This window comes from Leifsonia sp. GW821-FHT13C05, from assembly GCF_058806515.1.
The window spans coordinates 112970-167955 of the sequence record NZ_JBXAPT010000002.1; the positions used below are offsets into that span (position 1 = coordinate 112970).

General features: G+C 69.6%; 58 protein-coding genes and 3 tRNA genes (2 of these 61 running past the window's edge). 32 read left to right on the top strand and 29 right to left on the bottom strand.

The annotated features are described in order from the left end of the window. From lysS to tilS, 13 genes are all read right to left on the bottom strand, one after another. Positions 1-80 carry the start of a lysine--tRNA ligase gene (gene lysS, locus AC1ROC_RS07080; protein ID WP_492999075.1) on the bottom strand. Its footprint begins 1435 nt before the window's first position, so 80 of the gene's 1515 nt are visible here — the first part of the coding sequence; the start codon lies at positions 78-80; its stop codon lies beyond the left edge, outside the window. 31 nt (positions 81-111) lie between these two features. Next, positions 112-999, bottom strand: coding sequence for a pantoate--beta-alanine ligase (gene panC / locus AC1ROC_RS07085; RefSeq protein WP_492999077.1), 888 nt, complete (start codon positions 997-999; stop codon positions 112-114). A gap of 60 nt (positions 1000-1059) precedes the next feature. Then, positions 1060-1818, bottom strand: coding sequence for a Rossmann-like and DUF2520 domain-containing protein (locus AC1ROC_RS07090; protein ID WP_492999995.1), 759 nt, complete (start codon positions 1816-1818; stop codon positions 1060-1062). Further along, the gene (locus tag AC1ROC_RS07095; protein ID WP_492999078.1) at positions 1818-3509 is read right to left on the bottom strand and encodes a PH domain-containing protein; all 1692 of its coding nucleotides are present in this window, start codon (positions 3507-3509) and stop codon (positions 1818-1820) included. Before AC1ROC_RS07095 ends, AC1ROC_RS07090 begins: the two co-directional genes overlap by 1 nt. Next, positions 3506-3991: a PH domain-containing protein gene (locus AC1ROC_RS07100; RefSeq protein WP_085368994.1), complete on the bottom strand. Its 486-nt coding sequence runs from the start codon at positions 3989-3991 to the stop codon at positions 3506-3508. The genes AC1ROC_RS07095 and AC1ROC_RS07100 overlap by 4 nt, the downstream gene beginning before the upstream one ends. Next, the gene (locus AC1ROC_RS07105) at positions 3975-4454 is read right to left on the bottom strand and encodes a DUF3180 domain-containing protein (RefSeq protein ID WP_168690228.1); all 480 of its coding nucleotides are present in this window, start codon (positions 4452-4454) and stop codon (positions 3975-3977) included. The genes AC1ROC_RS07100 and AC1ROC_RS07105 overlap by 17 nt, the downstream gene beginning before the upstream one ends. Beyond that, the gene (gene folK / locus AC1ROC_RS07110; RefSeq protein ID WP_492999081.1) at positions 4451-4996 is read right to left on the bottom strand and encodes a 2-amino-4-hydroxy-6-hydroxymethyldihydropteridine diphosphokinase; all 546 of its coding nucleotides are present in this window, start codon (positions 4994-4996) and stop codon (positions 4451-4453) included. Before folK ends, AC1ROC_RS07105 begins: the two co-directional genes overlap by 4 nt. Beyond that, a complete protein-coding gene (folB, locus tag AC1ROC_RS07115) occupies positions 4993-5379 on the bottom strand; it encodes a dihydroneopterin aldolase (protein WP_085368997.1) in 387 nt (128 codons plus the stop codon). The genes folK and folB overlap by 4 nt, the downstream gene beginning before the upstream one ends. Next, positions 5372-6175, bottom strand: coding sequence for a dihydropteroate synthase (gene folP / locus AC1ROC_RS07120; RefSeq protein ID WP_492999082.1), 804 nt, complete (start codon positions 6173-6175; stop codon positions 5372-5374). The genes folB and folP overlap by 8 nt, the downstream gene beginning before the upstream one ends. Beyond that, positions 6172-6747 (bottom strand): GTP cyclohydrolase I FolE, encoded by a 576-nt coding sequence (gene folE / locus AC1ROC_RS07125; protein WP_492999084.1) that lies wholly within the window; start codon positions 6745-6747, stop codon positions 6172-6174. The genes folP and folE overlap by 4 nt, the downstream gene beginning before the upstream one ends. Positions 6748-6760: 13 nt before the next feature. After that, positions 6761-8767, bottom strand: a complete 2007-nt coding sequence (gene ftsH, locus AC1ROC_RS07130) for an ATP-dependent zinc metalloprotease FtsH (RefSeq protein WP_085369000.1) — start codon at positions 8765-8767, stop codon at positions 6761-6763. A gap of 96 nt (positions 8768-8863) precedes the next feature. Next, the gene (gene hpt / locus AC1ROC_RS07135) at positions 8864-9415 is read right to left on the bottom strand and encodes a hypoxanthine phosphoribosyltransferase (RefSeq protein WP_055899140.1); all 552 of its coding nucleotides are present in this window, start codon (positions 9413-9415) and stop codon (positions 8864-8866) included. A gap of 16 nt (positions 9416-9431) precedes the next feature. Then, positions 9432-10523, bottom strand: a complete 1092-nt coding sequence (gene tilS / locus AC1ROC_RS07140) for a tRNA lysidine(34) synthetase TilS (protein WP_492999087.1) — start codon at positions 10521-10523, stop codon at positions 9432-9434. A gap of 11 nt (positions 10524-10534) precedes the next feature. Between tilS and ppa the strand changes: the two genes are divergently transcribed. Continuing rightward, a complete protein-coding gene (ppa, locus tag AC1ROC_RS07145) occupies positions 10535-11059 on the top strand; it encodes an inorganic diphosphatase (protein ID WP_256921931.1) in 525 nt (174 codons plus the stop codon). An 87-nt stretch (positions 11060-11146) separates the two neighbouring features. On the opposite strand, the gene AC1ROC_RS07150 is transcribed toward ppa, so the two are convergent. After that, on the bottom strand, positions 11147-12433 hold the full coding sequence (locus AC1ROC_RS07150; protein WP_492999997.1) for a C40 family peptidase: 1287 nt from the start codon (positions 12431-12433) through the stop codon (positions 11147-11149). A gap of 34 nt (positions 12434-12467) precedes the next feature. Then, positions 12468-13772 carry a M23 family metallopeptidase gene (locus AC1ROC_RS07155; RefSeq protein WP_256921921.1) on the bottom strand — a complete coding sequence of 435 codons (1305 nt, stop codon included), beginning with the start codon at positions 13770-13772 and terminating at the stop codon, positions 12468-12470. 427 nt (positions 13773-14199) lie between these two features. On the opposite strand from AC1ROC_RS07155, the gene AC1ROC_RS07160 reads away from it, so the two are divergent. From AC1ROC_RS07160 to AC1ROC_RS07180, 5 genes are all read left to right on the top strand, one after another. Next, positions 14200-14272 (top strand) — tRNA-Glu (locus tag AC1ROC_RS07160). Between the two features lie 51 nt (positions 14273-14323). Next, positions 14324-14400: transfer RNA gene (locus AC1ROC_RS07165), tRNA-Asp, on the top strand. A 62-nt stretch (positions 14401-14462) separates the two neighbouring features. Further along, a tRNA-Phe gene (locus tag AC1ROC_RS07170) sits at positions 14463-14538 on the top strand. Positions 14539-14860: 322 nt separating this feature from the next. Continuing rightward, a complete protein-coding gene (locus tag AC1ROC_RS07175) occupies positions 14861-15106 on the top strand; it encodes a hypothetical protein (RefSeq protein ID WP_492999089.1) in 246 nt (81 codons plus the stop codon). Between the two features lie 84 nt (positions 15107-15190). After that, positions 15191-15796: a DUF305 domain-containing protein gene (locus AC1ROC_RS07180; RefSeq protein ID WP_085369005.1), complete on the top strand. Its 606-nt coding sequence runs from the start codon at positions 15191-15193 to the stop codon at positions 15794-15796. A 61-nt stretch (positions 15797-15857) separates the two neighbouring features. Here AC1ROC_RS07180 and AC1ROC_RS07185 read toward each other — a convergent pair whose 3' ends face one another. After that, entirely contained in the window at positions 15858-16442 is a 585-nt protein-coding gene (locus tag AC1ROC_RS07185) for a dihydrofolate reductase family protein (RefSeq protein ID WP_492999092.1), read from the bottom strand. Between the two features lie 27 nt (positions 16443-16469). Then, on the bottom strand, positions 16470-17705 hold the full coding sequence (locus tag AC1ROC_RS07190; RefSeq protein ID WP_492999094.1) for an MFS transporter: 1236 nt from the start codon (positions 17703-17705) through the stop codon (positions 16470-16472). A gap of 47 nt (positions 17706-17752) precedes the next feature. Here AC1ROC_RS07190 and pdxR point away from each other — a divergent pair, with 47 nt between their 5' ends. After that, positions 17753-19180 (top strand): MocR-like pyridoxine biosynthesis transcription factor PdxR, encoded by a 1428-nt coding sequence (pdxR, locus tag AC1ROC_RS07195; protein ID WP_492999096.1) that lies wholly within the window; start codon positions 17753-17755, stop codon positions 19178-19180. Positions 19181-19190: 10 nt separating this feature from the next. On the opposite strand, the gene AC1ROC_RS07200 is transcribed toward pdxR, so the two are convergent. Genes AC1ROC_RS07200 through AC1ROC_RS07230 form a run of 7 tightly spaced genes read right to left on the bottom strand, consistent with a single transcriptional unit; the run spans position 19191 to position 26337 of the window. After that, positions 19191-20654 (bottom strand): NAD-dependent succinate-semialdehyde dehydrogenase, encoded by a 1464-nt coding sequence (locus tag AC1ROC_RS07200; RefSeq protein WP_492999098.1) that lies wholly within the window; start codon positions 20652-20654, stop codon positions 19191-19193. 25 nt (positions 20655-20679) lie between these two features. Continuing rightward, positions 20680-21906: an iron-containing alcohol dehydrogenase gene (locus tag AC1ROC_RS07205; RefSeq protein ID WP_492999100.1), complete on the bottom strand. Its 1227-nt coding sequence runs from the start codon at positions 21904-21906 to the stop codon at positions 20680-20682. 46 nt (positions 21907-21952) lie between these two features. After that, positions 21953-22723 (bottom strand): SDR family NAD(P)-dependent oxidoreductase, encoded by a 771-nt coding sequence (locus AC1ROC_RS07210; RefSeq protein WP_085369011.1) that lies wholly within the window; start codon positions 22721-22723, stop codon positions 21953-21955. A 37-nt stretch (positions 22724-22760) separates the two neighbouring features. Beyond that, entirely contained in the window at positions 22761-23543 is a 783-nt protein-coding gene (locus tag AC1ROC_RS07215; RefSeq protein ID WP_492999999.1) for an HpcH/HpaI aldolase family protein, read from the bottom strand. Between the two features lie 2 nt (positions 23544-23545). After that, entirely contained in the window at positions 23546-24460 is a 915-nt protein-coding gene (locus tag AC1ROC_RS07220; protein ID WP_492999102.1) for a cupin domain-containing protein, read from the bottom strand. Positions 24461-24484: 24 nt separating this feature from the next. Next, entirely contained in the window at positions 24485-25417 is a 933-nt protein-coding gene (kce, locus tag AC1ROC_RS07225; protein WP_085369104.1) for a 3,5-dioxohexanoate:acetyl-CoA acetone transferase, read from the bottom strand. Then, a complete protein-coding gene (locus AC1ROC_RS07230; RefSeq protein ID WP_085369014.1) occupies positions 25414-26337 on the bottom strand; it encodes a DUF6282 family protein in 924 nt (307 codons plus the stop codon). The genes kce and AC1ROC_RS07230 overlap by 4 nt, the downstream gene beginning before the upstream one ends. A gap of 203 nt (positions 26338-26540) precedes the next feature. Between AC1ROC_RS07230 and AC1ROC_RS07235 the strand changes: the two genes are divergently transcribed. From AC1ROC_RS07235 to AC1ROC_RS07290, 12 genes are all read left to right on the top strand, one after another. After that, positions 26541-27317 carry an IclR family transcriptional regulator gene (locus tag AC1ROC_RS07235; RefSeq protein ID WP_085369015.1) on the top strand — a complete coding sequence of 259 codons (777 nt, stop codon included), beginning with the start codon at positions 26541-26543 and terminating at the stop codon, positions 27315-27317. Positions 27318-27322: 5 nt separating this feature from the next. After that, a complete protein-coding gene (locus tag AC1ROC_RS07240) occupies positions 27323-28192 on the top strand; it encodes an ABC transporter permease (protein WP_085369016.1) in 870 nt (289 codons plus the stop codon). Beyond that, positions 28189-29070: an ABC transporter permease gene (locus AC1ROC_RS07245; RefSeq protein ID WP_168690259.1), complete on the top strand. Its 882-nt coding sequence runs from the start codon at positions 28189-28191 to the stop codon at positions 29068-29070. The genes AC1ROC_RS07240 and AC1ROC_RS07245 overlap by 4 nt, the downstream gene beginning before the upstream one ends. 9 nt (positions 29071-29079) lie before the next feature. Then, positions 29080-30219 (top strand): ABC transporter ATP-binding protein, encoded by a 1140-nt coding sequence (locus AC1ROC_RS07250; RefSeq protein WP_492999107.1) that lies wholly within the window; start codon positions 29080-29082, stop codon positions 30217-30219. Positions 30220-30290: 71 nt separating this feature from the next. Continuing rightward, complete coding sequence (locus tag AC1ROC_RS07255; RefSeq protein WP_168690263.1) at positions 30291-31370, top strand: extracellular solute-binding protein; 1080 nt, start codon at positions 30291-30293, stop codon at positions 31368-31370. Between the two features lie 65 nt (positions 31371-31435). Further along, complete coding sequence (locus tag AC1ROC_RS07260; RefSeq protein WP_143465720.1) at positions 31436-32227, top strand: IclR family transcriptional regulator; 792 nt, start codon at positions 31436-31438, stop codon at positions 32225-32227. Then, the gene (locus AC1ROC_RS07265) at positions 32208-33188 is read left to right on the top strand and encodes a cyclase family protein (protein ID WP_085369021.1); all 981 of its coding nucleotides are present in this window, start codon (positions 32208-32210) and stop codon (positions 33186-33188) included. The genes AC1ROC_RS07260 and AC1ROC_RS07265 overlap by 20 nt, the downstream gene beginning before the upstream one ends. Positions 33189-33205: 17 nt before the next feature. Further along, complete coding sequence (locus AC1ROC_RS07270) at positions 33206-33925, top strand: CoA transferase subunit A (protein ID WP_168690264.1); 720 nt, start codon at positions 33206-33208, stop codon at positions 33923-33925. A gap of 12 nt (positions 33926-33937) precedes the next feature. Continuing rightward, on the top strand, positions 33938-34609 hold the full coding sequence (locus tag AC1ROC_RS07275) for a CoA transferase subunit B (RefSeq protein ID WP_168690265.1): 672 nt from the start codon (positions 33938-33940) through the stop codon (positions 34607-34609). Beyond that, positions 34606-35778, top strand: coding sequence for an acetyl-CoA C-acyltransferase (locus AC1ROC_RS07280; RefSeq protein WP_492999112.1), 1173 nt, complete (start codon positions 34606-34608; stop codon positions 35776-35778). The genes AC1ROC_RS07275 and AC1ROC_RS07280 overlap by 4 nt, the downstream gene beginning before the upstream one ends. Before the next feature lie 72 nt (positions 35779-35850). Continuing rightward, on the top strand, positions 35851-36369 hold the full coding sequence (locus AC1ROC_RS07285) for a DUF2127 domain-containing protein (protein WP_492999114.1): 519 nt from the start codon (positions 35851-35853) through the stop codon (positions 36367-36369). A 28-nt stretch (positions 36370-36397) separates the two neighbouring features. Further along, entirely contained in the window at positions 36398-37069 is a 672-nt protein-coding gene (locus AC1ROC_RS07290; protein WP_492999116.1) for a Type 1 glutamine amidotransferase-like domain-containing protein, read from the top strand. A 6-nt stretch (positions 37070-37075) separates the two neighbouring features. Here AC1ROC_RS07290 and AC1ROC_RS07295 read toward each other — a convergent pair whose 3' ends face one another. Next, complete coding sequence (locus AC1ROC_RS07295) at positions 37076-37690, bottom strand: TetR/AcrR family transcriptional regulator (protein WP_168690269.1); 615 nt, start codon at positions 37688-37690, stop codon at positions 37076-37078. A gap of 138 nt (positions 37691-37828) precedes the next feature. On the opposite strand from AC1ROC_RS07295, the gene AC1ROC_RS07300 reads away from it, so the two are divergent. After that, entirely contained in the window at positions 37829-38263 is a 435-nt protein-coding gene (locus AC1ROC_RS07300) for a DUF6069 family protein (protein WP_492999119.1), read from the top strand. On the opposite strand, the gene AC1ROC_RS07305 is transcribed toward AC1ROC_RS07300, so the two are convergent. After that, complete coding sequence (locus tag AC1ROC_RS07305) at positions 38236-38910, bottom strand: phosphatase PAP2 family protein (protein ID WP_492999121.1); 675 nt, start codon at positions 38908-38910, stop codon at positions 38236-38238. The two genes, AC1ROC_RS07300 and AC1ROC_RS07305, sit on opposite strands and share 28 nt — an antisense overlap. Positions 38911-39016: 106 nt before the next feature. Continuing rightward, positions 39017-39730, bottom strand: coding sequence for an SDR family NAD(P)-dependent oxidoreductase (locus AC1ROC_RS07310; protein WP_492999123.1), 714 nt, complete (start codon positions 39728-39730; stop codon positions 39017-39019). A 74-nt stretch (positions 39731-39804) separates the two neighbouring features. On the opposite strand from AC1ROC_RS07310, the gene AC1ROC_RS07315 reads away from it, so the two are divergent. Then, the gene (locus AC1ROC_RS07315; protein WP_492999125.1) at positions 39805-40344 is read left to right on the top strand and encodes a TetR/AcrR family transcriptional regulator; all 540 of its coding nucleotides are present in this window, start codon (positions 39805-39807) and stop codon (positions 40342-40344) included. A 25-nt stretch (positions 40345-40369) separates the two neighbouring features. On the opposite strand, the gene AC1ROC_RS07320 is transcribed toward AC1ROC_RS07315, so the two are convergent. Further along, positions 40370-40846 (bottom strand): hypothetical protein, encoded by a 477-nt coding sequence (locus AC1ROC_RS07320; protein ID WP_492999127.1) that lies wholly within the window; start codon positions 40844-40846, stop codon positions 40370-40372. Between the two features lie 253 nt (positions 40847-41099). On the opposite strand from AC1ROC_RS07320, the gene AC1ROC_RS07325 reads away from it, so the two are divergent. From AC1ROC_RS07325 to AC1ROC_RS07370, 10 genes are all read left to right on the top strand, one after another. Then, entirely contained in the window at positions 41100-41345 is a 246-nt protein-coding gene (locus AC1ROC_RS07325) for a hypothetical protein (protein WP_492999129.1), read from the top strand. 88 nt (positions 41346-41433) lie between these two features. Beyond that, on the top strand, positions 41434-41871 hold the full coding sequence (locus AC1ROC_RS07330) for an Hsp20/alpha crystallin family protein (RefSeq protein WP_085369034.1): 438 nt from the start codon (positions 41434-41436) through the stop codon (positions 41869-41871). A 198-nt stretch (positions 41872-42069) separates the two neighbouring features. Continuing rightward, positions 42070-43326, top strand: a complete 1257-nt coding sequence (locus tag AC1ROC_RS07335; protein WP_492999131.1) for an ABC transporter substrate-binding protein — start codon at positions 42070-42072, stop codon at positions 43324-43326. Continuing rightward, on the top strand, positions 43323-44273 hold the full coding sequence (locus AC1ROC_RS07340; RefSeq protein WP_492999133.1) for a carbohydrate ABC transporter permease: 951 nt from the start codon (positions 43323-43325) through the stop codon (positions 44271-44273). Before AC1ROC_RS07335 ends, AC1ROC_RS07340 begins: the two co-directional genes overlap by 4 nt. Further along, a complete protein-coding gene (locus tag AC1ROC_RS07345; RefSeq protein WP_085369037.1) occupies positions 44263-45117 on the top strand; it encodes a carbohydrate ABC transporter permease in 855 nt (284 codons plus the stop codon). Before AC1ROC_RS07340 ends, AC1ROC_RS07345 begins: the two co-directional genes overlap by 11 nt. After that, positions 45114-46439 carry a family 1 glycosylhydrolase gene (locus AC1ROC_RS07350; protein ID WP_492999136.1) on the top strand — a complete coding sequence of 442 codons (1326 nt, stop codon included), beginning with the start codon at positions 45114-45116 and terminating at the stop codon, positions 46437-46439. Before AC1ROC_RS07345 ends, AC1ROC_RS07350 begins: the two co-directional genes overlap by 4 nt. 2 nt (positions 46440-46441) lie before the next feature. Further along, positions 46442-48271, top strand: coding sequence for a glycoside hydrolase family 2 protein (locus tag AC1ROC_RS07355; RefSeq protein ID WP_492999138.1), 1830 nt, complete (start codon positions 46442-46444; stop codon positions 48269-48271). 49 nt (positions 48272-48320) lie between these two features. After that, on the top strand, positions 48321-49427 hold the full coding sequence (locus AC1ROC_RS07360; protein WP_492999140.1) for a LacI family DNA-binding transcriptional regulator: 1107 nt from the start codon (positions 48321-48323) through the stop codon (positions 49425-49427). 106 nt (positions 49428-49533) lie between these two features. Beyond that, on the top strand, positions 49534-51447 hold the full coding sequence (locus tag AC1ROC_RS07365) for an arabinofuranosidase catalytic domain-containing protein (RefSeq protein ID WP_492999142.1): 1914 nt from the start codon (positions 49534-49536) through the stop codon (positions 51445-51447). A gap of 81 nt (positions 51448-51528) precedes the next feature. After that, positions 51529-52044 (top strand): hypothetical protein, encoded by a 516-nt coding sequence (locus tag AC1ROC_RS07370; RefSeq protein WP_492999144.1) that lies wholly within the window; start codon positions 51529-51531, stop codon positions 52042-52044. Between the two features lie 10 nt (positions 52045-52054). Here the strand turns inward: AC1ROC_RS07370 and AC1ROC_RS07375 are convergent, their stop codons facing one another. Then, entirely contained in the window at positions 52055-54631 is a 2577-nt protein-coding gene (locus AC1ROC_RS07375) for a winged helix-turn-helix domain-containing protein (protein ID WP_492999146.1), read from the bottom strand. Between the two features lie 189 nt (positions 54632-54820). Here AC1ROC_RS07375 and AC1ROC_RS07380 point away from each other — a divergent pair, with 189 nt between their 5' ends. Next, positions 54821-54986, top strand: partial view of a DUF8691 family protein gene (locus tag AC1ROC_RS07380; RefSeq protein WP_085369043.1) — the 5' portion only. The gene runs 47 nt beyond the window's last position; only the first 166 of its 213 coding nucleotides appear in the window; its start codon is at positions 54821-54823; its stop codon lies beyond the right edge, outside the window.

Below are 54986 nucleotides of genomic sequence, written 5' to 3' on the forward strand. Positions count from 1 at the left end.
CGCTTGCCGAGGCGGACGGCCTTCTGCTCGCTGATCTCGTCAGCGGAGAGTTCAGGCTCGGGGGTCTGCTCGTCGGTCATCAGTGTCTTTCGTTCGTGCGGAGGAGGCCGCTCAGCTGATGCTGATGCGCTCGTTGTCGATCAGCCTGGTCGTTCCGACACGGGCTGCCACGAGCACCACGGCTGGGCCGTGGTGGCCTTCGGCGACGGCGAGGAACGAGTCCGGGTCGACGACCACGAGATAGTCAAGCTTAACGGCTGGTTCGGTGTCGAGACGCGCGCGGGCGGCGGCGAGCACCGCATCCACTCCGCCTGCTGCTCCCGTGACGGCTGCGGCCTTCGCGGCGGCGAGCGCCTGGGAGAGTGCGACGGCGGCGGCGCGTCCCGCCGGGTCGAGGTAGCTGTTGCGGCTCGACAGGGCGAGCCCGTCGGCTTCGCGGACCGTGTCGACCACGGCGATCGTGACCGGCAGGTTCAGCTCGTCGACCATCCGGCCGACGAGGTGCACCTGCTGCGCGTCCTTCTGGCCGAACACGGCCACGTCGGGGCCGACGATGTTGAACAGCTTGGCGACGACCGTGAGCATGCCGTCGAAGTGGCCTGGCCGGGATGCGCCCTCGTAGAGGGAGCCGATCGCGCCGGCGGTGACGCGGGTCTCCGTCGCGCCGTTCGGGTACATCTCCGCCGGACTCGGCGCGAAGACGATGTCGGCGAGGCCGGCGAGTTTGGCGACGTCGGCGTCGAGGGTGCGGGGGTAGCGGTCGAGGTCCTCGCCCGGCCCGAACTGCAGCGGGTTGACGAAGATCGAGACGACGACGATCCTGCCGAGGTCTTTGGCGTGCGAGACCAGCCGGAGGTGCCCGTCGTGGAGGGCGCCCATCGTCGGCACGAGCACGACGCGACCGGATGGCGCGTCAGCGCTGCCTTCGAGGGCTGCGTCCCTTCGGCCTGCGGCGATCCGTGCGCGCAGTTCGGGAATGGTGGTCACGACGTCAGGCATCTGCTCCCCTAACGGCCGGTGCGCCGGGCGGGCGCGGAGTTGAACGGCCAGTCATCCAGGCTACTCGCCGCGGAGGAACCAGCCGCGATCGTCCCCCTGCTGCTCGTCGAAGACCTCGGACAGGTCGATGGCTGCCGGTGCCGAGGCCGTCGTGATGGCGTTGTCGACGGCGGAGCGCAACAGCGAGCTGAGGAAGGGTCCAGGGTTGTCGACCCCGATGTCCCGCAGGATGCCGGTGGACTGCTCGACGATCGCCCGGGAGAACGACGTGGCGGTCGCGACGGCCTCCGCGTACGCCTCGCGGTCCTTCTCGGCGATGACCACGGGCTCCCCGCCCATCTCGACCACCAGCGCCTGAGCGATCGGCAGCACGGGAGCGGGCGCGGTGACGGCGAAGTAGCTCTCGGCCAGCCTGGCGAGGTCGAGGCTGGTCCCGGTGAACTCGACGGCGGGATGCACGGCGATCGGGATCACGCCCGCCGCAGCGGCCGGCTGGAGCACAGACACGCCGAACCCGGGTGCGGTGTGCATGACGATCTGGCCGGGCTGCCAGCTGCCGGTGGCGGCGAGCCCGGCGACCAGACCGGGCAGTTCGGCGTCCGGCACGGCGATGACCACCAACTCGCTCCGCTCCACCAGCACGGGAACATTCAGGATGGGCGCGTTCGGCAGCATCGCCCCGGCCCGCTCCCTGCTCGCCTCCGACACGGCAGAGACCCCGACGATGGCATGTCCAGCCCCCGCGAGCGCAGCGCCGATCACCGGCCCGACGCGCCCAGCGCCGATGATGCCGAGACCGAGTCGTCCGGAACGCTGCATCACGGGTGCTCCTCGCGGGTTGTGGTGGGGGTTGAGGGCGGCGTCGGCGCATCCAGCGGGGCGGCCTGGTCGAACGGGAGCTCCGCCCAGCGGTGGCTGCGGTCGGACTGCGCGGAGGCGATGGCGCCGGCGGCGACGTCGTCGAAGAGGTGGACGCTCTGGGGTGCGTCCAGCGCTGCCAGCCTGGGCCGCACCGGGCCCGAGACCGTGTGCAGGCGGGCGCCGGCGAGGCCAAGCATCCTGTCGATCGGGCCCTGCTGGATTTCGAGGCTCTGCAGGCGGGCGAGCGGGACCATCGCCAGGCTGCGCCACACCGCGCCGCGGCGCAGCAGGATCACCCCGTCGACGATGCTGTACCCGTTGCGCTTCCAGGAGAGCGGTCGCACCCAGGCGGCGCGGCGCGGGCTTCCGACGTAGGAGTCCCGTCCGCGCGATGTCATCCCGGCGACGATCATTTCGCGGTGGGCGTCCGTCGCGAAATCGGGGAGCACGAGGCCGAGCACCCGTGCGACGTCGGCCGCGTCGCCGACCGGGAGCATCGTGGTGTTCGGCTGCCCAGCCGCGCCCTTCTCCTTCGAGTGGCCGGCCGTGTCGATCCGGATCTGCCACCAGCCGAACGGACGCCACAGCAGCGGCTGCAGCACCTCGACCGCGTGGATGCGGCCGGGCGGCAGCGTCTCGTTGCTCAGGCTGAGCAGGCCGAAGCCGACGCGCACACCGTCCGGCGTTCCCGCGATCGAATAGCGCAGTGACTTCGTGAAGCGGTTGATGTAGAAGCTCGCCGACCCGAGCAGGCCGGGCAGCACCACGAACAGCAGCCACACCCGGCCCGTGGATACGCCGATCACCAGCAACGCGACCACCACCAACAGGAAGATGGTGAAGCCGCTGAGCACCAGCGAGCCGAGCAGGCGCAGCGGCGGAATCTTCACGACCGACTGCGGCGGAGCGACGGTGGGGTCGAGTTCCGGCGCGATGAACTCGTTGACGCGACGGGTCACCAGTCCGGACACGGCGCCTCCGGCCGCGGCGGCACCCTGCACGCCGGCCGGCGAACCATCCGGACCGGCCATGCCTCCCTGAGGCCCGGGCTCACCGAACGACTCAGTCACCTCTGGCGGACGGCTCTCCGCCTCGCTCGCACGCACCCCCGACGCCAGCCGCAACACGTCGCCGCGCAGCCCGTCGGCCAGCGACGAGCCGAGGTACGCCAGCTGCACGTTCGCGTCGTGTCCTGCCACGCTGATGTCCAGCTTCGCCGCGCCGAAGATCCGCGCGAGCACCGGGCGCACGATGTTGATGCCCTGGATGCGGTCCAGCCGGGCTTTGCGCTGGGTGCGGAAGAGGATGCCGCTGCGCACCTCCACCGCGTCGCCCGTGATGCGGAAGCTGTGCATCCGCCACGACAGGTAGAACGCTCCCAGGCAGAGCAGCAGCACCACCACGATCGCGAGGAGGGCCCAGCCTTCCCAGCCGTGGTCGTAGATCTGGTCGATCGGGTCTCCGCCGTAGTCCGGCGTCCCGATGAAGATGCCGACGATGCGTTCGCGCAGGTTGGAGAGCACGAAGCCGAGGATCGCCACGAAGACGATGCCACCGCGCAGCAGAGGCGTGGCCGGATGCAGGCGGTGCCATTCGCCGTCCGTGAACCGTTCGGCGGCGCGTTCCGCTGCGCTGAGCGGGGCGCTCACAGTCCTGCCCGCCTGCTCTCCGCGAGTTCGACGAGACGGTCGCGCAGGTCGGCGGCTACCGGTTCGGGGAGTCCGGGGATGACCACGCCGGTGGAGGCGGCCGCCGTCACGAACTTGAGGTCGGCCAGGCCGAGGATGCGTCCGACCGGGCCGCGGTTGATGTCGATCAGCTGCATCCGGCCGTACGGCACGGACACGAAGCGCTGGTACATGATGCCGCGGCGGAAGAGCAGGTCGTCCTCGCGCATCCGGTAGCCGATGGAGCGGGCGCGGCGGGGCGCGATGATGAGGCTCACGATCGTGATGACCACCACCGCCGCCAGCAGCACCCAGCCCCAGCTCCACTGCGCGACCAGCCACAGGAAGGTCGCCGCCGCCGCAAGCACCACGCCGCTGACGACGGCGCTCACGATCACGACGACCACGTATTTCGGGGAGACGCGCTGCCACTCCCCGACGCTCAGGTCAAGACGATTCGACATGGACATTCTCCGGATCGCCGTTCTTGTCGTCGGGTGGGATGGTGCAGAGGTATTCGGCGATCAGACCGGCGATCAGCAGCACGATGGCGCCGACGGTCGTGGAGACGGTCAGCCAGATCGTCCCGCCGGCCGGAATGACCGCGCGGCTCAGCAGATAGACCAGGAGGCCGGCGCCGAGGCCGGTGAGCAGGGCGCCGGACAGGCTGCACGCCTTCGCGAGCACCACGATCCGCATCGCCTGGAACGGGTCGATCGGCCGGGCGTTCCTGCCGCGGACGGCTCGGCGGATCGGCACGGCGAACGCGACGACGATGATCGAGACGGCCACCAGCGTGATCGGCAGGGTGAGCGGAGGCACGAACACCGCGAGCCCCGACCCGGCCAGCGCCAGTTCGATGAGGAAGCCGGCGACCGCGGCGACGACGCCGAGGACGATCAGCGGGACGGGGGTGGTGCGTTTCACGATGCGCTCCCCTCGTATCGGCGGACAGGGTCGGTGGCGCGGGCGGCGAGAGCCGCGACCGGTCCGTGGCCGGTGAGCTGCGCATCCGGTGCGATGTCGAGCCAGGGCACCAGCACGAACGCGCGCTCGGCGGCCCGGGGATGCGGCAGCGTGACGCGCTCGTCGTCGGAGACGATGCCGTCGTAGTCGACGATGTCGATGTCGATGGTCCGGTCGCCCCAGCGCTCGTCGCGCACCCGGCCGAGCCGGTCTTCCACCGCGTTGACGGCGTCGAGAAGGGCGAGAGGGTCGAGGATCGTGTCGACCAGGGCGACCGCGTTCAGGTACGCGGGGGCGTCGTGGTCGATGCCGTCGAGTTTGAGGGCGGGCGTCTCATAGAGCGGGGACACCGCATCCACCCGGATGCCCGGCGTCGCCTCGAGAGCGGCGACGGCGGCGCGGATGGTCGCCTCCCTGTCGCCGAGGTTGCCGCCGAAGGCGAGCACGGCCGGGTGGCCGACGCGCATCCGCTGCGGCCGGGGCGTCACGCCTCCCGGTGTCACGATCGCTCCCGCAGGATGCGCACGGCCACGTCGCCGAACGGCACGCTGATCGGGGCGTCCGGCTTGTGCACCGTCACCTCGACCGCGTCGACCGGGGGATGCGCGAGCACGACGGCGGCGACGCGCTCGGCCACCGTCTCGATCAGATCGACGGGGTCACGGCGCACGGCGTCGGCGATCTCCTCGGCCAGCTCGCCGTAGTGGACCGTCTGCGCCACGTCGTCGGACGCCGCCGGTGCCGCCAGGTCGAGCCAGGCGGTCACGTCGACCACGAAGTCCTGCCCGTTCTGCCGTTCGAAGTCGTAGACGCCGTGGTGCGCACGCACGCGCAGGCCGGTGAGGACGATCGCGTCGGACGGTCGGGTCGCAGCTGGCCTAGTCATCGCTTCCAGCTTGCCACGCCCGCACGACATCGAGGGCGATCCTGGTGGATGCGACATCGTGCACGCGCACGGCCCACGCCCCGTCGCGGGCGGCGAGCGCGCTGATGACGGCGGTGGGCGCATCCCGGTCGGTGGCGGGAGCTCCGTCGGGCAGCAGCGCGCTCAGGAACCGCTTGCGCGAGGCGCCGATCAGGATCGGGTACCCCAGCGTCTCGAACGCGCGGAGCCCGGCGAGCACCTGCCAGTTGTGCTCGCCCGTCTTGGAGAAGCCGAGGCCGGGGTCGAGGATGAGCCTGCTCGGGTCGATGCCGACGTCGAGCAGCGCGGTGACGCGCGCAGACAGTTCCGCGCGCACCTCGCCGACCGTGTCCGTGTAGCGGGCGAGGGAGTCCATCGAGTCGCTCTGGCCGCGCCAGTGCATCACCACGTATTGCAGGCCGGTGTCGAGCAGGGCCTGCGGCATACCGGGGTCTGCGAGGCCGCCCGAGACGTCGTTGATGATCGCGGCGCCGACATCCGCCGTCGCCCTGGCCGTCTCCGCGTTCATCGTGTCGACGCTCACGGTGATGCCGCGGGAGGCGAGCTCGCGCACGACGGGAACGACGCGCGCCTGCTCCTCTGCGGGGTCGACTCGGAGGGCGCCAGGCCTGGTGGACTCGCCGCCGACGTCGATCATGTCCGCGCCCTGCTCCACCAGCTCGATGGCGTGCGCGATGGCGGCGTCCGGTTCGAGCCAGAGGCCGCCGTCGCTGAAGGAGTCCGGTGTCACGTTGAGGACACCCATGATGAGCGTCACGCGATGCCACGCCCGATCAGTGCCACGAGCTCCGCGCGCGCGGCCGGCTCTGTGAACGCGCCGCGGGCGGCCATCGTGACCGTCGTGCTCGCGGTCTGCCGGGCGCCGCGCGTGGTCACGCAGGTGTGCGCAGCATCGAGGACCACGAAGACGCCGCGCGCCTCCGTGCCGCGTTCGATGGTGTCCGCGATCTGCTCGGTGAGCCGCTCCTGCAGCTGCGGGCGGGCGGCGAGCGTGTCCACGACCTTCGGGATGCGCCCCAGGCCGACCACCTTCTCCCCCGGCAGGTATGCGACGTGCGCCATGCCGAGGAACGGGAGCAGGTGGTGCTCGCAGACGGAACGGAACGCGATGTCGCGCAGCAGGATCGTCTCGGCCTTGTCGGTCTCCAACGGCACGGCGTCGCCCAGCTCGGCGGCAGCATCCTTGCCGAGCCCGGAGAAGAACTCGGCGTACGCGTCGGCGACCCGCGACGGGGTCGCCGCCAGTCCCGGACGCGCAGAATCCTCGCCGATGGCGGCGAGGATCTCTGCGACAGCTGCCTCGATGCGCGGACGATCGAAACCGGTCATGCGCGCGCCGGCTCTACGCGGTGGCCGGGCGCGGCTTGCGAACGGGTGCGCGCTTGGGCTTCGACGGCGGCTCGGAGTCGACGCCACCGTCCACGGCGCCGGCGTCGATCGGCGCCTTGGCCTTCGGGTAGTCGATCGGAGGGAGGTCGGAGATCGGGCGCTTGTCGCTGGACAGCCACTGCGGGCGCTCCGGCAGCTTCACCACGTCTTCGAAGATCTCGGCGATCTGGTTGTGGTCGAGGGTCTCCTGCTCCAGGAGGGCGGCGGCGAGCCGGTCGAGCACGGCGCGGTTCTCGTTGATGACCTGCCAGGCCTCGTCGTGCGCCTTCTCGATCAGGGTGCGCACCTCGGCGTCCACCTGCTCGGCGATGCGCTCGGAGTAGTCGCGCTGGTGACCCATGTCGCGGCCGAGGAACATCTCGCCGTTGGCCTGGCCGAGCTTGACGGAGCCGATGTCGGCGCTCATGCCGTATTCGGTGACCATCTTGCGGGCGATGGAGGTGGCCTTCTCGATGTCGTTGGATGCGCCGGTGGTGGGGTCGTGGAACACGATCTCCTCCGCGACACGGCCGCCCATCGCGTATGCGAGCTGGTCGAGCAGCTCGTTGCGGGTGACCGAGTACTTGTCTTCCAGCGGCATGACCATCGTGTATCCGAGGGCACGGCCACGCGGGAGGATCGTGATCTTGGTGACGGGGTCGGTGTGACGCATCGCGGCGGCGGCGAGAGCGTGGCCGCCCTCGTGGTACGCCGTGATCAGCTTCTCCTGGTCCTTCATCACGCGGGTGCGCTTCTGGGGACCGGCGATCACACGGTCGACGGCCTCATCCAGCGCACGGTTGTCGATCAGCTGCGCGTTGGAGCGGGCGGTCAGCAGGGCGGCCTCGTTGAGCACGTTGGCCAGGTCTGCACCGGTGAAGCCCGGCGTCTTGCGCGCCAGCACTTCGAGGTCGACGGAGGCGGCGAGCGGCTTGCCTCGTCCGTGCACCTCGAGGATCTTCTTGCGGCCGACCATGTCGGGGGCGTCGACGCCGATCTGGCGGTCGAAGCGCCCGGGGCGCAGCAGCGCAGGGTCGAGGATGTCCGGACGGTTGGTGGCCGCGATCAGGATGACGTTGGTCTTCGGGTCGAAGCCGTCCATCTCCACGAGCAGCTGGTTCAGCGTCTGCTCGCGCTCGTCGTGCCCGCCGCCGAGACCGGCGCCACGGTGGCGACCCACCGCGTCGATCTCGTCGACGAAGATGATGGCCGGAGCGTTCTCCTTGGCCTGCTGGAACAGGTCGCGGACACGGCTTGCGCCGACACCGACGAACATCTCGACGAAGTCCGAACCGGAGATCGAGTAGAACGGCACGCCGGCCTCACCGGCGACGGCGCGGGCGAGAAGGGTCTTACCCGTTCCTGGAGGGCCGTACAGCAGCACGCCCTTCGGGATGCGGGCGCCGACCGCCTGGAACTTCGCCGGCTCCTTGAGGAAGTCCTTGATCTCTTCGAGCTCTTCGATGGCCTCGTCGGAGCCTGCCACGTCTTCGAAGGTGACCTTGGGGCTCTCCTTCGTGACGAGCTTGGCCCTGGACTTGCCGAACTGCATGACCTTGTTGCCGCCGCCCTGCATCCCGGACAGCATGATCCAGAAGAACACGCCGATCAGCAGCACGGGGATGAGGAAGCCGAGCGCGGAGAGCAGCCAGTTGGGCTGCGGGACCTCGTCGTCGTAGCCCTTCGGCAGGTTGGCGTCGTCGACGGCCTTGACCACGTCGGCGCCGCGCGGCGTGACGTAGTAGAACTGCACCTGGCTGCCGAGCGTCTTGTCGGCCGTCTTCAGATTCAGGTCGACGCGGTTCTCACCGTCCACGATCTTCGCGCTCGAGACCTTGTCGTCTTGCAGGAGCTCGAGGCCCTTCTGCGTCGACACTGCCTTGAAGCCCGACATGGTGATCAGGCTCGAGCCGATCCACACTGCGACGATGGCCAGCACGATGTAGAGAATCGGCCCGCGGAAGATCTTCTTGACGTTCATGGTGCAGCCAGAGTACCGCCACGGGACTGTGCGCCGCCTGCGTGTTCGCTCTGGGCGCGCCGGGCGTTCAGAACACCCGTGATCGCCCGGTCGGGATCAGCTGTACACGGAGGGCGCGAGAATGCCGACGCCCCGCAGATTGCGGTACTTCTCCGCGTAGTCGAGGCCGTAGCCGACCACGAACTGGTTGGGGATCTCGAACCCGACGTACTTCACGTCGATCTCGACCCTGGCAGCCTCCGGCTTGCGCAGCAGGGTGCAGATCTCGATGGACTCCGGGCCGCGCGAGCGCAGGTTGGCCAGCAGCCACGACAGGGTGAGGCCGGAGTCGATGATGTCCTCGACGATCAGGACGGTCTTGCCGTCCAGGTCGGTGTCCAGGTCTTTCAGGATGCGCACGACCCCGCTCGACGCCGTGCCGGAGCCGTACGAGCTCACGGCCATCCAGTCCATCGTGACCGGGATCTTCAGCTCGCGCGCCAGGTCGGCCATGACCATGACAGCGCCCTTGAGCACGCCGATCAGGAGGACGTCTTTACCGGCGTAGTCGCGCTCGATCTCGCGGCAGAGCTCGGCGATACGGGAGCGGATCTGCTCCTCGGTGATGAGAATCTCGGTCAGGTCGTCGTGAACGTCCGTGAGTTCCATGAGGGAGGTGCTGTCCTTAAGAGTTGGGGGAAAACATGAGCAGCCCGTTCTGCCTGACAACTCTAACGCCTGGGAGGCTGAGCGGACCCTGGCCGTGCCAGTCGGTGATCAGCTCGGCGACCGCGAGCGTGTGCGCGCGGCTGAGCGACACCCCGAACTCAGCGGAGACGACCAGCCGGATGATCCGCTGGCGCAGGGCGGCAGGGTCGGCCGCGAGCCCGCGCACGTCGAGGGCGACCGCGCCGTCGTCGGTCTGGGTCACCAGTTCGAGCGCCCAGTCGAGGGCGAGGCCGTCGAGCGCGTCGTCGTCCTCGCGCAGCTGCTCCGCCGTGCGGGCGAGCGCCTCGGCGATGCCGGGACCCAGCTCCCGTTCGAGCACGGGGAGCACGGTCGAGCGCACCCGCACCCTCGCGTACGACGGGTCTGCGTTGTGCGGGTCCTCCCACGGGGTCAGCCCGCTGTCAGAGCAGAACGCGTGCGTGGTCTCCCTGCGCAGCGCGAGGAACGGGCGCAGCAGTGTGCCGGTGTCCGCCGCCATGCCTTGCAGGCTGCCCGGGCCAGAACCGCGGGCGAGGCCGAGCAGGACCGTCTCCGCCTGATCGTCGAGGGTGTGCGCCAGCAGGATGCGCTCAGCCCCGGTGGATGCGCGTGCCCGGGAGAACGCGGCGTGGCGGGCGGCACGGGCGGCGGCCTCGGGACCGGAGCTGTCCGCATCCACTGTCACCGTCTCGACGATCACGGGGTCGAGGCCCAGACCGCGGGCGGTGGTGGCTGCTGCGGCGGCGACGTCGGCAGAGCCAGGCTGCAGACCGTGGTCGACGATCACGGCGCCCGCCCGGTATCCGGCGCGCGGCGCCTCGAAGGCGGTCGCTGCCGCGAGGGCGAGCGAGTCCGCTCCCCCGCTCAGGCCGACGAGCACCAGCGCGCCGGCGGTCAGTGGATGCGGTCGCTCCGGCCCGTGGTCGTCGTGCGCATCCGGGGCTTCGAGCGCCGCCGCCGCTGCCAGTGCGGTGCGCACCGCACGCCGCGCGTCCGCGATCGGCGGGGTGAGACGGGGGCGGCGTTCGGCGCGGGGCGGTTCGGCGCCTGGAGAACCGTTGAGGTGCATCCAGTAACGTTATTGCAGACTTTTCGACACAAGGAGAGAACACCATGGCCGAATACGATGCGATCATCGAAATCCCCAAGGGGAGCCGCAACAAGTACGAAGTGGACCACGAGACCGGCCGGGTGTACCTCGACCGCGTGCTCTACACCGGGTTCGTCTACCCGACCGACTACGGGTTCTTCGAGAACACGCTGGGCCTCGACGGCGACCCCGTCGACGTGCTCGTGCTGCTCGAGTACCCGGTGTTCCCCGGCGTGGGCATCAAGGTGCGCCCGGTCGGCGTGCTCAACATGAGCGACGAGGCCGGCAGCGACGCCAAGGTGATCGCCGTGCAGTACAAGGACCCGCGCTGGGCGCACATCCAGGACGTCGATGACATCCCGGAGGGCACCCGCGCCGAGATCCAGCACTTCTTCGAGCACTACAAGGACCTCGAGGCCGGCAAGTGGGTCAAGGTCGACGGCTGGGGCGACGCCGCAGAGGCGAACGCCATCATCGAGGCGGGCATCGCCAAGCTCGCCGAAGAGGGCCACTAGTCCCCACGCAATCGAGTGCGGACTTATGCACGCCCGCCGCGGCGTGTCGCGTGCATAAGTCCGGACTCGATTATTTAAGGAGCGTGGTCAGGCGCTGGGGCGGGCGACCTGGTACCAGGGGGAGCCCCAGACGGACTGGATCTTGACGACGTCGCCCTCGGTGGGGGCCGCGATCATCATGCCGCCGCCGATGTAGATGCCGACGTGATAGAAATCGCCGGGAGCGTCGCCCCAGAAGATGAGGTCACCCGCCTGCTTGTCGCTGTACGAGACCAGCTGGCCGCGGTTGGCCGCGGTGTAGTACTGGTTGTTGACCGAGTGGCTGCCGATGTAGACGCCGGCGTACCCGTAGGCCTTCATGGTGAGGCCGGAGCAGTCGTAGCCGCCAGGGCCCTCTCCGCCGAAGATGTACGGCTTGCCGAGCTGGGCGCGCGCGTAGGCGATCGCCGTGTCGACGACGTTGCCGTTCGGCGGTGCGACCGGGCCGCCGCCTCCGCCGCCGCCGCTGGGGGCTGTAACGCCGCCTCCACCGCCGCCTCCACCGTTGCCGCCACCTCCGCCGCCTCCGGAGTTCTGCGCCTGCTCCTGCCGCTGGCGCTCTGCCTCCGCAGCCGCCGCGGCAGCAGCCGCCTGTGCGGCTCTGACCTGCTCACCCTGCAGATACGCGGCCTCGGTCTGGGTCGACGTGTTCTTCAGCGTGGCGAGCTGGGCGACCAGCTCGGTGGACTTGCTCTGCTGGGTGGCGAGGGCCGCCTGCGCCTGAGCCTGCGCATCCTGAGCGGCCTTGAGCGCGTCGTCGGCCTTCGCGGCCAGCGACTGGCGCTCCGTCTTGGCGACCTTGGCCTGCGCGGTCAGCGACTCCGCGTTGTTCTTGTCTTTGGTGGCCTGCTCGTAGACGTCCTTGGACTGGGCGGTGAGCTTGCTCATCGTGCCCAGCTGGTAGAGCAGCTTGTCGGCGGCGGAACCGGAGCCGCCGCCCTTCAGCATCAGATCGACGGAAAGATCGCCGCCCCCGCTCGACTTCGCCAGGTGGGAGGCGAGCAGACCGGCGCGCATCTGCGAGGTCTTGGCCTTCTCCGCCGCGGCAGAAGCCTGCTTCTGCAGGTCGGCTTCCTTCTTGGTGGCCGCAGTGAGGGCGTCCTTCGCCTGGAAGTACGCCTCCGCCGCCTTCTCGGAGGCGACGCGGGCCGCATCCACCGAGGACTGCAGCCCAGAGATCAGCTGGGTGATGTTGTCGATCATCGCCTGCTGGTTCTGGACGTTCGCTTTCGCCTGCTGCACGTCGTTCCACGACGGGTAGTCGTCTGCGAAGGCGGGCGCGGCGATGACGCCGACGGATGCGGTGACCACACCCATGACGCCCGCGCCGATCATGACGCCGGGGCGAACCCGCGGCCTGTCGTTCTGGCTAGCCAAGTGGTGCCTGCCTTTCCCTCATGAACGGAATCCCGTCGATCTTCACGCCGCCGAGGCGCACCTCGAAGTGCAGGTGGCACCCCGTGGATGCGCCGGTCGTGCCGACGCGTGCGATCGGCTGGCCGGCACTGACCGACTGGCCGATGCCGACGAGGATCCCTCCGTTGCGGATGTGCGCATAACCGGTCTGCACACCGCTTCCGTGGTTGATCAGGACGAAGTTGCCGTACGAGCCGTTGGGGCCCGCGTACTCGACGACGCCTGGATATGCGGCGTAGATCGGCGAGTTGCATCCCGCGCCGATGTCGATGCCCTGGTGGTATGTGCTGCCGACGCCGCCCGGCGACGGGCGGGAGCCGAAGCCGTCGGTGATCGGGCCGGCGGCGGGGACGGCCCAGCCCTGCGGGCCGACATAGCCGCCCGGCAGTCCGCCGGAGCCCTGCGCAGCCGCGGCTGCCGCCGCTGCCGCGACACCGGCCTCGTAGCCGGCGACGGTCTTGCTGACGGTGTCGCGCAGAGCGGCGAGCTGCGCCTGCATCACGACGATCTGCTTCTGCTGCTCCGCGAGCTTGTCCTGGGCGGCCTTCGCGGCCTCGGCCGCAGCCTTGAGCGCGGCCTCCGCGGCGATCCGCAGCTTCTCGCGCTCCGCCTTGGCCACGACGGCCTGTGCGGCGAGCGCTTTCGCCGTGTTCTGAGCGGCCTTGGCGTCGGTGTAGACCCTGTTGGACTGCTCGACCAGCTTCGACATGCTGCCGAGGTCGGAGAGCAGCTTGTCCGGGCTGGTGCTCGAGGCGCCGTTGCCGCTCAGGAAGAGGTTGGCTGTGAGGTTGCGACCACCCGTGCGGTACAGCTGGGCGGCGAGCTTGCCGGCCTGAACGCTCGCGTCGTCCGCCTTCTTCTGGCTCTCGTCCGCCTGCTTCTGGATGAGGTCGGCCTTGATGTTGGCGTCGTCGAACGCGGCCTCCGCCGCCTGCAGCTCCTGGCCGCGCTTGACGGCCTCGGCCTGCGTGGCCGCCACCTCGCCCTTGAGCTGGCTGATGAGTCCGTTGATCCTGTCGACCTGCGCGGAGGCCGCTCCGGCGTTGGCCTTGGCGTTCTGGACGTCCTGCCAGCTCGGGTACTGGTCCGCGTACGCGGGGGCAGCGACGGCGCCGACCGCGAAGACGGTCGCGACGCCGATGGCGGCGACCAGGGCGCGCATCCGGTGCCGGATGGAGCCTGTGCGGCCGAGCAGGCCGGCGCGCCCGGCGGCGGGGGCTCGTCGGGGGCTGGGTGAGACCGGTTCAGTGCGCTTCATCGTTTCCTCGAACCCGTTCGCTCGTGCTCGTTTGAGTCACATGAGTCACACGGGTCCCGCTGTCAACGTGTGCAACTTTAGCAACAAGCACTCCGGGAGCCCAGGGTCGGTGGGCTGTGGATGCTCGAAGACACGGAGATCGACGGGGGCGGCGCGCGACTGCACGGACAGCCCGGGCGGCCGTCGAGAGCGAATCTAACCCGCGATCGAGAGGAAACCGTGACCATTCGCTGGCTGGTCGCGGGATGGTCGCGGGATGGCGGAAATGGGTGGAATGCGCGCCGCTGGGTGCGCGCGCGGTCCGGCCCCGCGCATCCCGAACAGCCGGACCCGCCCGGGATGCACGCAGGATTCGCTTTTGCCCGGGGGTTTCCGTATGCTTGTTCGTCGGTGGTCATCGGAAAGTGAAAGCGATCCGTGACGTTCCGGCCCCATCGTTTAGCGGCCTAGGACACCGCCCTTTCACGGCGGCAGCACGGGTTCGAATCCCGTTGGGGTCACTGTCCGTTGAAGGTAACGGCGTCCTATATAATTGAATAGCTTCACATTGAGGCCCTGTAGCGCAGTTGGTTAGCGTGCCGCCCTGTCACGGCGGAGGTCGCGGGTTCAAGTCCCGTCAGGGTCGCCACGACGAGAAGCCCTTCCCTTGGGAAGGGCTTCCGTCTAGAGGCGGCATCGGTCGTCTCGAGAGGCTCTGTAGCTCAGTTGGTAGAGCGTTCGACTGAAAATCGAAAGGTCACCGGATCGATGCCGGTCGGAGCCACCAGAGAAAACCCCCGGTTCGCCGGGGGTTTTTTGTTGGCCCGACGACGCCCCGGCCGCGCATCCAGACTGTGCCGCTAGCGTGGCAGCGGAAGGAGAACGCATGCTCGCCGACGGCATCTCGATGAACACCCGCACGTGGCGCCGCCTGTTCATCCTCCTGATCGCGGTCGCGGGCATCGTCACGGGCATCCTGGCCATGCACGTGGTCAGCACACCGGTGAGCCAACCGCACGAATTCGCCGCGTCCCACGTGGCGGCCGGTGTCGCGGACCAGGCTCCGTCTCACGGAACCGCCGCGGACCCCCTGGGCTCTCCCTGCGGCGATGTCAGCCACGGGAACGACCAGCGCCTGCGCCGCCGGCGGTTGCGACCCGATGCACGACATGACCGTCATGGTGTGCACGCTCGCGCTGCTCGCCGCGACCATCCTGCTGCTGGCTCCCGCTCTGGCCAGGGCTCTGCTCGGTCCCGGCACGCAAGCCGCACCCTCCACCCTGATCCGGACGGCCGCCAGGACCATCGGATCGTCGCCGCCGTCTCTTCTGGCTCTCTCCGTCGACCGCAGATGACGCACGCAGCACCGCCGCGCACGCGCGGTGGTGCTTCAGCCTGCCCAACATCTGCACATCCACACGACGAAAGAGACAATCCACATGAACATCAGACTGATCGCGCTCGCCTCCGGCGCCCTCCTGACCGCAACGGCACTGGCCGGATGCACGCCCGGCCCCTCCGGGGACGGCTCCGGGATGGGGAACATGCCGGGGATGGACCACAGCTCCAGCACGGACGCCGCGACCTCCGACCACAACCACGCAGACGTCACGTTCGCGATGGAGATGGTGGCCCACCATCAGCAGGCCATCGAGATGTCCGACACCCTACTGAATAAGCAGGGTGTCGACGCGCAGGTGACCGGGCTCGCGCAGAAGATCAAGGCTGCTCAACAGCCGGAGATCGACACCATGAACGGGTGGCTCCGGGCCTGGGGGCAGGAGACCGGCATGAGCGGTATGAACATGGACGGCAGCGGCATGATGTCGCAGCAGGACATGGACGCGCTCACCGCGGCGTCCGGCACCGAGGCATCCCGGCTGTTCCTTACCCAGATGATCCAGCACCACGAGGGCGCCATCACCATGGCGGCGGCCGAGACCGAAAAGGGACAGGCGACCGATGCCGTCGCGCTGGCGAAGAAGATCGTCACAGCGCAGACCGCCGAGATCGCCGAGATGAAGAAGCTCCTCGCGAGCCTCTGACCTCTCTGGTCGAACGCGGGCGCCGTCACCTCTCTCCGGAGTCGTGGCGGCGCCCGTCGTCTCAGTCGCCCTGCCGCACTTCCCGCCCCGCGTCGTAGTCGAGCAGCAGTGCGCCGGTGTCGAGCTGGCGGGAGCCGACCAACGTCAGGTCGGTGGCGGGGAGTCCGTCGGCGAAGATGGAGCGGCCGGAGCCGGCCAGGCGTGGCATCAGCAGCAGGCGGTAGTGGTCGACGAGGCCGGACTTTGTCAGGGCCGCGACGAGGGAGATGCCGCCGACGGCCACGATTTCACCGTCATGGCGCTGCTTGATGCGGGTGACCGCCTCGTCCAGTGGGCCGCGCTCGACGGTGGCGTTCCATCCCGGCTGCTCGAGAGTGTCCGAGATGACCACCTTCGGCAGGCGGTTCATGGTGCGGGCGAACGCCCGGTACTCGTCGCCGTTCTCGGCGGTGTCAGCTGTCGGCCAGTACGCCGCGTTGAACTCGAAGGCGGTGCGTCCGTACACGAGCAGCTGGCCGTCGTGCGCGTTCGTGCCCGACCAATACTGCTGCATTTCGTCGGACCAGTCCGGCGAAATCAAGCTGCCGTCCGCCCGCTCGGTGAATCCGTCGATGGTCATGAACATCGCGACCGTGAGTGTTCCCATTGTCGTTCTCCTTCTGTCGGTGGTGCGTTATCGGGTGGGACCGGTGGTGGATGCGGTGATGGTTGCACTGGCGGATGCGCTGCGCCGCACGAGCGTGAGGACCAGCGGCAGCGCCACGGCGAGCGCGAGGAAAGCGAGGGCCGGCCCGACCAGGGCGGCGAGGGCGCTGACCGCGAACGCGCCCGCCGCCATACCGCCGTCGTAGCCCGCGTTCCAGAGGGCGCTGACGGTGGCGAACTGCCGTTCGTCCGCACGCTCGTACATGGCGGAGATGGTGCTGTTCTGCAGGGTGCCGAAGCCGAGACCGAAGACCACGCCGCCGGCGAGCACGAGGGGAGCGCTGGCGGTCGCCGCCATCGCGGCCATACCGACGGCCGAGAGTGCGATGCCGGGGAGGAACAGGCGGCGGTGCCCGAGACGGTCGCCGTACCGGCCGGCGAGCCAGCGTCCCAGCCCCGCCGCGGCCGGCTGCACCAGCAGCAGGGCGGGAGCGAGAGCGGAGGCGGAGCCGGTCAGCGCACCGGGGACACAGGTGACGACGACCCCGGCGACGGCCGCGGAGGCCGCGAACACGAGCGCCGGCCGCAGCAGCTCCGGGGAGCGCAGGCCCACGAGGATGCCGGTCCCCGACCGTCCGGAGGTTCGCGAGGAGACCTGCGCCGTCTGCGCCCCTGCTGCGCGCCCGGGCAGCCCGCCGACCGACGCCACCGCGAACAGAGGCACCGCCCCGGCGATCGCGAACACCCATCCGGGACCAGCCACGGCGCTGAGAGTCACCCCGAGCGGCAGCGCGAGCAGCGAAGGAACGGCGCTCACCAGCCCGGCGAGCGCGAGGCCCTCGCCGCGGCGATCGGCCGGGACGATCGCCGCGGTCACCGCGCCTCCCGCGACGATCGCCAGCGCGAAGCCCAGACCCCGCAGCACGCCGGTGGTCACGAGAACGGGGAGGGACACGGAGAACAGCAGAACGAACGTCGGAGCTCCGAGCAGCACGAGCCCCACCGCGAGGACCGCCCGGGCGCCGACCCGCTGCATCAACCACGGCGAGGCGAGCTCGCCGGCGACGGTCGCCGCGAGCAGTGCGCCGTTGGCGACACCGCCGCCGACCGGCGAGGTCGCGTCCGCAAGCAGCGGCACGGCGGCGAGCGGGAGGAAGAAGCCGACAGAGCAGGCGACGATCGAGACGAAGCGCAGCAGGAGCGGGCGCGTCACCAGCGGGGAACGCTGCGGAAGGGCGGTGGTGCCGAGGCTCATGGTGGTCATGGAAACGACCCTAAATTCGGGGTGGCATGGCGGTAAGATCCATTCGCATGGCGGTGGAGTGGTCCAATTCGAGTCCCGAGCTGCTGGTCCGGCTGGACCGCGACTCCGGCGTTCCCCTGCGCACCCAGCTGCAGTCGCAAGTGCGGGCCGCGATCCAGGATGGGCGGCTCGCGACGGGCGAACGGCTCCCCTCCTCGCGCGATTTCGCCGCCAGCCTCGGCGTGGCCCGGGGAACGGTCCAAGACTGCTACGAGCAGTTGCGGTCGGAGGGATACCTCGTCGCGCAGACCGGGTCGGGGAGGGGCGTCGCCGCGGTGCAAGTCGAGTCGGTCGAGCCGGTCGAGGGAGTCGGGGAGGCGCCGACCGTCGGGGTGCCGCACACCCCACCCGCCCGGGTCGCCGACTTCGCGTCCGGCGTCCCCGACCTCGGCACGATCCCGCGCGACGACTGGACGTGGGCCATCCGCGAAGCGACGAGGAGCGCCCCGAACGCCGCCTTCGACTACGGCGACCCGCGCGGAGACCCGAGCCTGCGGGAGGTGGTCGCCGCGTACCTCCGGCGCGTCAGGGGGATGAACGCTCGCTCTGCCCAGATCGTCGTGTGCGCGGGATTCGCCCAGGGCGTCGCGCTCACGTTCCGCGCACTCGCCCGGCGCGGCATCGCCACGATGGCGGTGGAGGATCCCGGCTCGATCGGCACGGTCACGCGCGCGGCGGAGGCGGTCGGCGGCTCGGCTGTGCCCGTGCCGGTGGACGAGCTCGGCATCGACGTGGCGGCGCTCGACGCGAGTGGAGCACGCGCGGTGGTGCTGACCCCCGCGCACCAGTGGCCGACCGGCGTCGTTCTCGCCCCCGAGCGGCGCCGCGAGCTGCTCGCCTGGGCCGTGCGCCGCGACGGCATCATCGTGGAGGACGACTACGACGCCGAGTTCCGCTACGACCGCGAACCGATCGGATCGTTGCAGGGGCTGGCGCCGGACCGGGTGGTCACGCTCGGAACCGTGAGCAAGTCACTCGCGCCCGCCCTGCGCCTGGGCTGGACGGTGACGCCGGCCTGGCTCGCAGACGAAGTGGCGGCCGCGAAGGAGTCCGCCGACCGCGGCGCACCGACGCTCGACCAGCTCGCCCTCGCCCGTCTCATCGAGTCCGGACGCTACGACCGGCACCTCCGCCGGATGCGCACCATCTACGCCGCCCGCCGCGACGCGCTCGCCTCTGCTCTGCTGGCGCACGCGCCGACGGTGAGACTGACCGGCCTGGCGGCGGGGTTCCACGCGGTCGCCCACCTGGCACCGGATGCGGACGAGCAGCAGATCGTCGACGAGGCCCGCACGCGCGGGGTCGCGCTCTACGGGATGAGCACGTACCGCTCGACGAACAGCCCGTATCCGCCGCAGCTGGTGTTCGGGTTCGGCAACACGTCGGAGGAGTCGATCCGCGCTGGGGTGGCGGCCGTCGCCGACCTGCTCCGGTGACGTGCCCGCATCACGCCGTCAGGGCCAGGTACTTCTCCTCCAGGAACTCCAGAATGCCCTCGCTGGAGCCTTCGCGGCCGAGCCCGCTCTGCTTGACGCCGCCGAAGGGGGCGGCGGGGTCGCTCACCACGCCGCGGTTGATGGCGATCATGCCGGCCTCCAGGCGGCGTGCGACCGCGATGGCTTCCCGCTCCTCGCCGAAGACGTAGGCCATCAGGCCGAAGATGGTGTCGTTCGCCATCCGCACCGCCTCGTCCACGTCGTCGTATCGCACCACGGCGGTGACCGGTCCGAAGATCTCGTTCGCGTTGATCTCGGAGCCGTGGCGGACATCCGTGACCAGGGTCGCGTCGTAGAACGCACCCACCGCCGAGCTGCGGCCACCCTGCACGACGGTCGCACCGTCGCGCACCGCCGAGTCCACGAGAGCAGCCACCTTGTCGCGCTCTTTGACGGAGACCAGGGCGCCGAGCTGGTTGGACCGGTCGAGGCCGGGGCCGACCTTCAGCGCTCCGAGTTCGCCGGCCAGGCGTGCGACGAACTCGTCGTGGATGCTGGAGTGCACGTAGAAGCGGTTCGCCGCAGTGCACGCCGAGCCGCCGTTGCGCATCTTGGCCAGCAGGGACTCCCGCACCGTCACGTCGAGGTCAGCGCCGGGGAGGACGACCACCGGGGCGTTACCGCCCAGCTCCATCGACGCGCTCACCACCGTGTCAGCGCAGGCGTGCAGCAGTTCGCGGCCGACCTCGGTCGAACCGGTGAAGGAAAGCTTCCTGACAGCAGGATGCGCGAGCATCTCGGCGACGATCGGCCCGGTCGGCACCGGGGTGACCAGGTTCACCACACCCGCCGGGAAGCCGACCCTGCGCAGCACGTCGACCACGTACGCGGCGGTCAGCGGCGTCTCCCTGGCCGGCTTCAGGATGACCGTACAGCCGGCGGCGAGCGCCGGCGCGAGCTTGCGCGTCGCCATCGCGGCCGGGAAGTTCCAGGGGGTGATCAGCAGGGAGACCCCGATCGGCTGGCGGTCGACCACGATGCGCTTGTCTCCGGCAGGGGAGAGCCGGTACTCGCCCGGGATGCGCACGGCCTCCTCGGCGAACCACCGGAAGAACTCCTTGGCGTAGTTCGCCTCGCCGATCGCGTCTGCGTACGACTTGCCGTTCTCGCGGATCATGATTTCGGCGAACAGCTCCACCTCGTCGGTGAGCACCTCGTATGCGGCGCGCAGCAGTTCGCTGCGCTGCCGGGGCGGGGTGTCCGCCCAGGCCGCCTGCGCCGCAGAGGCAGCCTCGACGGCGGCGAGGCAGTCCTCGCGGGTGGCGATGGCGAAGTCGGCGATGGTGCTGCCGTCGGACGGGTCGACGACGGGGAACGTCGTCCCGGCCGATCCCTGCCGCCATTCGCCGTCGATGAACAGGTCGGAGAGGAGGGGAAGGGAGGCCGTGGTCGGCGCGGGGAGGGTGCTGGTCATGGGCGTTCTCCAGGGAGGGTGGTGGTCAGCGGACGGGGGCGGCGAGCATGGCGCGGTCGCCCGCGTAGGCCGCCTCGAGGATGGCGAGCAGCAGTGCGGGGTCGGAGCCGATCGGCGAGATGTCGACGAGACGTTTCGAGCGCAGCGCCAGCTCGGCGATGTGCGGCAGCTGGTCGCGCTCGATGCCGAGCTCGGCGAGACTGCCGGGGATGCCGATGGTGCGGCAGAGGTCGGCTACTCGGTCCACCGCATCCTGCGCGGCGATCCGGGTGTCCGTCTCCGTTCCGCCCATGGCCGCGTCGATCGCGGCCAGCTTCTCGGGGATGACGGGCACGCACGCCTGAAGCACGTACGGGATCATGAGTCCGGTGCCGAGTCCGTGGGGGGTCTTGGTCAACGCTCCGATCGGGTACTGCAGCGCGTGCGAGAGATGGGTTCCGCTCGGGCCGAACGACATCCCGGCAAGCAGGCTGCCGAGCGCGACCTGCTCACGCGCATCCCGGTCGCCGCCGTCTGCGACAGCGCCGGCGAGGTTGGGGGCGATGGCGCGGATCGCGTCGAGGGCGAGACGGTCGGCGAACAGGTTGTGCCCGGTGAAGACGGGGAGGTCCCCCGACCAGTCCAGCGGCAGGTCGGCCGCCGTGAACGATTCGAGCCCGTGCACGAGGGCGTCGATGCCGGAGAACGCGGTGACGGACGGCGGTGCTCCGAGCGTGAGCTCGGGATCCACCAGGGCAGCCGCTGGCACGAGATACGGGCTGGAGACGCCGATCTTCATCGTCTGCGCCGGGTCGGAGACGACCGCGACAGGCGTCACCTCGGATCCCGTTCCCGCGGTGGTGGGCACGGCGACGATCGGCAGCACCGGACCCGGCACCCGGTTCTCGCCGTAGTAGTCGCTCAGAACACCGCTGTGGGCCACGAGCAGTGCCACCAGCTTCGCTGCATCGAGTGCGCTGCCGCCGCCGTAGCCGAGGACCACGTCAGGGGCGAACGCGGCGGCTGCTGCTCCGGATGCGGTGAGCGAGTCGACGGGCAGCTCGGGCAGCACGTCGGTGTGGACCTCGACCGTGAGGCCGGACCGGTCGAGCCCGTCCAGGACGGCGAGGAACTCGGGCGACGATGCGAGCATCGGGTCGACGACGGCGAACACGCGGCTCCCGTGCTCGGCGATCACCCGCGGCAACTGGGCGCGCACGCCGAAACCGAAGTGGATGCGCGGGGGCAGCCGGAGGGTGCCGGAGGCTGGCATGGTGGTTCCTCTTCTCTGGTGCGATGCGGGGTCAGGCGATGCGTGGTCAGGCACTGAAACCCCCGTCGACGGGCAGCACGACGCCGCTGATGTGGCTCGCGAGGTCGCTCAACAGCCAGGCTGCTGCCTCGCCGACCTCTGCCCCGCTGCCGACCTTGCGCAGCGGCGTGGCGGCGATGCGCGCCTCGACCCCGCCGGGGATGGCGGCGCGGGTCTGGTCGAGCATGGGCGTCTCCGTGGGGCCGGGCGCGAGCGCGTTGACGCGCACGCCCACCGGCCCATTGTCGTGCGCCGCGGTGCGGGTGAGACCGATGACGGCGTGCTTGGTGGCCTGATATGCGCCCATCCCGGAGCTGCCGCGCAGACCGCCGATGCTGCTGACGTTCACGATGGAGCCCGCCCCCGCCTGCCGCATGATGCGCAGCTCCTCGCGGAGGCACAGCCACACGCCCTTGACGTTGACGGCGAGGATGCGGTCGAAGTCCTCCTCGGACACCTCGTCCAGGCGGCCGCCCTGGGTCAGGCCGGCGTTGTTGAACGCGCCGTCGAGCCGGCCGAAGCGCTCGACGGTGGCGTCGACGACCCTGGCGACGTCTGCGGCGACGCTGATGTCGCCGATGGCGTGTGCTGCATCGTGCCCGGCCGCGGTGAGCTCGTCGGCCACGGCGCGCAGGGGGCCCTCCGTGCGGGCGACGAGCATGACGGACGCTCCGTGCGCGGCGAACACCCGGGCCGCGTCGGCGCCGATGCCTGCGCTGGCGCCGACGACGAGGACGACCTTGCCGGCGAGCAGAGGCGATCGAGAGGGTACGGTCATTGCAGTTCCTTCCGGGAGGGAGCCGGGCCGGCGGGTGTCAGGCATAGGTGACCGTCCTCCCCGCGGCGAGCGCGGACGTTGCGGCAGCGCCGAGCAGACTCGCGTCGTTGCTCATCATCGTGAAACGGTACCCGGCGTCGACGGCTGCCTGCACCGACGCGGCCGACGCTCCCCCGGCGTTGCCGACCGGCACACCTGCAGCGTGACCGCCGCGGATCGCCGTCTCGATGATGGCCACGATCTCCGGGTCGGTCTCTGTACGGCCTTCGGCGGTAGACAGGTCGGCGGCGCCGATCAGCAGGGCGTCCACCCCGTCGACCGACGCGATCTCCTCGGCGGAGCGGGCGGCGGCTGCGCTTTCGATCTGGGCGATCAGCACCACCTCCTCGTTGCCGTAGCGCAGATACTCCGAGCGCGGCATCGCACCCCAGCCGCCGGCGCGGCTCGTGCTTCCGACCCCGCGGGTGCCGAGGGGGGCGAACCGCACGGCCGCCGCGGCGTCTCGCGCCTGAGCGACCGTGTCGACGTGCGGGAGCATGATGCCCTCCGCTCCCGCGTCGAGGACCCGCTGCACGAGACCGCCGTCGAGCGCCGGGATGCGCACGATCGGCGAGACACCGGCGAGCAGGGCGACCCCGATGTGCCGGGAAGCGGTCTCGACGCTCATCGCCGAGTGCTCCAGGTCGATCACCGCGAAGTCGAAGCCGGCGTGGGCGATGAGCTCCATGCTCTCCATCGCCGGCAGCTTGACCCAGGTGCCGATGGCGGGGCCGGTGGACACGGACAGTGCCTGCTTGAACATGCTCGATCGAGGCAGCATGCTCACCGCGCAGGGTAGTCGTCGGCGTTGAGGACCCAGCCGGAGGCCGAGAAGTCCTCGCGCGGGGGCGAGAAGATGTCGAGGAGCTGCTGATGGCCGCCGACGCCCTGGGTCGTGTGCACGGTTGGCGGCGGGATGATGCAGATCGACGGCGTGCCGATCTCGCGATGCTCGTCTGGCCGCCACTGGGCGGAGTCCGGTCCCCACGGATAGCGGATGTGGTGCACGAAGCGCCCCTTCACGCCGAACGAGATCTGCTCGAAGTCGTCGTGGTGGTGGGGAGAGAGCTTGTGCTGATCGCGGGGCCCCGGCTCTTCGGCGAGGAAGTTGACCATGAGGTTCGTCGTGCGGAAGATCCGGCCGAAGCGGCCATCCGCGATCGGGGTGTCCGCGAGAAGGTAGACGCGCAGCCGGAAGCCTCCGACCGGGTCCGGCCACGGCTCGAGAGGAGCCGCCCGGAGGTCGGGTTCCGCATAGGCGTCGGCGTTGACGGCGGTCGCGCGCAGGGCGTCGTCGACCGTCGAGAACAACCGGATGACCGGACCATCGGCCAGCACCTCCACCGTGCTGTCCCCGGGAGGCACGGCGACGAACGCCTCCTCGACCACCTCAGCGGTCCGGCCGCCGGCGGTGATGCGCAACGGCGCGCTGTCGGAGTAGAGCAGCACCGCATACTCGTCTGGCTGCCCGGTGCGCGAGAAAACCTCGCCGGCCTTGGCCTCGGAGTACGCGATCACCAGGTTCGCGGCCCGCGCGACCCAGGTCCGGCCACCGGCCTCCCCGACGAACGACGACTCGAGGTCGTGGAACGCGATCCACTGCGACGGCTTGATCGGCGTGGCCGGGTCGATCGCGCGCGCCGTCGGCTGCGCGACGGCGAGCTGCGAGCGGATGTCGTCTTTGGCATACATCGTCATGTTCGTTCCTTCTCGTCCGTGTGCTTAGAGCGTGACCAGGTCCGCGCCCTTGAGCGCGAGCATCCGGCGGGCGTCGTCCGGCGTCGCTATCGGCCGGCCGAGGTCTTCGACCACGGCGCGGATCTTGCGGACCTGCTGGGCGTTGCTCGTCGCGAGCTCTCCCTTGCCGATCCACAGGCTGTCCTCCAGTCCCACCCGGACGTGCCCGCCGAGCCAGGCGCTGTGGGTGCCGAACTGCAGCTGTGCGCGCCCGGCCGCGAAGGCCGAGAAGGCGTATTCGTCGCCGAAGAGTTTGTCGGCGATGGCCACCATGTGGGTCAGGTTCGCGTGGTCGGCGCCGATGCCGCCCAGGATGCCGAAGACGCCCTGGATGAGGAACGGAGGCTTCACGAGCCCGCGGTCGGCGAAGTATGCCAGCGTGTAGAGGTGCCCGATGTCGTAGCACTCGTACTCGAACCGGGTCCCGAGCTTCTCTCCGAGCTCGCGCAGGGTGTACTCGATGCGGTCGAAGGAGTTGATGAACGGCTGGGAGTACGTGTTCAGCACGTACTGCCGCTCCCACTCGTGCTTCCACTCCGTCACCTTGTCCGCGATCCCGGAGTACACGAAGTTCATCGAGCCCATGTTGAGGGATGCCAGCTCCGGGGCGAATCGCAGGGCTCCGGCCAGGCGCTCCTGCATCGACATCGCCGACGAGCCGCCGGTGGTGATGTTGATCACCGCATCCGTCTGCTCCAGGATGCGCGGCACGATCTGCTCGTACACCTCGGCCTCCCAGGCGGGGCGGCCATCCGGGTGGCGGGCGTGGAGGTGGATGATGGCCGACCCGGCTGCCACCGCCTCCAGCGCCGACGCAACCACCTGGTCGGCGGAGAGGGGCAGGTGATCGCTCTGCGACGGCACGTTCACCGAGCCGGTGACGGCCGTGCTGATGATCACCTTCTCTGCCGCCTTCATCGGTTGCTCGCCTCGAGGCCGAGCAGGAACGCCGTGTTGCGGCAGATCATCTGCCGGATGTCCTGCTCCTTCACCCCGTGGTCGAGCAGCTGCTGCACCACATACAGGTAGCCGTCGACCGGGAGCGGGTTGCCCTTCTGGCCGAGGTCGGAGTCGATCACCGTGTGCTCGGGTCCGACCTTCTCGATCCAGTCGACGAGCTGGGAGATCGGGAAACCGGGGGCGGGGACGCCCGGGTGGTACATCGACAACTCGTGCTCCACGAAGGCGCCCAGGCCGATCATCTCCTCCACATCGTTGTCCGATGCGTTGACGATGAAGTCCGGGTGGTGCAGGAGCAGGCGACGCACGCCGTTCTCCTTCGCGGTCGCGAACAGCGCCTTCATCGACTCGGCGTCGAGGTGGCCGCCGGAGAGCATGATGTCTGCCTGACCGATCAGCTGCGTCACCCGCACGGTCTCCGCCGAGACATTCCCGTCGGCGGCCCAGACCGTCTCCTCCTTCTCTTCCAGGTTCGACCCGGCGGTCGGGAACCCGTCGTCGTGGCTGTGCGCGCGGATATGCTGGCCGGCCGAGACCGTCGGCCCCCACACGGCGCGACCGCCCATCTGGATGGCGACGGCGACGGCCGACGGGTTGATGCCGCCGACCTCCGAGTTGAGCGCGACCCCGCCATATGCCGGGGTCGGCGCCTCCCTGAGGCGGTCGCCCATCGCGAGCAGGTCCATCACCGTGTTGTGGTGGTGCGACTTGATCAGGATGGCGCGCATGCCGATGCGTGCGGCGTCGTACGACGCCTCCACGTGATCGAGCCGGCGCGGGAACGGGCTCGGGCCGGAGTGGACATGCAGATCGACGGCTCCCTCGAGAACCTTCAGCAGCGCGGGGGACGGGGTGGGCGTGTCATCGGTGGCGAGCATCCGAGAACCTCCTTGTGTTCGGATCACGTACTTTTCGTTCAGAATACGGACGAAAGCAGCCCTTGTCCACTGGAAGTCTCGAAAAACGCTGCGCTCTAGCTCATCCGGAATGTTCATGATCCGAAATTGTGGATTGCATTATGGACATTTACTTGCTTTACTGAACGCTGACAACGCTTCGACCCTCGACGAGGAGGTGAGTCATGATCGAGCAGACTGCAGCACACGGCGACGAGCCCCGGGCGATCGCCCTCCCCGATTCCGACAGGGGCGGCATCCAGTCGATCGAGCGCGCCGCGATGGTCCTGGACCTCTTCGACCAGCACACGCGGACGCTCTCCCCCGCCCTCGTCTCGGAGCGCCTCGGCCTCAACCGCACGACCGCGCACCGCTACCTGCTCTCGCTTCAGGCGTCCGGCTTCCTCAGCGCGTCGTACGGCCCCGGCCGCCTCATCGACCAGCTCTCCGGACTGGTGTCGAGCAGACAGCAGATCCTGTCGCTGGCCCCGACGATGCTCCGACAGCTCTCCGACGCCACCGGCCTGACCGCTGTCCTCAGCTTCCTCGGCCGCTCCGGCGCGGTCGTCGCCCACGTCGAGGAGGCGAACGCCGGCACGATCGTGCTGACGGTCAGGGTCGGTGCGGCGCTCGAACTCAAAGCCGCCCAGACCAGAGTGCTCCTCGCCTTCCAGTCCGACCCGACCGTTGTCCCTCGCCTGCACGCGGGACTCGATGCAGAGGAGGCCAGGCGCGAGAACGCCGAACTGGCCCTCATCCGCCGCGACCGCATCGCCTGGGCCGATCTCGGCAGGGTCGGACTGGCGTCCGTGGCGGCGCCGGTGTTCGGCGACCACGACATCCAGGCGGCGATGGCCGTCCTGGGGACCACGACGATGCTCCCCGCCTCCGGCGAGTCTGCGGAGCGTGTGGCGATGCTCAGAGAAGCCGCCGAGCAACTCGGCGCGATGGTGAACGGATGACACGGATGACGACGACGACGAGGCCACGGCGGCCGCGCCCGGCTTGGCTGCTCCTGGTGCCGGCACTCGGCCTGCTGGCCGTGGTGCTCCTGGTGCCCCTCGGCCAGAGCCTGGTGCGCAGCTTCGGCGCGCCCCAATTCACACTGGACCACTACGCGAAACTGTTCACGGACGGGGTCACCCTCACGGTCCTCGGCCGGACGGCGGTCACAGCGGTGATCGTGACCATCGTCGCGTTCCTGCTCGGCTACCCGTACGCCTACCTGATGACCAGGGTGGGACCACGGCTGCGCGGCGTGATGCTGGTGATCGTGCTCATCCCGTTCTGGACGTCGGTGATGGCGCGCAACTACGCCTGGATCGTGCTGCTGCAGCGCGGCGGACCGGTGCAGAGCGTCTTCGAGTTCTTCGGAGCGGGCGACATCGCGTTCCAGGGCAGCGTCCTCGGTGTCACGATCGCGATGAGCCAGGTGCTGCTGCCCTTCATGGTGCTTCCGCTGTTCAGCTCGCTGGGCGCCATCGACCGCCGGCTGCTGCTGGCAGCGCGCGGCCTGGGATCGTCGCCACTCGTAGCGTTCTGGAAGGTTTACTGGCCGCTCTCCCGCGGCGGTGTCGTCTCCGGGCTCATCCTGGTGTTCACGCTGAGCCTCGGCTTCTACGTCACTCCCGCGCTGCTCGGGTCCCCGCAGCAGTCGCTGATCGCCCAACTGCTCGCCCAGCGGACCACGCAGTTGCTCGACTTCGCCGGAGCAGGTGCCCTCGGCATCCTCGTGCTGGTGATCACGCTCGCGCTGGTCGCCTGGGCCAACAGGTTCGGCGGCACCATCTCGGCGATCGGCGTCACCAGCACATCCCCAACGAAGGAGCAGCGATGACCGCACTGCAGGAGCACGCGGCCCCGAGCATCGACGACGACGCGGCAGCGCAGCGCCGCGGAGGGCGGACCCGGCGCCGCCGCGACCGCGGGACCGACCCGATCCCCTGGTGGCTGATCGTCATCGGTGCGGCCGTCGCCCTCTACTTCATCCTCCCGACGCTGGTGGTCATCCCGCTCAGCTTCAGCTCGGCGTCCGCGTTCGAATTCCCGCCCACGGACTTCTCCCTGCGCTGGTACGAGAAGTTCTTCACCGACCCGATCTGGCTCACCTCGCTCGGCAACTCCTTCCTCGTGGCCATCCTGGCCGCGCTGATCGCGACCGTGGTCGGGACTGCGGCCGCGGTCGGGCTCGACCGGCTGGCTGGAAGGTTCGCCGGCTTCCTGCGCACGCTGCTGATGATCTCGATGGTCACCCCGGCGATCGTCGTGGCCGTGGCCGTGTACATCTCCTTCCTCCAGTGGCACCTGGTCGGGAGCCTGCTCGGCTACGTGCTCGCCCACGCGGCGCTCGGAGTGCCGTTCGTGCTGGTGTCCGTGTCGACGGCGCTCGGCGGGTTCGACGCGAATCTGCTGCGCGCCTCCGCCTCTCTCGGGGCAGCGCCGTTCCGGTCGTTCCTCACCGTGACCATGCCGCTGATCAGCCGAGGCGTGCTCACCGGAGCCATCTTCGCGTTCGTCACCTCGTTCGACGAGGTCGTGATCGCCCTGTTCCTGCGCTCGCCCACGTTCCAGACGCTCCCTGTGCAGATGTACAACAGCGTCACGTTCGAGCTCGACCCCACCATTTCCGCCTCGTCGAGCCTCGTCGTCGTCGCGGTGACCATCATCTTCCTCGTGCCGCTCATCGTCGGCAGCCGCAAGAAGAAGACCCGTTAGGAGACCGCCTTGACCCTCTCGACCCAGGAAACCGCCGTTCGGTCGGCGGCAGCAACGACCGCCCGTCAGGGCACCCGGATCCGGCTGGCGGACGTGACGAAGCAGTACGGCAATGCCGCCCCGGCCGTCGACCGCATCTCGCTCACGATCGAGCCGGGCGAGTTCATGACCCTGCTCGGCCCCAGCGGCTCCGGCAAGACCACGACGCTCAACCTCATCGCCGGATTCGAGACGCTGACCTCCGGCACCATCGCACTGAACGGAACCGACGTCGGATCGTTGCCTCCGCACAAGCGCAACCTCGGGATGCTGTTTCAGAACTACGCGCTCTTCCCACATCTGACGGTGGCGCAGAACATCGCGTACCCGCTCCGGGAGCGCAAGGTCCCGAAGGCCGAGATCGCTCAGCGGGTCGCCGCCGTGCTGGAGCTCGTCCAGCTTCCCGGGCGCGACGGCGACTATCCGTCGCAGCTCTCCGGGGGACAGCAGCAGCGCGTCGCACTCGCCAGGGCGATCGTGTTCAACCCGGCTGCGCTGCTCCTCGACGAGCCGCTCGGCGCACTCGACCGCAACCTGCGCGGGGCGCTGCAGACCGAGATCCGGCGGATCCACCGCGAGGTCGGCTCCACTTTCGTCTTCGTGACGCACGACCAGGAGGAGGCTATGAACCTCTCCGACCGGATCGCGCTCTTCAACAGCGGGCAGATCGAGCAGGTCGGCTCTCCTGAGCAGCTCTACCGGCGGCCGGACACGCTGTTCACCGCCCGTTTCCTCGGCGACTCCAACGTCTTCGACCTGTCGGACGCATCCATCGGCGCACGCGTCGGCTGGGAGGGCGAATCCTGGGCGGTCGACCCGGCGACCGTCGCCGACCATCCCGGCGTGAACGCGCACGCGGCGGTGGTCGTGCGGCCGGAGGATGTGCGCATCACCCTCGATGCCGCCCATGTTCCCGCCGGCAGCAACACCGTGCGCGCCACCGTCCGCGACCTGGAGTACATGGGCTCCTATCGCACCGCCATGCTCGAGCTCGGCCGAACGCGACAGCTCGGCCGGGCCCGCATCGACGCTCTCGACTCCACCGTGCTCCTCGGCGACGAGGTGACCGCCTGGTGGAAGCCGGAACGCCAGCGGATCGTCGCCGCCTGACCGCGGCGCACCGCACCACCCCCCTCCCGCACCGAACCCACCAGCACCACCCGACAAAGAAGGAAACGACAATGGTGTCCAGATCCAGGACCTTGCCCATCGGCGTCGCCGCACTCGCGGTCACCGCCCTGCTCTCCGGATGCGCAGGCGGCAGCGCCGGCGCCCCCAGCAGCACCAGCGCGAAGGCGGACGCGCCCGCGACGATCACGTACGTCGGCTACGGCGGCGCCGGCCAGGACGCACAGATCCAGGCCTGGCAGAAGCCGTATACCGCTGCGCACCCGAACATCACGTTCGTGAACACCTCGCCGCCCGACGTCGCCCAGGTGAAGGCGCAGGTCGACAGCGGCTCCGTGCAGTGGGACGTCGTGGCGACCGCGCCGTACGCCGCGCAACAGAACTGCGGCACGCTCTTCGAGAAGCTCGACCTGTCCAAGGTCGACCAGAGCCAGCTCGTCAAGGGCACCGTGGGCGACTGCTATATCGGCAACTGGATCAACGCCACACCGATCGCGTACCGCACGGACGCCTTCCCCAACGGCGGCCCGAAGACCGTCGCCGACTTCTTCAACAAGAAGCGGTTCCCCGGGCAGCGCGGCATCGTCACCAACCTGCAGAACGGCATTCTGGAGTACCCGCTGCTGGCGGACGGTGTTAAGCCGGACGACCTCTACCCGCTCGACGTCGACCGCGCGCTCGACAAGCTCAGCGAGATCCGCGACGTCACGACGTTCGCGCCCAACGTGGGAGCGCTGCAGCAGGCGGTCCAGTCCAAGCAGGTCGACATGTTCCTGCTGCCGGACTCCCGGCTGGTGCCCCTGCTCCAGAGCGGGATGAAGCTGACCATCGTCTGGGACGAGACCGTCGCTGCGCTCAACGCCTTCGCGATCCCCAAGGGAGCGCCGAACAAGAAGGCGGCGGTCGACTTCATCTCCAGCGTGGTCGAGCCGGAGCAGGTCGCGAAGATCTCCGAGCTGCTCGGCGTCGCCCCGGTGAACAAGGAGGCGAAGCCGAAACTCGACCAGTACACCAAGCAGGTCCAGGTCTACGGTCCGGTCAACAAGGGAGGCACTGTGCTCCAGGACGTCGACTGGTACGCGAAGAACTTCAACGAGACCTCCACCAAGCTGACCACCTGGCTCGCCGGGTGATCACCCGCCCCGCGCTCGGGTCTTTCCGCCCCGACGATGTCCACACCCTGAACTACGCTTCAGGCATGGCGAACATCGAAGGCAGTGGCGAAGCATCCGGATCCGACATCCAGGCGGTCGCCCGCGTCGGCCAGATCTGCTCCCTCTTCGGTCCGCACACGACCGATCTGACGGCAGCAGAAGTGGCTGAGCGGCTCGGCCTGAACCGCACCACGGCGTATCGATACTGCGCGTCGCTCGCTGCGGCAGGGATCCTCGAGCGCGGGGCGAGGCGCGGGTCGTTCGCCCTCGGCGGGCTCATGCTCCAACTCGGGATCCACGCCCTCACCCGGCGCCGGGTGACCGAGATCGCGCCGCCGTACCTCGCCGAGCTGAGCGCCGCCGTCCGCATGACGGCGGTGCTCAGCCTCTGGGGAGCCCGCGGCCCGGTCGTCGCACTGGTCGAGGAGGACAGGAGCAGGACCGCCGTCGTCACCGTGCGGGCCGGCTCCCAGCTCGACGCGACGGCCGCCCAGACGCGGGTTTTCCTCGGCCACCTGGACGACGAGCGCGCCTTCGGCTGGGTGACGGAGGGGGCGACGTCCGCTGAACGGGCCGAGCTGGAAGCTGCCGTATACACAGCCAGGCGATCCGGATACTGCATCACCCCGCAGTCCGGCGGCGTCTTCTCCCTCGCGGCCCCTGTCTTCGACGAATACGGGATCGCCGCCACCGTCGGCCTCCTCGGCGCAGACCCGCAAGCCGACCTCACGGCCGGCTCGCCCATCATCACCGCACTCTTGAACACGACGGCGGCGCTCACCAACGAGCTCCGCCGCATCCCGGACGGACGACCACATGAGAATCCCGACCTATGACGAGCTCGCCACCGCGACTCCTCCCCGCTCGAGCTGGGGCGTCTTCGGCGCCGACGACCGGCTCGGCACCATCAACTTCCTGACCCCCGACCGCGTCGCAGACGCCGCGCGTCTCGTCCGCACCGGCCGCCGGTTCGGACTCGACCACCCGATCACCGCGTTCGAGCCGTATCCCACCGGCACCCGCCGGCCGCTCGAGCACCACATCTTCTCCAACAACGAATGGCACAGGGACGACTACGTCGACTCCTTCTATCTGCAGTCGTCGTCGCAGATCGACGCCCTGCGCCACATCGGGCATCCCGAGCACGGTTTTTACAACGGCTTCTCCTCCGCGGACAACACCGCCGGCTCGATCGAGCTCGGGGTGCACACCTGGGCGGACGCCGGCATCGTGGGCCGGGGCGTGCTGCTCGACCTGCCCCGCTACTTCACCGCGATCGGCGAGCCGTACGATCCGGCGTCGACCATCGTCGTGGATGCGGCGATGCTCGACGACATCGCCGCCAGGCAGAACGTGTCGTGGCACGGCGGCGACCTCCTGCTCCTGCGCACGGGCTGGGCAGAGCAATACCTCGCGAAGACGCCGGAGGAGCGGCTGCGGACCCCGTGGCGTCAGTCGCCCGGGCTCGCACAGCGCGAGGAGGTGCTGCGCTGGCTGTGGGACCACGAGATCGCCCTCGTGGCCGCCGACAACCTCGCGGTCGAGGCCGACCCCGTCCTGGACAGCGACTTCCGCACCCCCGGCGAGAAGCCACCGCCCCGCGGGGTCGACCACAGCGGGATGCTGCACCGCCCGCTGATCGCGCTCCTCGGCATGGCACTCGGCGAGCTGTGGAAGCTGGACGAGCTCGCCGCGGACTGCGCGGCGGACGGGGTCTACGAGTTCCTCCTCACCTGCAAACCGCTCAACCTGCTCGGCGGCGTCGGCTCCCCGCCGAACGCGATGGCCATCAAGTGAGCGCCGGACGGAGTGACGTGTCCGGCGCGTCCAAGATCTGGAGCACTGCCGCAGAGGCGCTGCACGAGGTGGTGCACGACGGGTCCGTGATCGCTGTCGGCGGCTTCGGGCTGAGCGGCAACCCCACCGACCTCATCGAGGCCCTGCGGGACACGGGTGCGACCGGGCTCACCATCGTCTCCAACAACATGGGCGTCGACGGGAAGGGCCTCGGGCTGCTGCTGGAGAACCGGCAGGTCGCCAGGGTGATCGCCTCGTACGTCGGCGAGAACCGGCTGTTCGCCCAGCAGTACCTCGACGGCGTCCTGGAAGTGGAGTTCACCCCGCAGGGCACGCTCGCGGAGCGGCTGCGCGCCGGTGGCGCCGGCATCGCCGGCTTCTACACGAAGACGGGCGTCGGCACACCGGTGGCGGAGGGCAAGCCGGTCGAGCTGTTCGACGGCGAGCCGTACATCCTGGAACGCGGGATCGTCGCGGACGTCGCGCTGGTGCACGCCTGGCTGGCGGATCGAGAGGGCAATCTCGTCTACCGCCGCACCGCCCGCAACTTCAACCCGCTGGTCGCGACCGCCGGGCGGATCACCATTGCGGAGGCCGAACAGGTGACGGACGACTGGATCGACCCCGATGCCGTGGTGACCCCCGGCATCTTCGTGCAGCGTCTGGTGACCGCGCGGCCACGGGTCAAGGACATCGAACAGCGGACGGTCCGGCCCCGGATCACCGCGGACGCGTAGGAGGAGAAGACCGTGGCATGGACCAGAGACGAGATGGCGGCCATCGCGGCCTCCGAACTGCGCGACGGCGAGTACGTCAACCTCGGAATCGGCATCCCGACGCTCGTAGCCAACCACCTGCCGCCGGGCGTCCGGGTGACCCTGCAGAGCGAGAACGGCCTCCTCGGAATGGGCCCCTTCCCCTACGAGGGCGAGGAGGACGCCGACCTCATCAACGCCGGCAAGCAGACCGTCACGCTCCTCGACGGCGGCAGCTGCTTCGATTCGGCGACCTCGTTCGGGATGATCCGCGGCGGCCACGTATCGACCGCCGTTCTCGGCGCTCTCCAGGTCGCAGCCAACGGCGACCTGGCCAACTGGACCATCCCCGGCCGTCTGGTGAAAGGGATGGGCGGCGCGATGGACCTGGTCGCCGGCACGCCCAGGGTCATCGTGCTCACCGACCACGTCTCCAAGGACGGGACCCCGAAGATCGTGACCACCTGCGATCTGCCACTCACCGGAGCAGGGGTCGTGGACCGGATCATCAGCGACCTCGCCGTCTTCGACGTCACCCCCGCCGGGCTGGTGCTGCGGGCGACGGCGCCCGGCGTCACGGAGGCCGAGCTGCGGGAGAAGACGGCGGCGGCGTTCACGCTGCCGGAGTCGCAGCCCGTCTTCTCCGCCGGGGTGGTGTCCGCGTGACCGCACTCATCGTCGGGTACGCGCGCACCCCGTTCGTCCGGTACACCGGACAGTTCGCCGCCGTCCCGGCGACCGAGCTGGGAGCCACCGCCGTCCGCGGCGCGCTCGAGCGCGCCGGGATCGCCGCAGCCGAGGTGGATGCGGTGTTCGCCGGGCAGGTGCTCCAGGCCGCGGCGGGGCAGAATCCGGCGCGCCAGACCGCTGTCGGAGCCGCGATCCCGCTCACCGTTCCGGCGATGACACTCAACGCCGTGTGCTTGTCCGGGATGGAGGCCGTCGTCAACGGTGCGAGGCTCATCGACGCGGGAGAGGCCTCCATCGTCGTGGCCGTCGGCCAGGAGTCGATGTCGCTCGCACCCCATGCCTGGCCGGGATCGCGGGCGGGCTCCCGGTACGGTGCGATCGAGCTGGTCGACACCCTCGAACGGGACGGCCTCACCGACGCGTTCGAGAAACGGTCGATGGGCTCCTCGACGGAGGACGGGAACACGCGACTCGGCCTCGACCGCGCCGAGCAGGACGCGTGGGCGGCGGCGTCGCACCAGCGGCTGGCGGTGTCGGCCGACGCGCACGCCGCGGAGATCGTCCCTGTCGGCGTTCCGGGAAGGAAGGGCCAGGTCATCGTCACGGCAGACGACGGGCTCCGAGCCGACACCACGGTGGAGTCCCTCGGCCGGTTGCGGACGGCCTTCGGCGCAAACGGCACCATCACGGCGGGCAACTCGTCGCAGATCACGGACGGCGCAGCCGCCGTGGTGCTGATGAGCGCGGAAGCCGCGGCGGCTCGCGGCATCGCGGGCATCGCCCGCGTCCGCTCGCACGCGTTCGTCGCCGGCCCGGACGTCTCGCTGCACGCCCAGCCCGCCCGTGCCATCCATGCCGCCCTGACGACGGCGGGACTCTCGTCGACGGAACTGAGCGCCGTGGAGATCAACGAGGCCTTCGCGGCCGTCGCCGTCCACTCGACACGCGAGCTCGGCGTCGACCCCGCTATCGTCAACACACACGGAGGCGCGATCGCGCTCGGTCACCCGATCGGAGCATCCGGAGCCAGGATCGTCGGTCACCTGGCACGCAGGCTGACCGCGCTCGGAGCCGGCTCGCTCGGCGCCGCGGGCATCTGCGGCGGTGGAGGTCAGGGATCCGCGGTTGTGCTCGAGGCGGTGTGACGGCGCGTTCTGCTCCGCCCAGGGGATCGCCGACAATGGTTGTTGACGGCGCATCCGAGAAGCGGGGGAACGATGAGGGAGCGAGTACTCGACCTGGTGTTCCTCGTCGGGGTGCTCTTCAAAGGAATCGACGGACTCCTGGAGACGATCGGCGGGATCGTGCTGCTCTTCGTGACACCCGGCCAGGTGAAGTCCGCCGCCCACGCGGCCACGTCGAGAGAACTCACCGAGGATCCGCACGACCTCGTCGCCAACCTTCTCGTGCACGGCGTCTCTCACCTGCACACCGGGAGTCAGATGTTCATCGCGGCCTACCTGGTGCTGCATGGTGTGGTGAAGCTGGCGATCGTCGTCGCGCTGCTGGTCGGATCCCGGCGCGTCTACCCGTGGGCGATGGCCGCGCTCGGTGTGTTCGTGGTGTTCCAGGTGTACGAGCTCGTCACGGCGCCGTCCGTCGGGGTGGTCGTCCTGACCATCCTGGATGTGGTGATCATCTGGCTCACCTGGCGCGAGTGGCGCCGGAACCGCGAGCTGCGGAAAACCTGGCGGGGCACCGTCGACTGGATCTTCCGGCGGCACGTCACGAGTTAGGATTCCAGGCATCGGACGGGGGACGAGGATGAAGCTGCTGCTCACATCGGGCGGGGTCACCAACGACAGCATCCGCGCATCGCTGATCGGGATGCTCGGAAAGCCGATCGCCGACAGCCGCGCCCTCTTCATCCCCACCGCGCAGTGGGGGCAGCCGCTCTGCAGCCCGGAGAGCGTGTGGAGGTCGACGGCCGACCGCTGGGAGGGCGAAGGCGGGCTGGTCGGACTCGGCTGGGAGTCGGTGGGCGTGCTCGAACTGACGGCGCTGCCGAGCATCGCGGAGGAGCGGTGGATGCCTTGGGTGCGCGACGCCGATGTGCTGCTGGTCGACGGCGGGGAGGCGAGATACCTCTCCACGTGGATGCTCCAGTCCGGCCTGGCCGGGATGCTGCCCGAACTCGTCGACACCGTCTGGGTGGGAGTGAGTGCCGGGAGCATGGTGCTGACTCCGCGCGTGGGGACGGAGTTCCTCGACTGGCAGCCGGAGGGGCCGGACGAGACGCTCGGCCTGGTCGACTTCTCGATCTTCCCGCACCTGGACTACCCGGGCTGGACGGAGAACACGCTCGAGGCCGCGCGGCGCTGGGCCGAGCGCATCCCGGGCCGGTCGTATGCGATCGACGATCAGACCGCGATCGCCGTGGTCGGGGGCCGTGTCGAGGTGATCAGCGAGGGGCACTGGGAGCAGTTCGACCGCTGACGCGGCTCACGGGGTCGAGCGCTCCGCCGATCCGGTCGGCTGCCCCAGAGCGGGCAGGACCACCCGGTCGATGAGCTCGGTCACCGCCTCCTCGTCGAGGTACTGCTTGCGCAGCACGACGCTGCCGAACGCGGCGGTGGGCACGAGCCCCGCAATCAGGGCGACCGGGACGTCGGCGGGCACGACTCCTCTGGCGATCCACCGTTCGATGACCTCCCTCAGCGCAGCGGCCGGCGGACTGCCGACGTCGCGGTTGGCGGCCTGATAGAGGTCCGGATCGCTGCCGAGGGCGCTGAGCAGGCTGGCCAGGATGCGGCCGGAGCGTTCGTCGGAGCCGGCGAAGTGCATCGCGGTGCGGCGGAGGTCCTCGCGCAGCGAGCCGGTGTCCTGCGGGTCGAGCCTGGTCTGGGTCGCGCGCACGGCGGCGACGACCAGATCGACCTTCGTCTCCCAGCGGCGGTAGATCGCCGACTTGCCGCAGCGAGCACGCGCCGCGACAGCGGCGATCGTCGTGCCGACGTACTCCCGCTCGATCAGCAGATCCTGGGTCGCCTCGATGATGCGGTGCTCGAGCCCGGAGTCCCGGGGTCGACCGGAGGGCTGCGTCGCGTCGGCGGACATGGGAGAGGAGTCTACCTTCCGGGTTCGGGTGTTCCCGTAAATCGCTTGCCGATTTACGGTACTTAAGAGTACCGTAACCAATTACGAGAACGGCGTATCCGTAATAGGCGCTCGTTCCCCCGACCGTTTGGAGGAGTCATGGCAACAACCTCGGCCACCGCAGCACCGGTGGCGGCACTTTCGAAGCCGCGCGTCGCGGTCATCCTCGTCGTCGCGGTCGCCATCGCGATCGCGCTCAACGCCGTCGTGGCGACCATCGCGAAAGCGGCGGGCGCCCCGGCCGACTTCGGCGGACTCTCCGTGCCCGCGTACGTCTCGATGACGATCCTCGGCATCCTGGCAGGGTGGATCGGCTGGCGCCTGGTGGAGCGTCACGCGCGCGATCCGCGCCGGATGCTCACCATCCTCGTCCCCGTGGTGCTGCTGCTGTCGTTCATCCCGGACATCCTGCTGGCGGTGTTCCAGTTCATGCCGGGCGCGGCGGGAACCGCCATCCTCGCGCTGGTCGTGATGCACATCGTGGTGGCCGCGGTCGCCGTGCCGGCCTACGTGCTCGCATCCCGGTCGCGCTGACGGGCGGACGGCCTCCAGCGCAGGAACAGGGCGGCGCAGACCAGGGCGACCACGACCATCCCGAGACCGAGAACCGCGCCGGCCGCTACGTCGTGGAGATAGTGGGCGCCCTGCGCGACCCGGTCGAATGCGACGAGGACCGCGCATCCGAAGGCCGCAGCCATTACTGCGAAGCGGCGGGACAGCACCGCGATGACGGCGGCGGCCGCGAACGCGAGCGTCGCGTGGTTCGACGGGAACGACCAGTCGCCGAGCGGCGCGCACTCCTCCGCCAGCGGCCACCGCTGACAGGGGCGCAGCTCCGTGACGAGCTGCTTGATCGACTCGCTCGCCGCGTACGCGATCCCGACCGAGACGACCAGGGCGACCACGCGGACCCGGGCGGCCGGCTGCCGTCGCCAGCTCAGGACGATGGCTGCGGCCACTCCGGCGGCGAGCGCCACCAGCGCGACCTCCGAGAGGAGGCCCACGCCAGGCACGCCCGCCGAGACGGCGACGAGCCACCTGGTGGCGACGACGCTCAGGCTTCCGGGGAACGGCATCACCAGCGCGAGCGCACTGAGGGCGACGGTGGACGCGAGCAGCACACGCTGCGGCGCGGTCGGGAGGGCGGCGAGCACGGCGGTGCGGAGGGGAACGGTGGGCATACCCGGACGCTATCCGGGCGGCTGCGCGGCCCTCATCCGTCGCTCGACGGGTCTTGCTACACAGAACGAATGACTTCTCCGAAGCGTCCGAGCACCCAGTGACCGATCACCACGGCACCGTCTCCCCGTTCCTGTCGAGGTACTGCAGGCCGGCCGCACCGCGCTGCGCATCCACCGTGTCGACCAGGGGCGGGATGCTCTCCTCGATGCGCAGCGTCGCGCCCGAGCCGCCCATGTCGGTCTGCACCCAGCCGGGGGCTGTCAGCAGGAGCGTGCGATCCTCGCCGTCGTGCCGGGCCGCGTAGCTGCGCATCAGCTGGTTCAGCGCCGCCTTGCTGGCGCGGTAGACCTCGAACCCGCCGGTGCGGTTGTTGGCGACGCTCCCCTGTCCGGACGACATGACGGCGATGGTGCCGTCCGGCGCGACCAGGTCGTCCAGCGCCTCGACGGTGCGGATCACGCTGAGCACATTCGTGTACATCATCCGTTCGAACTCGTCGTCCAGGATGTCGGCGGCGATGGCGCTCCGGGGGACGAGCGCGATACCGGCGACGACGAACAGCAGGTCGAAGGTGCGCCCGGAGAGACGCCTGCTCAGCGCATCCACCTCGTCCCGTTTGGTGATGTCGACGTGCTCGATCTCGACCGCGTCTCCCGCCCGCTCGGCGAAGGCGTGCAGGGGCGTCGGCGCGTCGCCGCGCACGGTTCCCACGACCCGGGAGCCGCGGGCGACGTACTCCTCGACGATCGCCTCCCCCAACCCTCGGGATGCGCCGATCACGAGCACGGTCCTGTTCGGGCTGGTCGTGTGTGTGTCCATGTTCTTCTCGTTTCACTCAACTGTTGTTGAGCGAAACAGTACCACTTTCACTCAACCGTTGTAGAGTGAATGCCGTGGATGAGCCGATGACGCGGGCAGAGCGACGGGCGGCGACCGCCGCCAAGATCCTCGAGGCGGCACAGGCCGAGTTCGGCGAGCGCGGCGCCGACGGCGCCACCGTGCGCGGAATCGCGCAGCGCGCGGGCGTCGACCCGTCGCTCGTGCTGCAGCACTACGGCTCGAAGCAGGCGCTGTTCGCCCTGGCGGTCCGGCCGGCGCCCGACCTGAGCGCCGAACAGGTGCCGCAACACCTGGCGGAGGTCCTGGATCTCCGGCTGCGTGAGCTGCCACCGCACACGAAGGCTCTCGTGCGCTCCATGCTCACCTCGCCGCAGGCGGCGACAGTGATGCGCGACTATCTGGAAGACCGGGTCGACAACCTGGCACGCACGAGCGACCGCGACGACGCCCGCCTGCGCGCGGCCGTGCTGGTGTCGAGCATCCTCGGGATGACGATCGCCAGGCACTTCGTCGACCTCCCCGAGCTCGACATCGACAGCGATGACATCGCCGCGGTCGTCGAGCCGTGGTTCGGGATGCTGTTGGCGGACTGACCAGAGGCCGCAGGCCGCGTGAGCGTCACGGCTGGTGCGTGACCGTCAGCTCCGGCGAGCCGAACGGGAACGGGAAGACGATCGTCCCACCGTCGGCGAGCGTGTCGGTCGGGAACAGCATCATCCAGGTCAGGGCGATGGCGCCGGAGACGAGCGCGATGGCGATGATCAGCCCGGCGGCGCGGTCGAGGAGACGCAGGGCATCCGTGACGGTCGCCGAGTTGCGGGCGATCCTGCCGATCACGACGAACAGGATGACTGCGAAGGCGGCGTAGACCAACCAGCTCGGGCGCAGCGCGATGTTCCTGCAAGTGGTCTGCACCACACCATCCGATGCGCCGCTGTCCGAGCAGGCGCCGACGCTGCCCGTGCAGAGCATCGTGTAGACGACCGCCGCGATGCCCGTCGTGATCAGCACGCGTCTCAGCCGGACCAGGATGGGTCCGGCGGGGAGCCGTGAGAGCTCCCCCAGCTCGACCTTCGGTCCCGTCAGTGTCGGCATCACAGTCCCCCTGTCTCGATGTCGATCGCCATTCTGCCCGAACCCACACCCGCTCGTCGAGCGCCGCCGCAGGGACGCGTTCTCCCCCGGTTCCGGCCGGGGTGAGGAGGCGCGCTCGGAGCACTTGCGAGCCATCGAACAGTGTTGTAAAACATATGCATCAACTGATCCACATCCTTTCTGGGTCGCGGAGTCGGGCCTCGGTATCCGGCTTCGCGGCGGCACGCGACGACAGGTATGGAGGTGATGAACCGTGACAGTGGCGGACGTGGTCGAGCAGACGGCGGACGAGTTCGCGGAGATCCTCTGCTCCGATCAGGAGTGGGTGAATGCGGAGTTCGAGCAGATCGTCTCCGGCTTCTGGGATGCGCCGGCGACGACGGCCGACGCTCCTCGGTCGCGGGACGCGGCCGCGCATCCCGATCGGCGGACGACGTCGCATCCGCACGGCGGACCGCGAGCACCGGAGCCGCGCGCATCGATCCGGTCACCACCGTGACACCGGGCCAGGACGCCTGGCCATGCCGACACCACGAACACAACCCGGCGGCACCGTGCCGCCACACCGATGGAAGGAGAATCTCACCATGTCGATGTCATTTGATCCTTTCAGCCAGCTGGACAGGATCGCCCAGAGCGTGTTCGACACCAGCAGGCAGCCGCGGCTGATGCCCGTCGACCTGTTTCGCGAGGGTGACCAGTACGTGCTCAACGCCGACCTCCCCGGTGTCGACCCCGGTTCGGTCGACGTGGATGTCGACGGTCACCTTCTGACGATCAGGGCGCAGCGGTCGGCCGCCAACCGGGAGAACTCGCGCTGGCTGGCCCAGGAGCGGCCGTTCGGCTCATACCTGCGCCAGTTCACCATCGGCGACGACGTCGATGCTGAGCGCATCAGCGCCAGCTACGACAACGGCGTGCTCAGCGTCGTCATCCCGGTCGTCGAGCGGGCCAAGCCGCGGAAGATCCGCGTCGACTCGGCCGCCGACCACCAGAACGAGAACCAGAAGGCGGTCGTCGCCTAGCAGTGCCATCGGGGCGGGGGGGGGGGGGGGGGGAAAACACCCCCCCCCCCCCCCCCCCCCCCCCCCCCCCCCGTCACGTCTCTCCCCCACCGCAGATCGACTGCATTGTGCTCTGTCGCATTCGTCGTCTACTATCTGCTTTAACGATGAAGCACCATTCATCCGATCATCGTTACCTTCGCTCAAGGGAGAGACTCCATGCGCTACAAGAAACAGCTCGCGGTCGTCGCGGTCGCGACCGCGGTCGGCCTGCTCGCCACCGGATGCTCCGGTGGCGGCTCCAACTCCGGCGATCCCGTCAAGCTCACGGTGTGGACAGGATTCACCGGTGGAGACGCACCGGGCTACGAACAGATCGTCAAGGACTTCAACGCCTCGCAGAAGAAGATCACGGTCAGCATGTCGGCCGAGCCGTGGGACACCATCCAGCAGAAGCTGCCGTCCGCGTGGATGACCGGACAGGGCCCGGACATCGCTGCCCCGGCCTCCGACCCCAACGTCATCGCGCAGTACGTCAAGACCAAGTCGGTGCTGCCGATCACCAAGACCGGTGACTCCGCGACCACGATCAACGTCTCGAAGTTCGCGCCGGCGCTCGTCGACGAGTTCACGTACGACGACAAGCTCTACGCGGTGCCCGCCAACTACGCCACCCTCAGCCTCTACTACAACAAGGCGCTCTTCACCGCAGCGGGCGTCACCCCGCCCACCACGGTCGACGAGCTCAAGACGGCGGCCAAGAAGCTCACCACGGACGGAAAGTACGGGCTCGTGCTCGCCGACAACAACACCATCCAGATGTGGCCGGTGCTGCAGTGGCTGGAAGGCGGCGACATCGTCGACGCGAAGAACTGCAGCGTCCTCTCCAGCACCAAGGGCCGGGACAGCCTGAAGCCGTGGGTCGACCTCGTCGTCAACGACAAGATCTCCCCTGTCGGCCTCACCGGGGCCGAAGCGGACGCCCTCTTCTCCGCCGGCAAGGCCGCGATGGAGATCAACGGGCCATGGGCGGCTCCCGGATACAAGAAGGCCGGCATCGACCTCGGCATCGTGCAAGTGCCCGTCGCCGCGTCCGGCAAGCCGGTGACCCTCGGCTCCACGGCGCCGCTCGCGATCTCGGCCAAGACCAAGCACCCGGAGGAGGCGCAGGAGTTCCTCGCGTACTGGACGGGCAAGGTCGCGCAGAAGAAGTTCTCGCTCTCGACCGGCTTCCCGTCGCTGCGCACCGACCTCGCCGACGACTCGGAGCTCGCGGCCAACCCGGTCGTGAAGGTGTTCTCGTCGCAGGTGCCGGACTCGCGGCTCTACCTCCCGCAGGTGCCGAACGCGACCCAGGTCGACTCCGACGCGTACGTGCCGCTGATCGGCAGCCTCACCAGAGGCACCGGCATCGACGACGGCACATCCACCGCATCCAAGAAGATCGACGAACTCACGGGCTGCTCCAGCAAATGACCGTCATCACCAGGGCCCGGGAGTCGCACGACGGCTCCCGGGCCCGCCCCACCGCACACGGGGAGCAGCCGCGGAGGCGCAGGCGCTTCCGCGCAGGCCCCGCCCTGCTGTTCATCGCTCCTAGCTTCCTCATCCTCGGCGTCTTCGTGCTCTGGCCGATCCTGGTGTCGTTCTGGTACAGCCTGCACGACTGGACCATCGGCGCCGACGACCAGCCCTGGGTCGGCTTCGACAACTACATCAAGCTCACCCAGGACCCACGATTCTGGGATGCGCTCATCCACACCACGCTCATCACGGTCATCTCCGTGGTCGGGATCGTCGTGGTCGGCCTCGCGCTGGCGCTCGCCCTCGCCGCGGAAGGACTCGGCACCCGCATCATCCGGTCGGCGTTCTTCTTCCCCACCGTCGTCTCGCTGACCTCGATCGGCCTGGTCTGGCGGTTCCTGCTCGACCCCGAACTCGGGCTCATCGGCGGGATCACGTCGGCGCTCGGCCTCGGCAAGGTCGGGTTCCTGCAGTCGCCGGAGCTCGCCCTGCCGACGATCATCTTCGTGAACATCTGGAAGAACGCCGGATTCGTCATGATCATCCTGATCGCCGGCCTCAAGGGCATCCCGTCGGAGCGTTACGAAGCGGCCAGGCTCGACGGCGCAGGCGCGGTGAACCTGCTGCGCTACATCACCCTCCCCGCACTGCGGCCGACGATGCTATTCGCGACGCTTATCATGACCATCCAGTCGTTCCAGCTGTTCGACCTGGTCTACGTGATGACGGGAGGCGGTCCGCTGTTCTCGACGGAGACCCTGGTCACCCTGCTGTTCCGCGAGGGTTTCGTGAACTTCCACACCGGATACGCGGCGGCGATCTCGTGGGCGCTGTTCCTCGTGATCGTCGTCATCTCCGCCCTCCAACTCAGAATCTTCAGGTACAACGATGTCGACTGACACGCTGCGCCGGCGCACGGTCCGGCCATCCACCCGCTTCGCGGACGTCTCGAAGTGGATCTTCGTCGGCGTGGGGCTCGTGCTCGCCCTCGTCCCCTTCATCTGGATGCTGTCCACGTCGTTCCGCACCGAGAAGGACCTCTTCAGCAACCCGGCCAGCCTGTTCCCCACCGAGTGGACGCTGCACGGCTACCAGGGCGTGTGGGAGCAGCTGCCGTTCCTGCTGCTGGTGTTCAACACGATCGTCTTCGCCGGAGTCACCACCCTGCTGACCCTGCTGTTCGATTCGATGTGCGCGTACGCGCTCGCCAGGATCGACTTCCCCGGCAGGAACATCGCGTTCTGGCTGGTGCTCGTCACGCTGATGGTGCCGTTCCAGGTCACCCTCATCCCGGTGTTCATCGAGCTGTTCCACCTCGACTGGCTGAACACCTACCAGGGGCTGATCATCCCGCGCGCCACCAGTGCGTTCGGCATCTTCCTGTTCCGTCAGTTCTTCGTCTCCATCCCGCGCGACCTCGATGAGGCCGCCAGGATCGACGGGGCAGGACACCTCCGCATCTACTGGCAGATCATCCTGCCGCTGGCGAAGCCGGCCATCGCAACGGTCGCCGTGCTCAACTTCACCGCGCTCTGGAACGACCTGCTCTGGCCGCTCGTCGTCACCAGCACCTCCGAGATGCGCACCCTCCCCGCCGGACTCGCGCTGTTCGGCGGACAGCACGTGACCGACCACGCCGTGCTGATGGCCGGAGCCGTGATCTCGCTGCTCCCCATCGCCATCGCCTTCTTCCTCGCGCAGCGATACTTCGTCGCCGGCGTCGCAACGACAGGACTCAAGTGACCACATTCATCGAAGGCTTCCCCCACGACCGGCTGCGCTGGCTGATCGGCATCGAGGACACCTGCGTCTATCCGGCCCCCGGTTCGTCGATGGGCGCGCTCAACGAGTTCGCCCTCACCGGGCACGACGAGCACTGGCGGGAGGACCTGGCCACCGCATCCGGGCTCGGGGCGACCGGTCTGCGCTACGGGGTCAGCTGGCCGCTCGTGCACGTCGCCCCTGGCCGCTTCGACTGGAGCGCTCTGGACGAGCGGATCGACGTCGCCGTCAACGAGCTCGGCCTCACGGTGATCGCCGACCTGGTGCACTACGGGACGCCGACCTGGCTCGACGGCTCGTTCGCCGACCCGGTGTTCCCGGAGGCGCTCGCGGAGTTCGCCGGGGCGTTCGCCGAACGCTATCGCGGAGTGGTCGACCACATCACGCCGCTCAACGAGCCGATCACCACGGCGTCGTTCTGCGGGCTGCGCGGCGTCTGGCCGCCCGCGCTGACCGGCTGGGACGGCTGGACGACCGTGGCGGTCGGGATCGCCAGGGGCGTGCAGCGGGCGGTCGCCGCGATCCGGGATGCGAACCCCGGCGCCGTCGTCGTCCACGTCGAGGCATCGCAGCTCTACGAGACGACGGACGACGCGCTGCTGGCCGAGGTCGAGCTGCTGCGCTCGCTGTCCACGCTGCCCACCGACCTCATCCTGGGCAGAGTGGATGCCGCGCACCCGCTGCACGACTGGCTCACCGGCAACGGGGCGGCAGAGGAACACCTGGCCGAGCTGCTTTCCGGTGCACCCGCCATCGACATCCTGGGCGTCAACTACTACCCAGACCTGACCCCGCGCATCCTGGAGGTGGTCGACGGGGCCACCAGGCAGGTCACCGCGAACCGCTGGGCGGACGGGCTCCGCACGGTGCTGCTGCGCTGGGAGGAGCGGTACGGGATGCCGATGCTGGTGACGGAGACCAGCATCGAGGGGACCCAGCGGGTGCGCCGCGACTGGCTGGAGGCCGCGACGGAGACCGTGCGCACGCTGCACGGGGAGGGCGTGGACATCCGCGGCCTCACCTGGTGGCCGCTGCTCGACTTCGTCGACTGGTCGTTCGCCTCCGGTGGGCGCAACGTCGAGGAGTTCGTGCTGCATCCGGAGACCTCGCACGACGCGACATCGGAGACGTTCGCCGACCCGGCAGCCGGGGTTACCCCCTTCCTGCGCAGGATGGGACTGATCGAGCTGAGCGAGGGCGACGACGGGTCCCTCCTGCGCACGCCGACGGAGGCAGCGCCGTCGTTCCCGCGCGAAGCGGCAGCACTGCCGGAAGGCCTCTGAGCGTGGCGGGGACGCTCCGGGCGAGCGCGCTGACCGTCGCGCGGCCCAGACCGCAGCTGCTCAGGGAGGATTGGGCGGAACTCGACGGCACCTGGGGTTTCGCGTACGACGATGCCGAGGTCGGCGAGCGGGAGGGCTGGCACGCCGCCGGCCACCGGCTGGCAGGGACCATCGCCGTGCCGTACCCACCGGAGAGCCCGGCATCCGGGGTCGGAGACGACCGGTTCCACGACGTGGTCTGGTACCAGAGAGAGGTGTCGTGGGAGGACGTGCTCGAAGCGGGCTACTCCTCCGGCCGGCCCCGCGTGCTGCTGCACTTCGGTGCTGTCGACTACCGCGCGAGCGTGTGGCTGAACGGCATCCCGGTCGGCAGCCACGAGGGCGGTCACACGCCGTTCACCCTCGACATCACGACGGCGATCGTCGACGGCGGCATGCAGCTCATCACGGTGCGGGCCGAAGACAGGGCCGCCGACGTGGAGCAGCCGCGCGGCAAGCAGGACTGGCAGGAGGACGCGCACATCATCTGGTACCGGCGCACCACCGGGATCTGGCAGCCGGTCTGGCTCGAAGCGACGCCCGAGGTGTTCGTCGAGCAGTTGCACCTGACCCCGCATGTGCCGGGTGCAGCGGTCGCGTTCGAGGTGAACCTGAACCGGCCGCCGGCGCCTGGCACGCGCTGCCGCGTCCGGTTGCTGCTGGGCGACGAGACGATCGCCGAGCTCACCACCGCAGTGGTCGGTCAACGCCACGTCGGCGAGATCACGGTGCCCCGGCTGCGGAACGGGCAGGACCGCGACCGCATCCTGTGGTCGCCGGACTCGCCCGTCCTCGTGGATGCGACGGTCACCGTCGAGTCGGCGGGCGGCGGCTCGGACACGGTCTACAGCTACCTCGGGCTGCGGTCGGTGGATGCGCGCGACGGCAGCTTCCTGCTCAACGACCGTCCCGTCGTCCTCCGTTCCGTGCTCAGCCAGGGCTACTGGCCGCAGTCGCACCTGGCCGCGCCGGATGAGCGGGCGCTCCTGCACGAGGTGGAGCTGATCCTGTCGCTCGGCTTCAACTCCGCCAGGGTGCACCAGAAGATCGAGGACCCGCGCTTCCTCTACTGGGCGGACCGGCTCGGGCTGATGCTGTGGGCGGAGGCGCCGGCGGCGTACGTGTTCTCCGCGACGGCGGTCGAGCGGCTGACCAGCGAGTGGATGCGCGCGGTCGACCGCGACCGGTCGCACCCCTCCGTGATCACCTGGGTGCCGCTGAACGAGAGCTGGGGCGTGCAGGACATCGCGCACTCGCCGGCGCAGCGCGCGTTCTCCCGCGGCCTGGCCGACCTGACCAGGGCACTCGACCCGACGCGTCCGGTGATCACGAACGACGGCTGGGAGCACCTCGAATCGGACATCTTCTCCGTGCACGACTACGACGCGGACCCGGAGACGGTGCGGTCGCGCTACCTCGACGGAGCCGCCCGCGACGCCCTCCGGCACGGCATCGGCCCGTGCGGGCGGGCGATGGTGCTCACCGATGCGCTGCGCGACGACGCCCCGCTGATGCTGACGGAGTTCGGCGGCATCGAGTTCGCCGCGGGAAGCGGCCCTGCAGCGGAGGACAGCTGGGGGTACTCGACGGCAGACACGCACGAGCAGTTCGAGGAGCGGCTGCGCTCCCTCTACCGGGCGGTGCAGGCCAGCACCGTGCTCGCCGGCACCTGCTACACGCAGCTGACGGACACGATGCAGGAGGCGAACGGGCTCTGCAGGGAGGACAGGACGCCCAAGCTCGCCGCGCGCACCATCCGGGAGATCGTCACCGGGGCAGCAGAATCGTCATGAGATACGGTAAGGATCGCACGGGCGAGGCCCCCACGGGAAGGAACCGGACATGCCAGAACGGGCGAGCGCCAGGCGCGTCACCCTTCGCGACATCGCCGAGAAGGTGGGCATCACCCCGTCAGCCGTCTCGATGGCCCTCGCCGGGAAGCCGCGCATCGGGGACGACACGCGCAAGGCCGTGCTCGCCGCCGCGTCGGAGCTCGGTTACGTGCCCAGCTCGGCCGCCCGCGCCTTGCGCAGCCAGCACGCAGGCACCATCGCGCTGATCGTCCCCACCACTGCGACGCACGTGTTCGGGCACAGCTATTTCATGCTGGTGCTCGAGGGCACGTCCTCCGTCGCCAACGAGAACGACGTGCAACTGCTCGTCTCCACGAACCCGGACAACGAGCACGGGCTGGCCGCGTACGAGCGCGTCATGCGCTCCAACAGCGCGGACGGCGCGATCCTCACCAGCGCGGCGATCGACGACCCGACGGTCGAGCGCCTGATCGCGAGCGGCCTGCCCGTCGTGATGATCGGCAACTTCCCGTACCTGCCGTCGGCGGTGACCGTCGGCATCGACGACCGTGCGGCATCCCGTGCGATCACCGAGCACCTGATCACGGCGCACGGCAGGAGCAGACTGCTCCACCTCTCCGGTCCGCTCGATCACCAGACCGGCGCAGACCGGCGCGACGGATTCCTGGATGCGGTGCGCGCCCACGGCGTGGAGGATGCGTCGCTGGTCATCGAGGGAGACCTCAGCGAGGCATCCGGCGTGACGGCGGTGCGTGAGCTGGGCGACGGCGTCTCCGCGTTCGACGGGATCGTCGCCGCCAACGACGACATGGCGTTCGGCGCGCTGACGACGCTGCGGAGCGCATCCATCGACGTGCCGGGCGCCGTCGCGATCGTCGGCTTCGACGACTTCGGGCTCGCGCGGGTGACCACGCCGAGCATCAGCACCGTGCGCGTGCCCGCGCAGCGGATCGCCCGGATCGCGAGCGAGCGGCTGTTCGAGATCATGGCGGGGGTCGACGGCTGGCAGCGGCACGAAGTGGGCGTCGACCTGGTGCTGCGGCAGTCCTGTGGATGCACGGCTCAGGATGCGACGGAGGCCGACGCGGTCGTCGTCCCGGTCGCGCCGGCCGGCACGGGAGGGGTAGCGGGCTGACGCTCGAGGGCCGTACACTCTGTTTAATCGTTAAAGCACTCGTTTTCGCCAATGCTTTAACGATGAAGCTCCTGCAAGCAACGACGCTGGAAAGGAAGGAAACACCGTGCACACCGTCTCAACGACGACCGGCAAGCGGTATCTCACCGCCGCGCTGGGCCTCTTCACCCTCGTACTCGCCCTCGTCTTCTCCCCTCTGGCGGCCCCCGCCCCCGCTTCGGCGGCCGGCGACGGGCCGTGCGACATCTACGCGGCGGGCGGAACGCCCTGCGTCGCGGCGTACAGCCCGGCGCGCGCCCTCTACGCCTCGTACAACGGCCCGCTCTACCAGGTGAAGCGCGCCTCCGACGGCGCCACCAGGAACATCGGCGTGCTCTCGGCAGGCGGATACGCCGACGCGACGCAGCAGGACACCTTCTGCTCCGGCACGACCTGCGTCATCCCGATCGTGTACGACCAGTCCCCCAACCACAACGACCTCACGCCCGCCCCGGCCGGCGAGCAGGGAGCGGCCAACGCCCCGGCGGACGCCGGCGCGCTGCCCATCACGGTCGCCGGGACGAAGGCATACGGCCTCTACCTTCCCCCGGGGGTCGCATACCGCCGGTCGAGCACGGTGACCATCGGCACGGCACGCGGCGCGAGCCCGGAGTCGATGTACATGGTCGCCAGCGGAACGAACGTCAACAGCGCGTGCTGCTCCGACTTCGGGAACGTCGAGACCGACACCGTCGACACCGGCGCAGGGCACATGGACACGCTCAACCTCTCCACCCTCGGCGCGAACGGAGCCACCGGGCACGGCCCGTGGGTGCAGGCCGACCTCGAAGAGGGCGTCTTCCAAGGCAAGACCGCGGTGTGGACGCCCAACCAGGGCAACGCCTCCAAATTCGTCACCGCCGTGCTCAAGAACAACGGCGTCGACACCTTCGCGCTCAAGGGAGGCAACGCGCAGTCCGGCGGGCTCTCCACCTGGTACAACGGCGCCCTGCCGGACGGCACAGACCGGTTCGGCAGCACCTGGAAGCCGATGAAGCTCGAAGGCTCGATCGGGCTGGGAGCCGGCGGCGACAACTCCAACCGCGGCACGCAGTCCTTCTTCGAGGGCGTGATGACCAGCGGATACGCGACGGACGCCACCGAGAACGCCGTGCAGACGAACATCGTCGCCCAGAACTACCAGGGCGTGAGCACGGGCGGCGGTCCGGGGAGGACCATCGTCGGGCCCGGCGGGAAATGCGTCGACGTGGCAGGGGACGACGTCGGGGGCAACCTCGCCACGGTGCAGCTGTGGGACTGCAAGACCCTCGCCGCCGATCAGCACTGGGTCGGCAGCGCGCTGCGTGAGGGAACGCTCAACACGCTCGGCCGCTGCCTCGACGTCGACGGCAACGTGACGACCCTCGGAACGGGCGTCGAGCTCTACGACTGCAACGGTGCTGGCGGCCAGCAGTGGATCCCGCAGGCCGACGGCTCGATCAAGAACCCCGCATCCGGTCTCTGCCTGGATGCGCCGAACGGCAACACGGCCAACGGCACGCCGCTGAGGATCTGGACCTGCAACGGCGCCGCCGCGCAGAAGTTCACCGTCTCGACCCCGATCCTCTACCCCGTGGCCGGCGCCGCGTCGAAGTGCGTCGACGTCGCCGGCGACGACGTGAACGGCAACGGAGGGGTCGTGCAGCTCTGGACCTGCCAGAACGTGGTCACCGGCGCACCGGGCGGCCGGGCGGAGGCGCGCGACCAGCAGTGGACGTACAACCCCGCCGACCAGAGCGTGCGGACCATCGGCCGCTGCCTCGACATCGACGGCAACTCCACGGTGATGGGCACCGGCGTCGAACTGTACGACTGCAACAACGTCGGCGGCCAGCACTGGGTGCCGCAGGCAAACGGGGCTCTGCTGAACCCCGCATCCGGATACTGCCTCGACTCCCCGAACGGCGCGACCGCCAACGGGACGGCGCTGCGGATCTGGGTGTGCAACGGGGCTCCAGCCCAGCGGTTCGTCCTGAACTGAGCGGCGGTGGGTGGCCTGGACGCGATGCGCATCCGGGCCACCCACTAGCCCGCCGGAGCCGCGCGCGTACGATGACCCGACATGAACACAACCGGATGGATCATCCTGATCGTCGTCGTGGTGGTGGTGATCGCGATCATCGTCGTGATCGCCATGACAGCGGGACGGCGACGGAAGCAGGAACTCGACCGGCACCGGGCGGAGGAGCTCCGGGTCGCCGCCCGCGACGACGACCTCGCCGCGCGCGAACGGGAGGCCAAGGCGTCCCAGGCCGAGGCGGACGCGAAGCAGGCGGAGGTCGAAGCCGAACGGCGACGCCGCGATGCCGAGGCGCACGCCGCCGAGGCGCGCGACGCCCGCGCATCGGTCGACGAGAAGCTGTCGAAGGCCGACGCGGTCGACCCCGACGTGCGCACGGACAGGAACGGTGCGAGGACCGTGGACGCCGACCGGACCGTGGAGGCCGACCGGACAACGGCAGCCGACCGGGCCGTCGACGACGACCGCCGCGAGCCCCGCCACAGCGAGCCGCGGATGAACATGGGCGGCAGCGACGGCACGACGAGCACACCGCCGCCCCCGCCGCCGACGCGCTGACCGGCGAACGTCAGCGCGACGCTTCGAGCACGGTCGCCGCTCTGCCGATCAACCCGTACTGCGTCGCCTTCGCGATGGCGTCGCGGCGATTGGCGACGTCCAGCTTGCGGTAGATGTGGGCCATATGCGTCTTCACGGTGTTCACCGAGATCACGAACCTCGCCGCCAACTCGGTGTTGGTCAGCCGGGTGGGCAGCAGGGCGATCAGCTCCAGCTCGCGACCGGTGAACGCTCCGGCCGGTTCGAGCTCGCCGGACGCATCCGGATGGTCGCCGGCTGCAGCGAGCACGGCGAGGCAGGTGGGGTGGAACAGCCCGTCGGCCAGGTGCTCCACGCGCCGGACGACCACCGTGCCGGCCTGGAGGAAGACCCGGACGAGCCCGTGCCTGTCCGCGATGTCCATCGCCTCGGACAGCAGGCCGTCGGCCCTGTCGTCCAGCCCGACAGCCGCCGAGCACCACGACTCGAGGATGAGCGCCCTGGCCTTGCCGAGTGGTTCGGCAGCATCCGGCAGGTCGGAGAGATGCCGTACGAACTCCCTGGCCGCATCCGGATGCCCGAGGGCGAGCTCGGCCGCCGCATCCTCGAACACCACGGACGTGGTGGTCACGCCTGAGCGGTCCGAGAGTCTCCTCGCACCGTCCGGCGCCCCGCTCAGCCGGAGCGACCTGCTCTGCCTGGCCAGGAGGCGGTCGGCGACGACCGGCGGCGCCGGACCCGTCGGCGGCCCGGGGAGCCTGTCGTTCTCCGCCAGGTCGACCACGTCGCAGATCGCCGCGTATGCGACCCAGGAGAGCTGGCGGCGACCGGTCGCCGCGATGCGGGCGAACCCCTCGCGGTATTCGGCCTTCGCACGGCCGGGCTCCACACGCTCGATCGCGGTCAACGCGAGTGCGAGGTGCGCCTCCGCCGTGCACGGATGCCGCCAGTTGTTCGTCTCGCGGGCGAGGGCGAGAGCGTCCTCTGCGTAGCGGTCGGCGATGCCGGTGCGGCCGCACCACGCACTCAGCAGGGCGAGCGAGCCGAGCACCGCGATGCGCCAGACGGAGTGCCCTGCGCCGTCCGTCGCGAGAGCCGCGGTGAGCCAGTGGCGGGCCTGGGCGAAGTTCCCGACGAGGAAGTGGGCGCGGCCGAGCGAGAGCATGGCGATCGTGGTCATGGCGTCGACGCCGGGAAGCCTGCTCGGCCTCTGCACGTCCCCGACCCGCTCGATGGATGCCAGGGCCTGCTCCGCGCAGGCGATGGCCACCTCCGGCCGGTGCCCCCAGTGCACCAGCGCGGAGAGGAACGTCTGTGCGCAGGCCCGCTCGAACAGCGTGCTCTCCGGCCGGTCGGCGATGGCGCGCAGGCGGTTCTCCGCCAGACCGGCGTCCCCGCTCATCCCGGTGAGGATGCCCAGCAGCAGTTGCACATCCACCCGCTCGGCGAGCACGTCGGCGGGCAGCGCCCCCAGCCAGCGCGCGAGGGAGCCGACGTCCGCCGCCTCGATCGCCTCGACCGCCGAGTCGAGGATGACGTCGATCGCGCTCTCCCAGTCGTGCGCCCTGAGCAGGTACTCGACCGCGATGCCCTCGTCGCCGTGAGCACGGTGCCACGCGGCGGCGCCCTGCAGGATCCGGGCCTCCGTGCCCGGCGCCTCCGACCGCATCCGGTAGCGGAGCAGGTCGCGGAACAGCTGGTGGAACCGGAACCACTCGCGGGAGTCGCGCAGCGGCACGAGGAAGAGGGACTGGCGTTCGAGCCTGCCCATGAGGTCGGAGCTGCGCTCGCCCAGGCCGAGGTCGGTGAGCAGTTCGGCGCTGAAATAGTCGAGAGCGCACAGCTCGAACAGCGTCTCGCGGTCGCCGGGAGGCAGCGCGCCGAGCACTTCTCCCGTGAGGTAGTCGGCGACGAGCCGGTCCGAGCCGCCGAACTCGGCGATGAACTGGGTGGAGTCCCGGCGGAGCCGCAGGGTCATCGCGGCCATCTGGATGCCGGCCACCCACCCCTCCGTCCTGTCCAGCAGGGTCGCGACGCTCGCTCTGTCGAGTTCGCGCCCGGTGATCGCGGCCACCAGCTGCGCTGACTCGTCGTACGACATCGCGAACGCGGCCTGCCGCAGCTCGGGGACCTCGTAGCGCAGCCGAACGCCCGTCCACGCCACGGGAGAGTCGGAGCGGCTGGTGATCAGCAGGTGGATGTTGGGCGGCAGCAGCGCGACCGCCTCGCCCAGCTCGGCCAGCAGCGCCGGCTCGCTCAGGTGGTGCAGGTCTTCGAGGACGATCACGATCTGCGCCGTCGCGCTGAGCTTCGGGACGAGCGCCGTGACGAACCCGCGGCCGAACGGGGTCCCGGCACCCAGGACGATGGAGGCGATGTCGCCGCACGCCGGGCTGCTCTCGACCAGCGCGTCGATGAGGTGAGCGCCGAAGACGGTGGCGTCCCCGTCGGCCCCGACCACGTCCATCCAGGCGAAACAGACCTCGGGATGCGACTCGACCCACTGACTCACCAGCACCGATTTGCCCGAGCCCGCCTGGGCGACCAGCAGAGTCAGCGGGTGTTCGAGGGCGACATCGAGTTCATGCAGCAGCTGCGGTCTGTCCACAGCGTATGTCGGTACGTATCGGCCTGCGAGCATGTCGCCGCCCTCCTGGGGATCCTCTCAGTGTGGCACGCGGCGCTGCTCCCGGCCAGCGCAGGCATCACCCTCCGAGGATGATGACGCGAACGCCGGACGCGCGGACCATGAGGGGAACGTGACGATTCCGGCCGACGCCCGTTGGGAGGGTCAGCGGTGCACACCGAGGTTTTCGAGATCGTGGTGAAAGGCACACTGAGCCTTCCGCTGATCGAAGCGCTGGAAGGATTCACGGTCACCCGTGTCGAGGACGGCAACACGTACCTGCTCGGGGAGGTCCCCGACCAGGCACGGCTCCAGGGCGTGCTCGCGATGCTGGCCG

Bases quoted from the DNA above. Each gene is read 5' to 3' on its own strand.
- panC (WP_492999077.1), bottom strand. From the start codon at position 999: ATGCCTGACGTCGTGACCACCATTCCCGAACTGCGCGCACGGATCGCC.
- AC1ROC_RS07090 (WP_492999995.1), bottom strand. From the start codon at position 1,818: ATGCAGCGTTCCGGACGACTCGGTCTCGGCATCATCGGCGCTGGGCGC.
- AC1ROC_RS07100 (WP_085368994.1), bottom strand. From the start codon at position 3,991: ATGTCGAATCGTCTTGACCTGAGCGTCGGGGAGTGGCAGCGCGTCTCC.
- folB (WP_085368997.1), bottom strand. From the start codon at position 5,379: ATGACTAGGCCAGCTGCGACCCGACCGTCCGACGCGATCGTCCTCACC.
- folE (WP_492999084.1), bottom strand. From the start codon at position 6,747: ATGACCGGTTTCGATCGTCCGCGCATCGAGGCAGCTGTCGCAGAGATC.
- ftsH (WP_085369000.1), bottom strand. From the start codon at position 8,767: ATGAACGTCAAGAAGATCTTCCGCGGGCCGATTCTCTACATCGTGCTG.
- hpt (WP_055899140.1), bottom strand. From the start codon at position 9,415: ATGGAACTCACGGACGTTCACGACGACCTGACCGAGATTCTCATCACC.
- tilS (WP_492999087.1), bottom strand. From the start codon at position 10,523: ATGCACCTCAACGGTTCTCCAGGCGCCGAACCGCCCCGCGCCGAACGC.
- AC1ROC_RS07150 (WP_492999997.1), bottom strand. From the start codon at position 12,433: ATGATCGGCGCGGGCGTCATGGGTGTGGTCACCGCATCCGTCGGCGTC.
- AC1ROC_RS07155 (WP_256921921.1), bottom strand. From the start codon at position 13,772: ATGAAGCGCACTGAACCGGTCTCACCCAGCCCCCGACGAGCCCCCGCC.
- AC1ROC_RS07175 (WP_492999089.1), top strand. From the start codon at position 14,861: ATGTCAGCCACGGGAACGACCAGCGCCTGCGCCGCCGGCGGTTGCGAC.
- AC1ROC_RS07180 (WP_085369005.1), top strand. From the start codon at position 15,191: ATGAACATCAGACTGATCGCGCTCGCCTCCGGCGCCCTCCTGACCGCA.
- AC1ROC_RS07185 (WP_492999092.1), bottom strand. From the start codon at position 16,442: ATGGGAACACTCACGGTCGCGATGTTCATGACCATCGACGGATTCACC.
- AC1ROC_RS07190 (WP_492999094.1), bottom strand. From the start codon at position 17,705: ATGACCACCATGAGCCTCGGCACCACCGCCCTTCCGCAGCGTTCCCCG.
- pdxR (WP_492999096.1), top strand. From the start codon at position 17,753: ATGGCGGTGGAGTGGTCCAATTCGAGTCCCGAGCTGCTGGTCCGGCTG.
- AC1ROC_RS07200 (WP_492999098.1), bottom strand. From the start codon at position 20,654: ATGACCAGCACCCTCCCCGCGCCGACCACGGCCTCCCTTCCCCTCCTC.
- AC1ROC_RS07205 (WP_492999100.1), bottom strand. From the start codon at position 21,906: ATGCCAGCCTCCGGCACCCTCCGGCTGCCCCCGCGCATCCACTTCGGT.
- AC1ROC_RS07210 (WP_085369011.1), bottom strand. From the start codon at position 22,723: ATGACCGTACCCTCTCGATCGCCTCTGCTCGCCGGCAAGGTCGTCCTC.
- AC1ROC_RS07215 (WP_492999999.1), bottom strand. From the start codon at position 23,543: ATGCTGCCTCGATCGAGCATGTTCAAGCAGGCACTGTCCGTGTCCACC.
- AC1ROC_RS07220 (WP_492999102.1), bottom strand. From the start codon at position 24,460: ATGACGATGTATGCCAAAGACGACATCCGCTCGCAGCTCGCCGTCGCG.
- kce (WP_085369104.1), bottom strand. From the start codon at position 25,417: ATGAAGGCGGCAGAGAAGGTGATCATCAGCACGGCCGTCACCGGCTCG.
- AC1ROC_RS07230 (WP_085369014.1), bottom strand. From the start codon at position 26,337: ATGCTCGCCACCGATGACACGCCCACCCCGTCCCCCGCGCTGCTGAAG.
- AC1ROC_RS07235 (WP_085369015.1), top strand. From the start codon at position 26,541: ATGATCGAGCAGACTGCAGCACACGGCGACGAGCCCCGGGCGATCGCC.
- AC1ROC_RS07240 (WP_085369016.1), top strand. From the start codon at position 27,323: ATGACGACGACGACGAGGCCACGGCGGCCGCGCCCGGCTTGGCTGCTC.
- AC1ROC_RS07245 (WP_168690259.1), top strand. From the start codon at position 28,189: ATGACCGCACTGCAGGAGCACGCGGCCCCGAGCATCGACGACGACGCG.
- AC1ROC_RS07255 (WP_168690263.1), top strand. From the start codon at position 30,291: ATGGTGTCCAGATCCAGGACCTTGCCCATCGGCGTCGCCGCACTCGCG.
- AC1ROC_RS07260 (WP_143465720.1), top strand. From the start codon at position 31,436: ATGGCGAACATCGAAGGCAGTGGCGAAGCATCCGGATCCGACATCCAG.
- AC1ROC_RS07265 (WP_085369021.1), top strand. From the start codon at position 32,208: ATGAGAATCCCGACCTATGACGAGCTCGCCACCGCGACTCCTCCCCGC.
- AC1ROC_RS07285 (WP_492999114.1), top strand. From the start codon at position 35,851: ATGAGGGAGCGAGTACTCGACCTGGTGTTCCTCGTCGGGGTGCTCTTC.
- AC1ROC_RS07290 (WP_492999116.1), top strand. From the start codon at position 36,398: ATGAAGCTGCTGCTCACATCGGGCGGGGTCACCAACGACAGCATCCGC.
- AC1ROC_RS07295 (WP_168690269.1), bottom strand. From the start codon at position 37,690: ATGTCCGCCGACGCGACGCAGCCCTCCGGTCGACCCCGGGACTCCGGG.
- AC1ROC_RS07300 (WP_492999119.1), top strand. From the start codon at position 37,829: ATGGCAACAACCTCGGCCACCGCAGCACCGGTGGCGGCACTTTCGAAG.
- AC1ROC_RS07305 (WP_492999121.1), bottom strand. From the start codon at position 38,910: ATGCCCACCGTTCCCCTCCGCACCGCCGTGCTCGCCGCCCTCCCGACC.
- AC1ROC_RS07310 (WP_492999123.1), bottom strand. From the start codon at position 39,730: ATGGACACACACACGACCAGCCCGAACAGGACCGTGCTCGTGATCGGC.
- AC1ROC_RS07320 (WP_492999127.1), bottom strand. From the start codon at position 40,846: ATGCCGACACTGACGGGACCGAAGGTCGAGCTGGGGGAGCTCTCACGG.
- AC1ROC_RS07330 (WP_085369034.1), top strand. From the start codon at position 41,434: ATGTCGATGTCATTTGATCCTTTCAGCCAGCTGGACAGGATCGCCCAG.
- AC1ROC_RS07335 (WP_492999131.1), top strand. From the start codon at position 42,070: ATGCGCTACAAGAAACAGCTCGCGGTCGTCGCGGTCGCGACCGCGGTC.
- AC1ROC_RS07340 (WP_492999133.1), top strand. From the start codon at position 43,323: ATGACCGTCATCACCAGGGCCCGGGAGTCGCACGACGGCTCCCGGGCC.
- AC1ROC_RS07345 (WP_085369037.1), top strand. From the start codon at position 44,263: ATGTCGACTGACACGCTGCGCCGGCGCACGGTCCGGCCATCCACCCGC.
- AC1ROC_RS07360 (WP_492999140.1), top strand. From the start codon at position 48,321: ATGCCAGAACGGGCGAGCGCCAGGCGCGTCACCCTTCGCGACATCGCC.
- AC1ROC_RS07370 (WP_492999144.1), top strand. From the start codon at position 51,529: ATGAACACAACCGGATGGATCATCCTGATCGTCGTCGTGGTGGTGGTG.